The organism is Streptomyces sp. NPDC058864 (genome assembly GCF_042742985.1).
Lineage (GTDB): Bacteria > Actinomycetota > Actinomycetes > Streptomycetales > Streptomycetaceae > Actinacidiphila.
In genome coordinates this window covers 1-51408 of record NZ_JBHYMQ010000062.1, presented here as the reverse complement: position 1 = coordinate 51408, position 51408 = coordinate 1, and the positions used below count along the sequence as shown (strand labels likewise).

Genomic DNA, 51408 nt, shown 5'->3' with positions numbered 1-51408 from the left:
GTTCGCCACCGCGGACGGGCCGGCCGCATGCGCCACGGGTCCTGTGACGGGCCGCGCCTCAGCGCAGGCCGAAGGCCCGGATCACCGTCTGGTGCACCGAGTTCCCCGCCGAGTCCCTGGCGGTTGCCCTCAGCGAGACGAAGGACGCCTTGTTCGGGGCGTCCAGGCGGAACCGCCCGTCACTGCCGCAGGCGGACTTGTGCCAGGTCCGGCCGTCGTCGTACGACAACTCCAGACCGACCGCCCCGATCCTGCCGGCGAGGCCGGCGCCCGGCAGGTGGGCGGCGGTGACGGACAGGGTGTCGTGCCGCCCGGTGCGCCCCGCCGCGTCCGTGGCGATCCCGTAGTCGAGCTGCACCAGCGGCAGTACGGCGGTGGCGGCGTCGGTCGGCGCCGCCGAGACGAAGTCCCACTCGGTGCGCGTGCGCGAGGAGTACGGCGTGTAGGTCACGTCGCGCTCACCGGTGACGACCAGCTTGTAGGGCAGCCTGCGGGCGCTGGGCGCGTCGCCCTGGACGGTCGTGAAGTCCCCCTGGCCCAGCTGGTCGGTGCCCTGGTAGAGGGTCTGCTGCTGGGTGCCTGCCGGGTCCTGGTTCCACCCGACGTGGTCGCCGCTGCCCCAGGCCGGGATGTCGATGTAGAGGTGGTCTCCGTTGCGGGTGGGCGGAAGGTTGTTGAAGAAGGTGTCGTTCAGGAAGGGACGCTGGATCGGCTTGAACCACTCCTCGGACTGCCTGCTGCCGGCCCGGTAGGCGGTCCTGGCTCCCTCTTCGAAGCCCATGTACTGGACGTATGCCTGCTGGTGCCAGCTGACGCCGGTGGTGGACACCCAGTCGGTCCGCTTCCCGTTCGCGGGCTCGGGCATGAGGGGGCCGGAGGACCAGTCGACGCCGTCGAGCCACTCGAAGCGGAACTCACTGGCGGGCACGTCCCGCTTCGGGCTTGCGAAGTCGACGTCGATCCGGGCCAGGTTCTTGGTGCCGCCCTTGACGGTCATCTTCGAGGGGATCTCGTTGTGCCAGACGTGCGCGAGGTCGTACACGTACGGGCTCGCGGTCTCGGACTCGACGGTGATCCTGGCCGCGCCGTCCTCGGCCTGCCGGATCAGCCTCTCCCCCTCCTCGGTGCCGAGAAGACCGACGTCGAGCGGGATCGGACGCTCGCCCAGCGGCGCGTAGGAGCGCAGTGGGCGGCCGTAGCCGGTCTCCACGACCAGCATGAGCTTCGCGCCCGCGGCGATCGCGTTGGCCGCCTGGTCGAATTCGTTGACGCCGTCGTCGCTGTGACGGACCACCACGGCCTTGCCGCGCGCGTCGAGGTCGGCGAAGTCCGCGGTCGACCCCTGGCCGGCGAAGACCAGCGGCAGCTTGTAGGTGCCCGTGGCCAGCGGTGTGATGCCTTCCTGGCGCAGGATGCCGGTGAACTCGTTTGTGCGGGTGGAGACGGCCAGAGCCGGCTTCTCGCCGCGCCAACGGGCCATCAGCCGGAAGTCCCCGTGGGTGACCTTGTGGGTGGTGGGCTGCGCCCAGATGCTGTCGTAGTACACGCCGTCGGCGGCCAGGCCCGACCTGACGCCGTTCATGACGCGGTTGTAGCCCAGCTTCTGGAACGTCACGTCGCTGCGCTGCGGGGTGGTCATGTCGATGCGCTCGGCCTTGGTGGCGTCGAACGTGACCGTGGTGTCACGGTCCACCATGACGTCGGGGTCGCCGAGCAGGGCCAGGCCCCTGGAGTGGGGACCGCCGGCGCCCCGGACCTCCTGGAAGGAGAGCACCGAGTACACGTCGTCGGGCAGGAGGATCTCCCCGGTGCCGGAGGGGCCGACGCCGATCAGGAGGGGGTCCTTGTCGCCCGCCCTGAGCAACCAGACGTCGCCGAACGTGGGATTGCCCTCGGAGTCCTTGAACGTCAGCGTCAGCTTGTGCATTGTGGCGAAGCCGAGGGAGACGGCGGTGTGCGTCACGGCATTGCCCGCCGTGTCCGTCGCGAGCACCTGGCCCGAGTAGCGGTTTGCGGCAGTGCCCGCGGAGCCGTCGATCGCCACCGTGACCTTGGTGGTGCCGTGCGCGGGAACCACGACACTGGAGGCCGACAGACGGAACATACCCGCCGGCGCCCGCGGGGCGTCGACGGACAGGGTGAGCGCGACCGGCGCGTCGGTGATGTTGGTGTAGGTCACCGGGCGCTGAAGGGCGCCTTCGTCCTCGTCCTGGGCGGCGTAGGCGGTCGCCGAGGCGAAGACCCCGGCATGTGCCGCAGCGGCGACGTCCAGCCGGCCGCTGCCTGCCTCGAAGGCGTCGTAGGCCGGGGTCTGCCGGGAACTGCTGGCCAGCAGGTCCTTCAACTGCGCACCGGTGAGCTCCGGATGGGCCGCGGCGAGCAGGGCGGCGGCGCCCGCGACGTGCGGGGCGGCCATCGACGTGCCGCTCATCGACTGGTAGGAGCCCTGGTCGTTGCCGTCGAACTGGGAGTTGGCCGCCAGGATGTCGACTCCGGGGGCGGTGATCTCCGGCTTCAGTGCGCCGTCGATGCGGGGGCCCCGGCTGGAGAAGGAGGCCAGCGCGTCGGTGGAGTCGACCGCACCCACGGTCAGGGCTGATGCGGCCGTACCGGGTGTCGCGATACTGCCCGGAGCGCCCGCGTTGCCTGCGGCGACCACGAACAGCGCGCCGGTCTCGGCGCTCAGCCGGTCCACGGCCAGGCTCATCGGGTCGGTCCCGTCGGACACGCCGGCACCGAGGCTCATGTTGATGATCCTGGCGTGCTGGTCGACGGCCGCCCACTCCATGCCGGCCAGGGCGAAGGAGATCTGTCCCGCGCCGAATCTGTCCAGCACCTTGCCGATGCGCAGCCGGGCGCCCGGAGCGACGCCCTTCTCCTTGCCGCCGGAGGCCGCACCGGTGCCGGCGATGATCGACGCGACATGGGTGCCGTGTCCGGCACGGTCGTCGGTGTCCTCTTCCTCCGGCACGAAGCTCTGCCGGCTCACGATGCGGTCCGCCAGGTCCGGGTGGCCCGCGTCCACGCCGGAGTCGAGGACGGCGACGTCCACGCCCTGCCCGGTGTCACCGCCCTGCCAGACCTGCGGGGCGCCGATCTGCGCGGTGCTGTCGGCGAGATCGGCGTGGATGGGGCCGTCGAGCCAGATGTGCGCGATGCCGCCGCCGAAGGACGGCCGGGCGTTCCGCGCGCGGGCCCCGTCCTCCGCAGCCGCCCCGGCCACGGACTTCCAGAAGTCGTCCGCGCGGGAGCGGTCGGCGGTCAGGGCGGCGCCCTGGATGCTGTCGAGGTTCCGTACCCGCGTCGCGCCCTCGGGGACGGCGGAAGCGCGGCGCGCGGCACCGGGCTGCGTGTAGGAGACGATCAGCGGCAACCGGTCGCGGTGCGCGTCGTCGTACCCGTTCGCGATCAGGTCGGTGATGTTGAACAGCTGCCGGTCCAGCGTGCCCTGGGCCAGGAAGGGCAGCACGGACTCGGGGTAGACGTACAGGTCGTCGCCCGAGGTCAGGACGCGGGTCCGCGTGGGAAGTCCGTCGGCGCCGCGGACGCTGACGGTGCCCCCGGACCGCCCCACCCCGCCGCCCGCCTGGCTGGTCGTCACGACATCGCCGGTGATCAGCGTGACGGAGTGCTCCCCGGCGGGCACATGTGCCGCGGCGGAGGAGGACGGGGGAGCGGGAGCGTCGGAAGGGGCGGCCGCGCGAGCCGTGACGGGGCTCGTGAGCGCGAGGACGGAAGCGCCGGCGATGACCGGCACGCTCCAGCGTCGTCTGTGGTGTCTCTTCAAGGTGTCCCCGGATAGGGTCCGGGCAGAGGACGAATCACCCTCTGCCGTTCAAGGGCGGCAACCGCAGCGGGTTGGCACCACCTGGGCGGGGTGATCATATGCACGCATGAATTCGCTGTGAAGAGTGGCGCTTCCTCATTGTGAACAGTGTGGCAATGGTGCGATTTCTCCCCGCGGGCCGCCTGTGACGGAGGTCGGCGATCCCGCATCCGTCCGAACGGGACCGCGCCATGTGGCCTGCGGCCACAACGGGTTGGCCGCGGCGCTCGGTTGGACCCGACCGCCCGCGTCGGTCCGCATGCAGACGTTGTGCATTGCGTGACACTGTTGTGTGTGCAAGATCACCACCGGGACGGCGCGTCCCGGCGGCGCCGCTTCCAGCCGCCCGGGGGCTCATCTGCCGGCCCGGGCGGAGCCCTTGCCTACGGCCGGTTGGCTACGACACGGCGGCGGGGCACGAGCCGGCCGTCTGCGTCATCGTCCAGCCGTCCCCGAGGACGTGGACGGTGTCGTGCGGCGGGGAGCCCGGCGTGGCGTCGGGCTTGGCCCCGGCGCCGCCGACCGCCGCCGCGGAGTGCAGCGCGGCGAGCGAGGTGCTCACGCTGGACACCGTGCAGGCGAGTTGCAGCATGGCCGGGTGGCTGAGCTGAGTGAGGCCCTTGGGGAGCTGGATGTAGACGGTGCCGTCGGCGTCTTCCTTCACCTGCGGCCCGTTCTTCAGGAAGGGCAGCTCCGTGGTGACGGTCGCGCTCTCGTCGGCGGTCGGGCCCCCGAACAGCATGGTGACGGCGTCCCCGACGTTCCCGGGGTCGGCCGACTTGCGTGCGTAGGCCCTCAGCTTGCCGTCCTGCAGGAAGTAGAGGGAGACGAGGGTCGGCTTCGCGGTCCGCGGGGTGGGGGAGGACATGCCGCCCGCCGGTTCGCCCGCCTCGATCACGCCGGTCGGGGGGACCCCGCAGGCCGTGAGTGTGAGCGCGGCCGCGAGCCCCGTCGTGAGCGCCGCCAGGCGCGCCCGCTTCACGGGGCACCCGCGCCGTCGGTGTCGCCGGCCGGCGCGGAGTCGCGCCGCAGCGGGAGTTCGACGGTGAACGCGGCGCCGCCCCAGGGCAGGTTGGCAGCGCCGACCCGGCCACCGTGCAGGTGCACGTTCTCCGCCGTGATGGCCAGGCCCAGCCCGTTGCTCTCGCTCCTGGTGCGTGAACTGCTCGCCTTGTAGAAGCGTTCGAAGATGTGCGGCATGGCTTCCTCGGCGATCCCCGGTCCGTTGTCGGTCACCTCGATGACGGCCCACGCGACGTCCGCGGACTCCTCCCGCACACCCATGGTCAGCCGAACCGGCGGCTCCCCGTGCCGCAGTGCGTTGCCGACCAGGTTGGCGAGCACCACGTCGAGCCGGCGCGGATCCACCCGCGCCCGCAGCACGCCGGGCGGGGGCAGTTGGGTCTCCACCCGGTCCTGCCACCCCCGGGCGGCCAGGGTGTGCTGTGCGAAGTCGGCCAGATCGATCTCGTCCACGTTGAGTTCGGCCGCGCCCGCGTCGAAGCGGGAGATCTCCATCAGGTCGTTCACCAGCACGGCCAGCCGGCTGGTCCCTTCGCTGATGAGCCGCAGCGCCTCGCCGGTCTCCCGGTCCAGGCGCAGCGCGCTCTCGTCCAGCACGTCCGTGACCGCCGACATCGCCGCCAGCGGCGTCCGCAGCTCGTGGGAGACGTCCGCGACGAAGCGGCGCGCCTGGGCCTCCATGCGGCGCAACTCGGCGACCGACCGTTCCAGCGCTGCCGCCGTGTGGTTGAAGGACTGCGAGAGGTCGGCCAGTTCGTCGGATCCGTTGACGGCCAGCCGGACGTCGAGGTGTCCCTCGGCCATCCTGCGCGTCGCCCCGCGCAGGGCCCGTACGGGACGCAGCACGCCGCTCGCGGCCAGCAGCGCGAGGACGACGGCGAGGCCCAGCGCCACCAGGGTGGCGTGCTCGATGGCGCTGACCATCGCCTTGACGTAGGCCTGTTCGGTGTCCTGCGGCACGATCAGGTACATCACGAGCCCGGAGAGGCTGCGTTCCGTGCCCTCGCCGCCGTAGGTGACGGGCATGCCGACGACGAGCCAGGGGCGCCCGTTGTCGTCCACCCGCTGGAAGACCGCGGCGCGCTTGGTCGCCACGGACCGGCGCAGTTCCGGCGTGATCTTGTCGAAGTCGGGACTGGTCGTGTAGGCCCGGAGCTTGCCGTACGTGGCCAGTACCCGCCATCCCTGGGACTGGTTGGCGCGCTGCACGTGGTTCACCGCTCCGTCCAGGGCATCCTGGTCCAGCGGCAGGGACGTGTAGACGGCGAGGTCGTCGACGCTGGCCCGGAACTGCCGGATGACGGCGTCCTGGCTCTGCTGCAGCACCCCCGTGCGCGCCTCCCGGAAGGTGACGGCCCCGGTGCTCAGGGCGCCGGCCATGGTCACCAGGACGAAGGCCACGACGAGACGGGAGCGCAGTCCCCGCAGCGGGAGGGGGACCTTCGCCAGTGCCGCCCGGTGGAACCGCCGCCACCCGGTGGTTCGCCCGCCGAGTACGGTCCCGGCGGTCTCGGTGTTCGCCTGCTTCCGGACGGCCCTTCGCGCCCGTGCGGATCCCCGGCGGCTCACGCGGTACCGAAGCGGTAACCGAAGCCGCGCACGGTCTGGATGTAGCGGGGGGCGCCGCCGAGCTCACCGAGCTTGCCGCGCAGTCGCTTCACGCAGGCGTCCACGAGCCGTATGTCGCCGTAGTAGCTGTGCTCCCAGACCGCCTCGAGGAGCTGCTGGCGGCTGAAGACCTGCCCGGGCGAGGCCGACAGGGTCAGCAGCAGCCGGAGTTCGGAGGGGGCGAGCGCGACGTTCTCGCCGCGGTGCGTCACCACGAGCCCGGCGCGGTCGATGGCCAGTTCGCCGTGCGACTCCGCCCTGGGCCGGAGGGCGTCGGAGACCGACGCGTCCTGCCGGCGCAGCACGGCACGTATGCGTGCGTCGAGCACGCGGGCCTGCACCGGTTTGACCACGTAGTCGTCGGCCCCGGCCTCGAGCCCCACGACGACGTCGATGTCGTCGCCCTTGGCGGTGACCATGATGATCGGCACCTGGTCGCGGTCCCGGATGCGTCGGCAGACGTCGAGGCCGGACATCCCCGGCAGCATCAGGTCGAGCACGACGACGTCCGGATGGAAGGGGCGGAGCTGTTCCAGTCCCTCCTCACCCGTTCCGGCGGCGAAGACTTCGTGTCCCTGGTGCCGTAGCCCCAATTGGACGGCCTTACGGACATCTGGGTCGTCTTCGACAATCAGGACTCGTGGCACTTCGCCAGTGTAAGCAGATCGCGATCGGCGACCGCCCCGGGAAGGAGCCCTCGCGGGAGCTGTTACAGAAGGGTCATACCCGCGGTGCGAGGCGGCTTTCCGGCCGCCGGACGACGTCGCGGGAGTGCCCGTTACCGTTTCGTGATGCTTCGAGCTCATGGCCATCATCTCGAATGACCAGGTTGAGCTGCCATGGATTCATCCCACCGCGCCGGACGCCACCGCACCTCCGGTCGCAGACGCCGTCCGCGCCGCCGGGTCCGGGGCTACGTGGTCGCGACGCTGGTGGTCGCCGGACTGCTCGGCTCCGTCGCGTTCTTCCTGGACGACGGGCGCAGCGAGGCCTCGGGCGGTGCGCGGCACCCGAGGAGCGTGGTGCACGTCACCCCCTCGCACCCAGCCTCGCCCACGCCGACGCCCACTCCCACGCCGACGCCCTCCCCGACGCCGAAGCCGACTCGCACCAGGATCGACGTCCCCGCGACGGGCAGCGGAACGTTCGTCACCGCGCGGGCCGGCGGCGAGAAGGTCGGGCAGGGACCGCGGCCGCTGCGCTACGTGGTCAAGGTCGAGACCGGTCTCGACGTCTCACCGGCCCAGGCGGCCGACGAGATCGCGGACATACTCGCCGCCCCCCGCGGCTGGACCCGCAACCCGGCCTACGCGTTCCAGTTGGTGGGCGCGGGGCAGCCGCACGACCTCACGGTGAGCATCGCCACACCGGGGACGGCCGACGCCCTGTGCTGGACGGGCATCCACCAGGACACCCGGGGCGAGTACAACTGCGAGATCCCCGGCGGGGTCGTGGTGAACCTCAAGCGCTGGGCCGAGGGCTCGCCCACGTTCAACGGTCCGATCCACGACTACCGGGCGCTGATCATCAACCACGAGATGGGGCACTTCCTGCACTACACGCACACGACGTGCGCGGGCCCCGGCCGACTGGCTCCCGTGATGATGCAGCAGATCAAGGGCCTGCACGGATGCGTCGCCAACGCCTGGCCCTACGACAGGAACGGCAAGTTCGTCACAGGGCCGCACGTGCCGTAACCCGTAACCCGTGGGACGCCCGGTCGTGGTGGGGCGGCCGTGGTGTGCGGGGCTCGCTGATACACGGTTGATGCGCGGCCGAGCGGCAGCGGATGCCCGGCGGCAATCCGCCTCGCGCATCATGGAGAGCCCTGTACCTGCGTCCGATGGGACATGATGTCGCTTTCCGTGACAGAGGGGGCGACGGCCCCGGCGCCCGTGGCGGTCCTGCTCGTCGAGGACGACGAGGTGATCCGCCGATCGGTCGCCATGGCGCTGGAACGCTACGGCTACCTCGTCACCTCGGCCGCCGACGGCCTGACCGGACTGGAACTGTTCCGGGAGGCCCGTCACGACCTGCTCCTGCTGGACGTGATGCTGCCGGGTCTGGACGGCATAGGGCTGTGCCGCAGGGTCAGGGAGACCAGCACGGATCCCATCCTGATGATGTCCGCGCGCGGCGACGCCCTGGACGTGGTCTCCGGCCTGGAGGCTGGCGCCGACGACTACGTGGTCAAACCCGTGGACACCGCGGTGCTGGTGGCCCGGATCCGCTCCCTGCTGCGGCGGGCGACCTTCACCCCGGTCGCCGCCCCGCCTCCGTCCGGCGCGGGGGCCCGGCCCGAGGAGCCCGGGCGGCCGGAGCTGCCGGAGGACCCCGGACGCCTCGTCTTCGGTGACCTGACGATCGACACCGCGGGCCTCGAGGTGTCCCGGGCGGGCGCACCGGTCGCCCTCGCCCCCACCGAACTGCGGCTGCTCCTCGAGTTCGCCGCGAACCCCGGTGTCGTACTGGACCGGAACACCTTGCTGCGCAACGTGTGGGACTACGGCTGGGACGGCGACAGCCGCGTGGTGGACCTCTGCGTGCAGCGGCTGCGGAAGAAGATCGGATCCGAACGGATCGAGACCGTCCGCGGGTTCGGCTACAAGTTGCGGCGCTGAGGTGGACACCGTACGCGACCTGCTCAACTGGCGTTCGCTGCGCTGGAAGATCGTCCTGCTCGTCGCCGTGGCCTGCTGCGCGATCGCGCTGACCGTCGGGGTGCTGGTCCACCGCAGCACACTGGAACGGTCGATGAACGACGGCGGTGCGAAGGCCACGACGCAGCTGGACCAGGTCCTCGAGGACCACCGGCGCGAGGGCGTGCCGCCCGCCGGGCTGGAGACCTCGCCCGAGGCCATGCCCGGTGAACTGCTCGACCGGCTGCGGCACGGGCAGGGGCCCAGTACCGGGTACGCCACCTGGTACGAGGGCGACAGCCCCGGGGACCACCCGGAGATGTGGGCGGCCCGGACGACCCGGGACGGCCCGGTGGCGATCTCGATCGACATGACGTCGGACCTGCTCACGCGGCGTGCCCTGGACCGGCACATGTGGAAGTACTCCCTGGTCGCGCTGGGCGTCGTCGTACCGCTGACGGCGCTCGCTGCCGAACTGCCCCATCGCAGGCTGCGGCGCGTGGCGTGGACCGCCCGCCGCATCGCGGCCGGTGACCTGGCCGCGCGGACCGCCGACGGCCGCGCCGGCCGCGGGGGCGACGAGATCACCGAGATCTCCGCCACCGTGGACTCCATGGCCGACAGCCTGCTCGGGCGGCTGACGGCCGAACAGCGCTTCACCGCCGACGTCGCCCATGAACTGCGCACCCCGCTCATGGGGTTGGTCACCGCGAGCGGGCTGCTGCCCGAAGGGGAGGCCACCGACCTCGTCCGGGACCGGGTAGGGGTGCTGCGGGTCCTGGTGGAGGACCTGCTGGAGATCTCGCGGCTGGACGCGGGCGCCGAGCGGGCCGAACTCAGGCCGGTGCCGCTGGCCGAGGTGGTCGAGGAGTCGCTGGCCCGTACCGGACTGCCGACGCGGTTCACCACGGACGGCACCGGGTACGCCGGGACCGACCCGCGCCGGCTGGACCGGATCGTGGCCAACCTCGTCGTCAACGCCCACCGGCACGGCGGCGGGCGCGTCGAGGTCGCCGTGGCGGGCACCACCGTGACCGTGCGGGACCACGGTCCGGGCTTCCCGCGCGAGCTTCTCGCGGACGGCCCCCAGCGGTTCCGCACCGGGGCGTCGGAGCGGGGGCGGGGCCAAGGTCTCGGGCTGACCATCGCCGTCGGCCAGGCCCGGGTCATCGGCGCGTCCCTGTCCTTCGCCAACGCCCCCGACGGCGGTGCCGTCGCCACGCTCCGGCTGCCCGCGGCCGGCTGAGCCACCGCGGGGCCGGCGGGCGATGCCGGTGCGCGATGCCGGTGCGCGGCAGCGTTGATACACGACGGATGACCGGTCGAGCGGTGGCGGAGGCACGGTGACGGCCGGGCCGACACCGGCGCGCCCCACGGTGGGCGGTGTGCGTGAGAGCCACGCCGTGACCCCGTGGAGGTGCCCCGTCCATGCGTCCGATCCCCGAACCCCGAGACCGCGACACGGAGCGTTCGCAGCAGCCGGCGATCGCCGGACCGTGGAACCCGCCGAGCGGTACACGCCGCCCCCGGCGCGTGCCCGTGCCGGTCGCGGCCGGTGCGGCCGCCCTGCTCACCCTGATCGTCCTGGGCGCGCTGGTCGTCATCACGGGCCACGGCGGCGAGGGAGACGGTGCGTCCGGGAACGGCGGCCACCGCGCAGGACGATCGGAGCTCCGCCCCCCGGTGTCGCTGCCCTGGCCGCGGCAGGGGCAGGCCAGCGTGCTGGTCGAGGGGCTCGGTGACCGTGGTGACCTCGGGAACCGGGGCACGCAGAACCCGGTGCCGATCGCCAGCGTCACCAAGGTGATGACCGCGTACGTGATCCTGCGCGACCACCCGCTGCGCGTCGGGGCGTCGGGCCCCCGGATTTCCGTCGACCAGCAGGCTTCGGACGAGTCCGTGTCCGGCGTGGAGTCCAGCGTGCCACTGAGACTGGGACAGCGGCTGGGCGAACGGCGGCTGCTGGAACTGATGCTGATCCCCTCCGGCAACAACGTGGCACGGCTGCTGGCCCGTTGGGATGCGGGGACACAGGAGGCGTTCGTCGCCAAGATGAACCGGGCAGCCCACGGCCTCGGCATGGACCGGACCACCTACACCGGGGCCAGCGGCATCGAGCCCACGACCACCAGCACCTCCGGCGACCAGCTGAAGCTGGCCCGGGAAGTCATGCGCGACCCGGTGTTCAGGGCCGTCGTCGCCCAGCCCGGCACCACCGTGCCCGGTGTGCCCGGCACCGTCCACAACACCAACACCCTGCTCGGCACCTCCGGGGTGATCGGGCTCAAGACCGGCTCCAGCACCCCCGCGGGCGGCGCCTTGATGTGGGCGGCCAACGCACCCGACCGCCGCGGGCACGGCCATCTCGCGCTCGGCGTCGTCCTGCACCAGCGTCCCGGCACCAGCCCCCAGGAGGGCCTGACCGCCGTCCTGGGCGCCGGCCACACCCTGGTGGAGGGCGTACGACGGTGGGTGGCCGGCGCCGGAGCCACGTCGGCGGCCGGCGTGCCGTCCGGGGACCGGTGAGCCGGCCGTGACCACCCTCCTCCGCACCCCCGGCGCCCCGCCGGAACCCGACCGCGGACGACGGGCCGCCCGGTGCCCCGGCATGTGGCGGCGGGGACGCTTCCAGGCCGCCTTCGCGGCGGTGGCCGCACTCGTGATGCTCGGCCACGCCCACGTCCCCAACGCGGCCGGCCACCTCGGCAGCCTCGTCGAGACCTTCCTTCCCTGGACCGGCCTGGCCGTTCCGTTCCTGCTGCTGTGCGCGCTGCTGCGACGTTCGGCGACGGCCGCCGTCGCCGTGGTGCTGCCCACCCTCGTCTGGTGCTCGCTCTTCGGGGGCACGCTCACCGACAAGCGCGCGTCCGGCGGGAACTTCACCGTGGTGACGCACAACGCCAACGAGGAGAACCCGGACCCGGCGCACACGGCTCGTGCCCTGGCGGCCTCCGGCGCGGACCTGGTGGCCATCGAGGAACTGGGCGACAACGCACCGGCGTACGGCACCGCGCTGCGTGCCCGATACCCCTACCACTCGGTGCAGGGCACGGTCGGCCTGTGGAGCCGCTACCCGCTCTCCGGCGCCCGGACGGTCGACATCGCCCCCTGGCCGCGGGCCCTGCGCGCGACCGTCCGCACCCCCAAGGGGCCCGTCGCCGTCTACGTCGCCCACCTGCTGTCCGTCCGGTTCACACCGCTGTACGGCTTCGGCACGGGCGCGCGGGACAGCGCCGCGCGCGCCCTGGCCGCCGCATTGCGTGCCGAACCCCTGCCCCGCACCCTGCTCATGGGCGACTTCAACGGCACCACGGACGACCGGGCCCTGTCCGCGGTCACCTCCCAACTGCGTTCGGTCCAGGCCGAGTCCGGTGCCGGGTTCGGTCCGACCTGGCCGGCGTCCTTTCCCGTGGCCCGGATCGACCACATCCTGGTGCGCGGCATGGAACCGTGCTCGGCCTGGACCCTCCCGGCCACCGGCAGCGACCATTTGCCGGTCGCGGCATCCGTCCGTCTCTAGACGATCCAGGGCAGTCCGGATGACGCACCGCGCGAACGACCCCGCGCCGGGCGCTGCACGTACGGGTGGACCTGGCCGCCGGGACGGCGCGTGGTCGTCACCGGAGAGTGTGACGACCAGGGCGGCCAAGGCAGTGACACGGCGGACGGAGCGGCGACGTTTCAGCTCAAGGTCGACCGGAGCCCATGGCTGATCTAGCCGCTATCGGGGCTGGGGTGGCAGCGAGGGCAGGTCGTCACTTCGGGCATACGCAAGGCGATTTCGAGCTCGTGCCGGTTGATCCAGCCTCCGGCCGCGTCCGGGCAGTCACCGAGGTGGACCACGCCGCGAAGGGAACCGCCCCTGGGAACGTGCTGGAGGCGGTAGCCGGTGCCCCCTTCGGCAGAGGAGCTCGCCTCTCCGGCCGGCGCCGGTGGGGCTACCGCGGCAGACTCATCCATCGTCTCGCGGATCCTGGCATCGACAGCGTCGAGCTGCAGCTGCAGGTAGAGGCGGATCACCCGTAGCCGATTCAGATCCGGAGGCAGCTCGCCCACATGATCGACTGTACGGCGAGGCGGAGTGCCGGGCCAGCGCGTGATCCAGGCAACGCCTCCTGGGGCGGCGCCGCGTCGCCGGACATCAAGGGAGCCGTGCGGGCGATCAGAGTATCGCGAAGCACGTAGGTGCCGGTGAAGTGGCGCTCGTTGCCGCACGTGCACTCGTAAATACCGCGGACGGGGACTTTCTCACCCGGGTGACGCAGACGGTCGGTCTCGTCCATGAGGACCTCCTCGCCGATCGGGGTCCAGTGGGGAGGGGACCCCGATCCACAAGGGCGATCACCGCCGATGGCCGGCCGACCGGCCCCGGGAGCCACCGTACGAGCAGGAACGGGGTGCGGTGGCTCCGTACGGACGCCTTGCCTTGTCGGTGCCTGCGAAACGCCCGAGAACTGAATTGCTCAGTGCCGAACCGACTCGCTGGCCTGGATACGACAGTCCGCTCGTGTGCCGTGGCGCTGCGCACCTCAGGGCGGACTGCCCGTCCGCAGCCATGACCCTGCACGGCCAGGCGGGCGACAGCGGGAACAATCGCGAAGGGTGCGCTGGCGGTTGGATGGGGCACGCCGGGCAGGCAGGCCCAGGGCGTCTCAGGAGAGCCGCAAGCTGGGCGACGCGAACGCGCGAAGCACCCTCGCCCGTGCGGGCGCCGGAACCGGTGGGCGAGGATGCCCTCCCAGCGTGCGCCCCTGTCACCCCCTGGGCACCCTGGCGGTCCGGCGCGACCGGCCGAGCTGCACAGCTGGAGGAGGCTCATGCGTGCGGCCGCCCGGTTCCCGCAGGGGGCTCTCCCACGGAATCGTCGACACGGATCGGCGCAGGTGACGTCAGTCGGCCCCGCTCGACTCTCGGCGAAGCGGCAGGCGTACAGGCTCTCCGCGGGGGACGAGCAGCACGCAGAGGCTGCCGACGGTCGCAGACCACTGTTCGCCGCGCAGGACTGATGCGCGCCCCTCATCGAGCATCCGCGCCTGCATGATGCGGGCGCAGTGCTGGACCTCCTCGTACGCCGTGTCCGAGTCGAAGGCGCGACGCATACGGGTGATGGAGCTCTGCAGCAGCCTGGCGCCCTCCCGGACGTCCGGTGCGGTCGCCTTGGCCGAACCGATGGGGTCGACGCTCCACGAGATCCACACGAGCATTTTTCCACCGTCCTGCGTGTGCGCCGAAGGTTGCGAGTGCCGCGCTGACCGTTCGTGGCTGCACCATGGTCATCCACGCGCCCACGGCCGAACGGGCGGAGATCGAGGAGCGAGGTCAACGCCACACGGGGCTGCCGTCGAGGGAGGCAAGCATGTCGCGCGGGTCGCGGTGCACCGCGGCGGCACCCGCTTCTTCCAGTTCGGCACGGCCTATGCCACCGGACAGGAGTGCCACGCAGGGCACCCCCGCCTTCCCGGCGGCCCCGATGTCCCACACCGTGTCTCCCACGAACACGGCCCGGTCCGCAGGCACGCCCGCCCGTTCCAGGGCCTGCTCGACCAAGTCCGGCGCCGGTTTGCTCGCGGAGACGTCGTCCTTGCTGGTGGCGTCCGCGATGACGTCGTCGGCGTCGAGCGCGGCCCGCATCACGGCGAGCTCCTTGGCGTCGGCCGAGGTGGCCAGGACGACCCGGAAACCCCGTGCCGCCACTGCACGGAGCAGGTCCGCGGCGCCGTCAAGAGGAGCGAGCGCGGGCCCGTAGGCCCCGTACAGGGCCTTGTGGGCGTCGCTGATCATGTCGTCCTCGCCGTGGTCCCGCTCCTTGCCGAGCAGGCGCTCCAGAAGGTGGTCGGATCCCATGCCGATGCACCGGTGGATGTCCGCCATGGACACCGTGTGTCCGGCCTGCCGGAACGCCTCCCACCACGAGACTGCATGGAGGTAGTTGGTGTCGACGAGTGTGCCGTCCATGTCGAAGAGCGCCGCGCGCTCGAACCCGTCCGTCATGGTGGCCGCTCCTTCCGCTCGGCTACCGGAGTCGTCCACGCCAGGGCGGCTACCCGTCACCGCCGCGGATAGACGCATGCCGCCCGCGCCGCGGCCACCCGGTGCCCGACGCATGGGGAGCGAAGCCCTGGCAGGGGCCCCGTGAACCGGCCACGGAGGGAGACGACGATGACCGTGGGAGTGGAACCCGGACCTGCTGCGGCTTCGTGCGGCCATGGAGGCGGCCATCTAGACCGCGCTGCGCTGGGACACGGGCGGAGCAGCCGACGACAGAGTCGCGCTCGACGCGGAACTGGACGCGCTGCTGACCGGGACGCGTGGCGTGGCGTGACGGACGCTTGCCACTGCGTGAACAGATAGGGCATTGAACCCGTGCGGGGCCAGGTGTGCATGGGCTCCTCGACCGGACTTGGACGTCCGAGTCCGGGTAGGAGATATCTGAAATGTTCGAAATGAACGGAGATGGTCCGCATGTCTCGGACGCAACCCGGCATCGAGCAGCACCCCGATCTGCTTGAACTCCGCGCGGACTACGAGCGAGTGACCGCCACCAACCGAAGCCAGGCCGTGGAGGCCATGGGTCTGCTCACCGGCATCTACCTGGCCGCTTCACCGTGGATCGTGGGCTTCAACGCACTGTTCGGCTTCAACGCGCTGTCGACGATCGCCGTGAACAACCTCGTCGCCGGAATCGCGTACGCCCTGCTGATGGGAGGCGTGGGGCGCGGCTTCGAGCGGGCCCACTCCAGGGCGTGGGCGGCAGCGGTCATCGCCCTGTGGACGATCATTTCGCCATGGTGCATCACTGGCAACGTCAGCACCACACGCACCATCACGAACAACGTCATCGTCGGCGTGATCGGACTGATCCTGGCTCTCGCAGCAGCGTCGCTCCGTCCCGGCGGTTCCCTGCGCAAGCGTCAGGCTGCGTCGGGCCCGGTGGGAGGCGGCCTGCGCAGGAGGTAGGCGGCTGCCCCGGCGACCATCCGGGTCCGCAAGGCAATGCACGACAAGGAAACGACCGCGCTCATCGTGATCGACATGATCAACACGTATGAGCACGAAGACGCCGAGCTCCTGCTCCCGTCGGTGCGCGAGGTGCTCCCAGCTGTGCGGGGCCTCATCTCGCGCTCCCGTCGCGTCGGCGTGGACGTGATCTACGTCAACGACAACTTCGGTCGCTGGCGCTCCCACCACGACGAGATCCTCGACATGGCCCTCGCCGGGCCGCACGCCGACCTTGTCGAACCGGTCAAGCCCGATGCCGATTCACTGTTCGTCGTCAAGGCCCGGCATTCGATCTTCTTCCAGACCCCCCTGGAGTACCTGCTGGACCGGCAGAACATCGGCCATGTTGTGCTGTGCGGGCAGGTCACCGAGCAGTGCGTGCTGTACTCGGCACTCGACGCGCACATCCGTGACCTGCCGACGACCGTCGCGAGTGACGCTGTCGCGCACATCCACCGTGACCTGGCCGACGCGGCGCTGCGCATGATGGAGCGCAACATGGGGACGCACCTCTGCCGAGCGCGAGATGTGCGGCTGGGCGGTGAGGCCGGGAGGCCGATCCCGCGGCCGTGACCGGTTCGATGAGTCGATCCATCGCGGGACGTGCAAAATGCCGCGCGCGAGCCGAGGTTTGCGTCGGGCCAGGGCAGAACGAGGCCGGCGCGCCGCGGCGACCTCGAAGGGCTCCAAGTGGTCGCCGTTGACGCGCCGACCGGTGCGAGCCTATGCCCCGGCTCGCCATTCCAGGGTGCCCGAGTGCCGGTGGCGGCGCATCCGGGGCGGGCGCGTCGCCGGCCGGCTCATGTCAGGTCGTGGCCCTGTTCGCGCAGGCGACGACGACGGTCACCCTGTTGGGCCCCACTCCGGCGGGCACCGCGTTCACAGTCCAGCCGGTGGAGGGGTTCGCGTATGGGACGCTGGTCACGATCGTGGCCGCCTCGAGGTGGAACCCGCCACCGATGGCCAACTGCCCCGTGGGACAGGACAGCGTGTGGTCGGCGCCGTCCGCCTCGAACTCCATGACCAGGGTTCGGGCACCGGAGACGCCGCCCCCGGCACCCGGGACGCCGGGGTCGCCCTGGGGTCCGGAGGGCCCGGCCGGGCCGGGCGGACCAGCGGGACCGGCCGGTCCCTGCGGTCCTGGAATCCCGGGGATGCCCGGCCGGTTCATGCAGTAGTTCGGGAACGTCGGGTACGGGTAGCACGGGTGCACGGACCGCTGCTGGGTGCCGTCCGCCACGGTGCCGGTCGGCGCGGCGCCGCCATCCGCGGCCGCGGAGTACGCCGTTCCCGTCACGAAGCAGGACGCGAGCGCGGCGCTCGCGGCGACCGACCACACGCGGACGCGGCCGAAGCGTCGCTGTGCCGAAGACGTGGGCCTGGTTATCCGGTACAACACGTCACCTCCAGGTATGGGTTCTGTCGGGCGGCCTGTGCCGCCCTCCTCGCAGTACGCGTCGGAGACCGTCACGAAGGACGTCGAACCCACAGCAAGGATCACTTTGAGTATCTGTTTATGCACGTCGGGTAGCCGAAGGGGTGACGTCGGCCCTCGGCGTCGGCCGGCTGCTTCTTACGGCAGGGGCAGCCGTAGGGCGAGGAGGGCGATGTCGTCGACGTTGCCCGGGGGCATGCGGATGAGGAGCTGGTCGCAGAAGTCGTCCAGCGGCTCGTCGGCAAGCGCCAGGGCGTTGCGGCGGAGCCGGCCGAGGCCGGTGTCGAGGTCGACGCCCGGAAGTTCGATGAGTCCGTCGGTGTAGAGCAGGAGCGTGGAACCCGGCGGCAGGGGTGCGGTGGCGTCGGGCCGACGGTCGTGGGTGCCGAGACGGGCGCCCAGCAAGGGACCTCGCGCGTCGTCGAGGTACCGGCCGTGGCCGTCCGGGGTGAGCAGCAGCGGCGGGGGGTGTCCGGCGTTGGTCCAGCGCAGCGTCCAGGGGCCGTCGCGCGGACCCTCGACGCGGGCGAGGACGAGGGTGGCCATGGGGACGGTGGTGATCGCGGGCATGGCGTCGTCGAGGCGGTCGACGATGGCGCTGGGAGGTTCGGTGCGGTCCCAGGCCAGGGAGCGCAGTATTCCCCGGAGTTGCGCCATTCCCGCGGCGGCGGTCAGGTCGTGGCCGACGACGTCGCCGATGACCAGTGCGGTCACGCCGTCCCGTAGCTGGAACGCGTCGTACCAGTCGCCGCCCACCTGGGACGCCGCGGGTGCGGGCTGGTAGCGGGCGGCCATGACCAGGCGTCCGGGCTGGGGCAGGGGTGCGAGCAGGTTGCGCTGCATGGCTTCGGCGACGTCCCGCTGACGTCCGAAGCGCCGGGTGTTGTCCAGGACCTGGCCGACCCGCCGGCCGATGTCCACGACGATCTGAAGGTCGTCGTTGCCGAAGGGGACGGCGGGGTCGGTGCGCACCAGGGTCAGCGCCCCGGTGGAGTGCCTTCCCGAACCCAAGGGCACGGTGAGCGCCGATGCCGCACCCACCGACTGCAGGAAGCCGTCGTGCAGGGCTGCCAGCGGTGAGTCCGGCCGTGCCGCCGTACCGGCTCGCTCGTGCAGGACGGGCACGGCCCCGCGCACGGCCTGGACCAGCGGGGAGCGGGACTCGGCCGCGGAGGGAAGGCGGGCGCGCCAGCCCTCCTGCCCATGGTCCCGGCCGTCGGGGCCGGTGACCGCGACCCGGTGCGTCTCGTCCTCACCGACGAGAAGGTCGACCGCCACCCAGTCGGCGAGGCCGGGGACCAGCAGGCGTCCGAGGCGGGCGAGCGCCTCGTCCGTTTCGAGCGTCTGGCTGAGCACCGCGGTGATCTGTGCGACCAGCGTCAGACGCCCCGTCAGGTCCTCCAGCGCGTGCATCTGCTCGGCGCGTTCGCTGCGGTCGTCGGAGAGGCCGGTGAACAGAATCGCGGTGCCCTTGAACGAGGTGCCCTCCGTCACCGGTGCCGCCGACCAGGACACCTCGACGAGCTTGCCGTCACCGCACAGATATCTGTCGCTGTCCGCGCGACCCGCACTCTTGAGGATCAGGGCTTCGAGCAATCCGCACCGAGGCCCCGTGTGTTCGCGATCCGCGTGCCGGTGCACGAGGTCGTGGAAGCCCTCGCCGACCATCGCGTCAGCGGCGCGGCCCAGCAGCCGTTCGGCGGCCGGGTTGACCGCGATGACGCGCCCGGACGGGTCGACCACGACCAGCGAAGCCCCCAGACTGTCGACGACCTGCCGCCAGAAACCCGGCTGGGACGCCCACTGCAGACCCTCGTCGGCACCGTCCGCCACCGCGCCCTCCATGATCGCCCCTCTTCGCCGCACGGCATCGGCCCGGCCCGGGGACACCCGCGGACGACGACCGCCCCTCCATGCTCTCGTCTGTTCGAACCCGACCGCGGCCGACACGACGAGGGGCCGGGGGACGATGCCGTGGCGGAGGAGCTCGGCGCCGGCGAGGGTGCCGCGATGGACACCTCCGGACCCGCCCGTGCGACCCGAGCCGGAGTCGGCGGGTACCGCGGGCCGTGACGGTCACCGTCGCCGGGTGGTCAGTCCCACGAAGGCCCCGAAGGCGGTGCTCGGGTCCCGGGCCGCGGCGCGCCCGTCCCCGGCTGCCAGGGAACACCCGTCCTGGTACCGGCAGGACCAGGCATGACGCCCGACCCGGCGACCGCCCGTGGCTACGCTCCGGGGAATGACCACGCGATCCCAGGAGACGATCAGCCCACTGCCGCCGGCACTGCGCCTGGAACGCGGCTCCGTGCACGACGAGGCGTGCCCGAGCTTCCAGGGCGCGGTCGAACTGGTCGGCCGCCGCTGGACGGGGGCGATCCTGTCCGCGGCGTCCCAGGGGGCGCGCCGCTTCGGCGAGTACCGCGCCGTCATCGCCGGCATCTCCGACCGGCTGCTCGCCCAGCGCCTGAAGGAGCTCGAGACCGAGGGCCTGATCGAGCGCTCCGTCATCCCGAGCACCCCCGTGCAGGTCCGCTACGCGCTCGCCCCCGACGGCCAGGCGCTCATCGCCGCCCTGCAGCCGCTGGCGCAGTGGAGCGTGCGGCGGCTGCGCCGTACTGAATAGACATCGCCCTGGATGGGTGTATATCTGCTCGAATGGGTAATAAAGACGCAAAATCTCCGGAGGTAGTACAGAGGAGTGCACAATGATCCGAGGAGCCGAGGGAACCTCCTACCCCACTTCCCCCACTCCCCCCACTCCCCGCGCGAACGTCGACCTGGCCCGCGAATGCGGTGCGTGCTACGGCTGGGGCACCGTCGTCACCGACCAGGGCCGACACGAACTCTGTTCCGACTGCCAGGACGGCCGGTTCGACGCCCCGCAACGCGTCAGGGCCGTACGCCTGCGCCCCGGCTCCCGCTACGTCTCGCCCCGCTGAACCCGTTCGCCTGCCGCGCTCACCACGCCTCCGGCCCGCCCCCGCGCCACTCCACCTGCGCGGGGTCGGTGAGGCTCACCGTGCCGGCGTCGTACCCGGCCAGCCACAGGAACCGCAGCAGGTCCGTCAGACAGTACGCGGTGCCGAAGTAGTCCCCCCGGATCACGACCCTTCGTCCGTCGACCGGAGGTTCCACGATCACGGGCGGCCCCTCGGTGCGCATGCTCCCAGCCTGCCCAGTCACCGGCGGGGACGCACCGCGGACGGGCCCGGTGCGTTTCAGCGCGCCTGCCCGAGGGTGGCGACGTCGATGACGAAGCGGTAGCGCACGTCGCCGCGGTCCAGGCGGTCGAGGGCGGTGTTGACCTGGTCCGCGGGTACGGTCTCGATGTCCGCGGCGATGCCGTGGCGGGCGCAGAACTCCAGCATCTCCTGGGTCTCGCGGATGCCGCCGTTCTTCGTCGAGGTGATGATCCGGCGCGGGTCGCCGAGCAGGGTGCTCTGGAAGGTGGCGGCCTCGAAGGTGACGCCCGCGTTGACCAGCACACCGTCGAGCCGCAGGAGGCCGAGGTACGCGTTGGTGTCGATGCTGCCCGACACGGTGTTGACGATCAGGTCGAAGCCCTGCCCGAGGTCCCGGAACCAGGAACCGTCCTCGGTGGACACGTAGGCGGCGGCACCGAAGCGCAGGCCGTCCTCGCGCTTGGACAGGCTCCGGCCGAGGACGGTGACCTCGGCGCCCATCGCGTGCGCGATCTTCACGCCGATGTGACCGAGCCCGCCCATGCCGACGACGGCGACCTTCCTTCCCGGCCCCGCGCCCCAGCGGCGCAGGGGCGCGTACATCGTCACCCCGGCGCAGAGCAGCGGGGCGGCGACGTCCAGGCCGAGGCTGTCGGGGATGCGGAGGACGTAGTTCTCGTCCACGACGATCCGGCGGCTGTAGCCGCCGAAGGTGGGCCGCTTGTCGTGGTCGAGCGCGCCGTAGGTGAGGACCTCGCCCTTCAGGCAGTGCTGCTCCTGGCCGGCGAGGCAGTTCTCGCACTCGCGGCAGGAGTCGACGTAGCAGCCGACGCCCACCCGGTCACCGACCGCGTGGCGGGTGACGCCCGGGCCGGCCGCGACGACCCTCCCGGTGATCTCGTGGCCCGGGACCATGGGGAAGAGGCCCTCCATCCAGTGGTTGCGGAGGAGGGCGATGTCGGTGTGGCAGATGCCGGTGTAGGCGATGTCGATGACGACGTCGTGGGGGCCCGGCTCACGGCGCTCGACGGTCGTGAGCTCCAGCGGCGCGTCGGGGCCTGCGGCGGCGAGGGCGGCGACGGCGAAAGGCATGTGTGTCTCCTGACGGGGAGGGGCCGGACGGGGAGGACTTCCCCCTTCGACTGCACCAGGTGCGGGGCCGTGCGCGAAGGGGGAGCGTGACCGTGCCGAGGGTGCTACTCGCAGAGCCACCTTCGGAGCCCCACGGGCGTGGGGCTCGGCTATACCTGGGGTATGGACGCTGAGCGGGCCCTGCGGGACTTCCTTGTCTCCCGGCGGGCGGCGATCGACCCCGGGCGCACGGGACTGCCCGTCGGCCACGGCAGCCGCCGGGTACCGGGACTCAGGCGGGAGGAGGTCGCGGCGCTCGCCGGCGTGAGCGTGGCCTACTACACGAAGCTGGAGCAGGGGCGGATCGGCCGGATCTCCGAGGAGGTCCTCGGCGCGGTGGAGAGGGCGCTCCAGCTCGACCAGCTGGAGTGCGCGCACTTCCGGACCCTGGTACGGAACGCGGGAAGCCGGCCCACCCCCTCGGCGCCGCCCCCCGTCAAGGCCAGGCCGGGCGTCGTCGCCATGGTGCACGCCCTCGACCTGCCCGCCATGGTCCACGGGCCCCGCCTGGAGGTGCTGGCGGTCAACCACACCGCCAAGCTGCTCGTCGACGACTTCGACGCCATGCCGGTCAAGGAGCGCAACCTCGCCCGCTGGACGTTCCTCAATCCCCGGGCCAGGACGGTCTACCCCGAGTGGAAGAAGATCGCGCCCCAGGTCGCGGCGGCGCTGCGGCAGGTCGCCGCGGACCGGGCGGCGGACCCCGTACTGGAGCAGCTCGTGGGGGAGATCGCGGTGGCCTCGCCGGACTTCGCGCGGTACTGGGCGGAGTACCGGCTCTACGAGCACTCCTACGGCGTGAAGCGCTTCTTCAACGAGACGGTGGGCGAGATGACCCTGCACTACGAGACGATGGCGCTGCCCGGCGGCAAGGGCCAGAGCGTCATCGTCTTCAGGGCGGACCGCGGCTCCCCGTCGGAGGAGAGGCTGCGCATCCTGGCCAGCTGGAACGCGCCCACCGCCGAGGAAGGCGCCGAGCGCATCCGGCCGTAGACGGGCGCGCGGCCGCGCGCCCGCGCGCCCGCACCGATGGATCGGGCGCGTCGTGTGGGGTCGGTGGGCACGGCGCATACTGGAGAGATCAAGGCCGCCTCCTGACCGCCGCCGGGCCGCGGCCTTCGCGATCTTCGCAGTGCCGGAGGTGGGCATGCTCAACACCCCGTTGTGCGAACTGCTCGGCATCGAGGCGCCGGTGATCTGCGCCCCGTTCGGTCCCTGGGACGAGGTGGCCCTGGCGGCCGCCGTCTGCGAGGCCGGGGGACTCGGCAGCGTGGGCACCGCCGCCCGGACCGTCCCCGAACTCCGGCAGCAGTGGTCGAGGCTGCGCGAACTCACCGACCGCCCCTTCGCCGTCAACCACACGACACGGCCGTTCGACGAGGACGCCTTCCAGGCCACGCTCGACGCGCGCCCCGCCGCCGTGTCGTTCCATCTCGCCGTACCGGTCGACCTGATCGCCCGGGCCCACGACGCGGGCATCACCTGGATCCAGCAGGTGACCGACGCCCGCCAGGCGGGCCAGGCCCTCGACGCGGGAGCCGACGTGATCGTCGCGCAGGGCGGCGAAGCCGGCGGACACGGCGGCGACGTGAGCACGATGGTCCTGGTGCCGCAGGTCGTCGACATGGCCGGCGACACCCCGGTCGTCGCCGCGGGCGGCATCGCCGACGGGCGCGGCGTCGCGGCGGCCTTCGCCCTGGGCGCCCAGGGCGTGTCGATGGGCACGCGGTTCCTCGCGTCCACCGAGATGAACGTCTCCGACGACTGGAAGCAACGGATCGTCGGCGCGGACGCGGTGGACGCCGTCAAGGCGCTCAACAGCGACCGCGTCCTGCCGCCCTACTCAAGGCCCGGCGGTTTCGGCGTCCCGCGCGCCCTGCGTACGGAATTCGTGGACACCCTCCGTGACCACCCCGAACGCGTCGACCCCGAGGAGGCCGTACCACGCCTGCTGGCGGCGATCCGCCGCGGACGCGGGGACGAGTACCTGCCGTTCACGGGCCAGTCGGCGGGGCTCGTCCACGACATCCGCCCTGCCGGTGACATCCTGCGCGGGATCCTGCGGCAGGCGGAAGCCGTCCTCACCGCGCTGACCGGCGGAAAGCCCGTGCCACGCCGGTAGGTTGGGCGCATGACGAGCCACACGCATCCCCAACTCTCCGGGCTGGGGCGCAATCCTGCGGCTCCCGACGACGTCCTGGTGCGCCTGGCCGTACATCTGCACGGCCGGCACGGGATGCATGTGCGTCGCGGGCGGCTGCCGGACGCCGTGGCGGAGGCGTTGCTGACGCACGGCGGCAGGGACAGCGCGGTGCTGCTGCACGGGGACCGGATCTCGCCGGGGATGCGCCGCCGGATCGCGCGGCATCCCGAACCGGCGATCCGCGACGCGCACGCCGACTTCGTCCGCGCCCTGGTGGATCGCGAGGTGACGCTCGGTACCGGCAGCCTCGAGGAGGCCTACGGTGAGCCCTGGACGGCACTCGTCGCGGCGCCGGACCCCAAGGTGCGTGCCGCGGTCGCGCGAACCTGGTGGGAGCGTCCCCTGGCGGTGCAGGTGACGCTGCTCGCCGACCCGGATCCACGGGTCCGCGCGGCCGCCACGCTGCACGAGAAGCCGGGCGTCCCACCGGAGTGGTGGGACCGATGCCTTGCCGACCCCGCCACGCGCGCCAATGTGGCGCGCTTCGTCCCGCTCGCATGGGAGCAGTTCGCGCAGCTGATGGGTGCCGAGGACGAGGACGTCCGGCAGGCCGTGGCCGGGAACCCGCATCTGACCTCCGATATGGTGGCCCGGCTCCTGGACGCCGAGGACCCGATCGTCCGGTTCGTCGCCGCCCAGAGCCGTCATGTGGACGCCGAGACGAGGGACAGGGTGTACGCCCTCGTCGAAGCGGAGAGCGAGGGCGGCAGCAGCGAGGCGGCTCTGGCGCTCAACTGGCCCGTCGGGACACCGGGCTGGCTGCGCGACGTTCCCCTCGAGGAACGACTGAGATACCTGGACTGCCGGCACACGGCGTTCCGATGGGTACTGGCCACCTGCCGCGACCTGCCCGAGGACGCGTGGCGGCGGCTCGACGCCGACCCGGAGCTCAAGGTCCGCCGCGCCGCCGCCCACCGGCCCGACGCACCCCCGGAGGTCCTGGAACGGCTGGTGCGTGCTCACGGGGACCACGGACGGCCGCCGCTCGTCGAGCACCCCAACTTCCCCCGCCACCTGCTGCGTACCTTCGCCGACGAACCGAATCCGCACGTGCGCCGCGTCGCCCTGCGGGATGCCGGACTCCCGGTGCCTGTTTTGGAGCGGCTTGCCGCCGCCGAGGAGTCCTTCCTCCGTCGCGGGGTCGCGCGACATCCGGCCGTCACGGAACCGATGCTGGAACGGCTGCTCTCCGACCCGGCCCCCGAAGTCGCCGACGAGGCCGCCGCCAACCCCGCCCTGCGGTCCGACCGGATGCGCCGCATCCTCGCCGACGCCGGCCTGTGACCCCGGGCGGCCGGCGCCCAGGCCCTCCCGCACCGCCGGGTGCCGTACGAACCGCTCCGGCGTCGCGCCGCGCCGGTGCCACACTGGAGCCATGGCCCCCGACGCACAGCTCAACGAGTTGGGTGAGTTCCTCAAGGCACGCCGGGCCGGGCTCAGCCCCCGGACGGTGGGCCTGCCCGACGGTGCGGGGAACCGTCGGGTGAGCGGGCTGCGCAGGGAAGAGGTCGCCCGGCTGGCGGCGATCTCCACCGACTACTACACGCGCCTGGAACAGGGCCGGATGCCGGCCTCCGCCCCCGTTCTGGAGGCCCTCTCCCGGGCCCTCCAGCTCGACGACGACCAGCGTGACTACCTCTTCGGCCTCGCCGGCAAGGAGACCGCTCGCCCCCGGCGCCGGACCCGCCAGAAGGTCCAGCCGCAACTGCGGCGGCTCCTGGACGACCTCACGGCCACCCCGGCCATGGTGCTCGGGAGGCGCATGGACGTCATCGCCTGGAACGCGCTCGCGGCGGCGCTCATCACCGACTTCGGGAAGATCCCGGAGAAGCACCGGAACTATCCCCGGATCCTGTTCACGGACCCCGCCATGCGGACGCTGTACACCGGCTGGAGGACCATCGCCCGCTCCTGCGTGGCCCAGTTGCGCATGGAGGCGTCCCGGTATCCGAACGACCCCCGGCTGATCGCGCTCCTCGGCGAACTGTCCGCGCGGGACCGGGACTTCCGCAGGTGGTGGGACGCCCACGACGTGGCCGCGCTCACGGTCGGGACCAAGGTGCTCGACCACCCGGTGGCGGGCGAGCTGTCCCTGGACTGGGACACGCTGACCGCCACCACCGACCCCGACCAGAAGCTCGTGATCTGGACCGCCGAAGTCGGCTCGCCCACCCACGACAGGCTGCGCATCCTCGCCTCCTGGGCCGCGGACCGGTCGCTCTCCGCGACGCCCGCGGACTGAACGGCCGCCTCAGGGCCGCTGGAGCAGTTCCCGCCGGGCGGCACGCGCCATCCACCCCTGGGCGCGGTCGAAGGCCCAGCCGCGTTCACCGACGAGCGTGATCCAGGCGTGCGGACCGAGGTGGAACCACAGCAGGTCGACGGCCTCGGCGCGGCTCACGTCCGCACGGAGCGCGTCGAGCGCGGCCAGGCGGTCCGCGACCCGGGTGAGGGCCTGGACGTAGTCGTCCGCGCCCTTGTCCAGCACCGCTTTGACGGCCGGTTCCCCCGGGGGATCGCGGTAGAAGAGCCCGTACACCAGCTCCCAGTGGCGTTCGTGCGCGAGCCGGGTGCCCTCGGCGGTCAGCTCGATCACGGCGCGCGGGTCGTCGCTGGCGGCGACGGCGGCGAGCGAGTCGGCGATGGCGGGATCCGTGAGGGCCGGCTCCAGCAGGGCGGTGAGGATCTTCGGCTTGTTCCCGACGCTGCTGTACACCGTCGGCACGGCGACCTTCCCGGCCTCCGCGATCTCCCCGATGGTCACCCCGGCGTACCCCCGCGCCAGGAAGAGCGCCTGCGCGCCGCCCAGGATCGCTTCGCGCGTGGCGGCTGCCGAATGGGCGCGGAGGGGGGAGTGGTACTTCCGGTTCGTCACCGACGCAGCATACCTCTCCACCGTAAGTGATTATATTGACAATAATTCCCTCTAATGAATATGTTACGCTACATGAACCACTCCACTCAAGAGCCCATGTCCGTCGTCGAGACCCGGCTCGCCCACGAGGTCCACCGCGTGGCCACCGCGCTCCTGGCGGAGGCGGCCCTCCGCCCGACCGCGCCCCTGAGCACGCTGGCCCAGCTGCGCGACTTCCTCGTGGTGAACCTCCGCCACCACCACGAGACCGAGGACGAGGAGCTGTGGCCGCGGATCGTCGCGACGGCACCGGCCGCCGCGGACGCGCTCAAGGAGCTCAGCGCGGAACACGAGCAGCTGGACGAGGCCCTCGGCCGGCTCGCTGCCGTCGCGCTGGGCGACGGCGGTGACGGAACCCGGGCCGAGCTCCACGAGGCGGCCGTCGCCGTACGCGACACCGTGCACGGCCACCTGACCCACGAGGAGCCCGTCCTCTTCCCCGCCCTGCGCGAGCACGTCACCCCCGAGTACTGGGCGGACTTCTCCCAGCGGGTGATCGCCACCACGCCGCCCGTGGCCGGTCACCTCATGATCGGCTTCCTCGACGAGGTGGGCACCCCCGAGGAGGTCGCGCTCATGCTCGCGGCCCTGCCGGAGCCCGTGCTCCCGCTCCTGCCCGCCATGCGCTCGCAGGCCGCCGACGACCTCCGCGCCCTGCGCGGCACCGAGGGCTGACCCCACGGCGCGGCCCCGCTCCGAGGGCGGATTCGGCAAGCCGGAGCGGGGCCGCACTTCCAGAGTGCGCCCGAGGCGCGCCCGGCACACGCCGGGGCCCGGGCGCGTGCGGTGTGGCAAGAGGCGATAGACGAAGGTATGGGTGCCGCCCCCCGCCGCGACTTTCGTCATCCGCGGAACGCAGACTTTCTGCCGAAGTCTGCCGCCCGGCCCGCGCCATAGCTTCGGGGACATGAACCGAACCCCGCGTACGGAAACCGTTCCCCTCACCCGGAACCCCGCCCGGCTCCTCGCCGGCCTCGTCGGCGTCGCGCTCCTCCTGCTGGGCGGTGTGCCGCTCACCGAGCGCCTCCTCGCCAACCTGACGGTGTGGAGCGCGGGCCTGACCGTCTCCGGACTGCCCCACCTGATCCTCCTCGTCGCGGGCGCCGGGCTGCTCGCCCTTTTCTGGCGCCTCCATCACCGCGCGGCTGTGGCCGCCCAGGACCGCTGAACGACGGACACGCACAGGAAGATCACACGGGCCATCACGTCATGACCGATTCCCCCAACGTCCCCGCCGTCGAGACCGCCGGACTGGGCAGGCGCTACCGCCGCGGCTGGGCGCTGCGCGACACCTCCTTCCGCCTGCCCGCCGGCCGCGTCTGCGCGCTCGTCGGCCCCAACGGCGCGGGCAAGACCACCCTGCTGTCCCTGGCGGCCGACCTGATCACGCCGACCACCGGCACGATCACGCTGTCCGGGCACCTCCCCGGCAGCGTCGAAGCCCGGCAGAACACTGCGTTCCTCAGCCAGCAGAAGGCCCTCTACCCGCGGTTCCGCGTCAGCGAGATCCTGCGCATGGGCCAGGAGCTCAACCCCACCTGGCACCAGGAGACCGCCGAGTCCGTCATCGACGCCGGCGAGGTCCCCGTGAACGCCCGGGTCGGCACCCTCTCCGGCGGGCAGGCCACCCGCGTCGCCTTCGCCCTCGCCCTGGGCAAGCGGCCCCGGCTCATGCTCCTGGACGAGCCGATGGCCGACCTCGACCCCCTGGTGCGCCATCAGATGACCGACATCCTCCGGGCCGAGGCCCGGCGGCACGGCTCGACCGTCGTGATGTCCTCGCACCTGGTCTCCGAGCTGGAGAACGCCTGCGACTACCTCGTGCTCGTCAACAACGGCACCGTCCGCCTGGCCGGCGAGGTGGACCTCCTCCTCGCCGGGCACCGGCAGCTCACCGCGCGGAACCTGGAGGAACTGGACCCGGACGGCCACCAGGTCATCGCGACCTCCGGCGCCGACGGCGCCCACAGCTCGCTCGTCCGGACCACCCACACGTCCCCGGCCGACGCCGGCCACCGCACCCCCACCCTGGAGGAACTGGTCCTGGGCTACCTCCGGGCACCCGACGCACCCGCACTGCTCACCCCGAGCGCGCAGGTCACCGACGGCATCGAGGTGGCCGCATGAGCACCGCAACCCCCCGCACGCCCACCGCCGTTCGCCGAGGGCCGCGACTGCGCGGACTGACCTGGCTGATCTGGCGGCAGAACCGCACCGCCTTCTGGATCGGACTGGCGGTCGCGGCGGCCGTCGCCGGCTACGCCCTCGTCCAGCACCAGCACATAGCTGCCACCGTCACCGCGCAACACCTCGAGGCGTGCCAGGGCCACGAGTTGTCCCAGCAGTGCCTGAGCCGTCTCAACACGTTCGGGAAGCAGTACCAGTTCCCGATGCGGCGGCCGCTCCAGGCGATGCTGCTGCTCCCGTTCCTCTTCGGCATCTTCCTCGGCGGCCCGCAGTTCGCGCAGGAGCTGGAATCGGGGACGTACCGCACGGTCGCCGGCCAGTCGGTGACCCGCATGCGCTGGTTCGCGGCGAAACTGGGAGTGCCGCTCGCCATGACGGTCGCCGTCAGCGGCGTCATCGCCGCCGCGATGACCTGGTGGTGGCACCCGGTCGCCCAGGTGATGGGACCGATGTTCCCGTGGCACCGGTGGTACCCGTTCTACGGGGTGGGGCCCGTTGTCGTCGGCCTGAGCGTCCTGTTCTACCTGCTGGGGACGACCCTGGGCCTCGTCCTGCGCCGTACCGTCCTGGCGATGGGTGCCACCCTCGCCGTCGGCGCCGGGCTGTTCGCCCTCATCGAAGCGGTCAGGCCGCGGCTGTGGCCCATCAGCACGGCGAACGCGCAGCACTCGGCGGAACCGCCGGCCCCCCTTGACGCCTGGCAACTGGCCGACGGCCCGCTGTCCAAGGAGGGGCACCGCGTGTCCGAGGCCTGGGACTGCTACGCCGCCGGGGACATCAAGCAGTGCCTCGCCTCCCGAGGCAACACCGGCCGCTGGGCGGAGTACCACCCCGCCTCGGACCTCTGGCCGCTGCAGTGGACGACGACGGGCCTGTGCCTGGCGATGGGTGCCGCGCTCGTCGCGCTGTCCCTGTGGTGGACCCGCCGCAACCCGGCCTGATCACCGCGGTCGGAGCCCGTCCGCTCCGCGGGCCCGCGCGCTCAAAGGGGGACCGGCGCTCCCTGGATCGGTGATGCCTTCATCGGCGCGGCGCCCCGGCCGAACCTGGTGGTGAGCGGTTCGGGGCCCGACCGGGCCCCGGCCGCGGACCGAGGAATCAGGAGAGCTGGACATGAGCGTGAACACGATCGCGGTGATCACCGGCGGCAACCGGGGGCTGGGCCGGGCCACCGCCCTCGCGCTGGGCGCCGCGGGGACGGACGTCGTCCTCACGTACCGGAGCAACGAGAAGGAGGCCGCGGAGGTCGTCGACGAGCTGACCGCGATGGGGCGCAAGGCGGCCGCGCTGCAGCTCGACACCACCGTGTTCGAGGACCTTCCCGCGTTCGCGCGGACGCTGGCCGGCACCCTGCGCGCCACGTGGGGGCGCGAGACGTTCGACTTCCTGGTCAACAACGCGGGCGCGTCGGCGTTCTCCCCGCTGGGCGCCACCGAGGTGGACGCCTTCGACCTGATGGTCGACGTGCACTTCAAGGGCGTGTTCTTCCTGACCCAGGAGCTGCTGCCGCTGCTCGCGGACGGCGGCCGGATCGTCAACACCTCGACCGGGCTGACCCGCTTCGTGGGTGAGGGCTGGTCGGTGTACGCGGCGGTCAAGTCGGCCGTCGAGACCTACACGCGCTACCTGGCCAAGGAGCTGGGCCCGCGGCGCATCAGCGTCAACGCGGTCGCGCCGGGTCCCGTGGCGACCGACTTCGCCGGCGGGGCGATCCGGGACGACGAGGCACTGCGCACGGTGATGGCCTCCCGGGCGGCGCTCGGCCGCGTGGCGGAGCCGGAGGACATCGGGCCGGTGGTGGCCGCGCTGCTGGCACCGGGCACCGGCTGGATCACCGGCCAGCGCGTCGAGGCCTCCGGCGGGACGCTGCTCTAGCCCGTCCGGGCCCCGGACCCCCGGTCCCGGTCTCCGGCCTCCGGCGCCGGAGGCCGGGACCCGCCGCCCGCCTGCGGCCGGGCGTACCCTTCGGACCCAGCGGCCGGGCACCCCGGCCGCGGCAGCCGCGACGAGGAAACACCCCGACATGGACCGAGCACAACTGGCGGACTTCCTGCACACCCGGCGGGAGGCGCTCCAGCCGGAGGACGTGGGCCTGCCGCGCGGCCCGCGCCGGCGCACCCGCGGACTGCGCAGGGAGGAGGCCGCCGCGCTGTGCGGCATGTCCACCGACTACTACGCCCGGCTGGAGCAGCGGCGCGGCCCGCAGCCGTCCGAGCCGATGCTCGCGGCCATCGCCAGGGGGTTGCGGCTGTCCCTGGACGAACGTGACCACCTGTTCCGGCTCGCCGGGCACAACACGCCCAGCCGGGCGCTGCGCGCCGACCACATCAGCCCGGGCATGCTGCGCATCCTGGACCGGCTCGCGGACACCCCGGCCCAGGTGATCACCGCGCTGGGGGAGACCCTGCTGCAGACGCGGCTGTCCGTCGCCCTGATCGGGGACGAGACACGCTTCACCGGACCGGCCCGCAGCTTCGTCTACCGCTGGTTCACCGACCCCGCCGCCAGGCACGCCTACCACGAGGACGACCGCCCCGGGCTGGGCCGGCGGTTCGTCGCCGACCTGCGCGCGGTCTACTCCAAACTCGGCGCGGACTCGCGGGCCGGCGCCCTCGTCGAGGCCCTGCGCACGCACAGCCCGGAGTTCCGCGAGCTGTGGCAGGCACACGAGATCGGGGTGCGGTGCGGCGAGGTCAAGCGGATCGTCCACCCGGAGCTGGGGCTGCTCGAACTGCAGTGCCAGGTGCTGTACGACGCCGACCAGGCCCAGTCCCTGCTCGTCTACACCGCCACCCCGGGCTCGGAGAGCCACGAGAAGCTGCAGCTCCTCCCCGTCGTCGGCGACCGCCCGCCCGGGATCTGAGCCCCGGCGGGCCGGACTCCGGGTTCACTGGTCGCCGTGCCCGTGACGTCCCCGGCCGGGCAGCATCTCCTGCACTTTCGCCTTGAAGCCCTGCCGGACCATCGCGCCCCGGTCGGAGTCGCCCTTGAGGACGGAGGCGGCCGCGGCCTCGATCTGGTCGAGCGTGGCGTGCGGCGGGATCGGCGGGACGGCCGGGTCGGTGCGGAAGTCCAGGACGAAGGGCCGGTCGGCGGCGAGCGCGCGCTTCCAGGAGTCCTCGACCTCATCGGGCTTCTCCACGCGCAGGCCGTCGAGGCCGATGGAGCGGGCGAAGTCCGCGTAGGGGACGTCCGGCAGGGCCTGCGAGGGCAGGAACTGCGGGGCGCCGGACATAGCGCGCATCTCCCACGTCACCTGGTTGAGGTCGCCGTTGTTGAGGACGGCGACGACCAGCCGCGGATCGGACCAGTCCCGGAAGTACTTGGCGGCGGTGATGAGTTCGGCCATCCCGTTCATCTGCATCGCGCCGTCACCGACGAGGGCGATGGCCGGCCGGTCCGGGTGGGCGAACTTCGCGCCGATCAGGTACGGCACACCGGGGCCCATGGTGGCGAGCGTGCCGGACAGGGAACCACGCATGCCGCCACGCATCCGCAGATGCCGGGCGTACCAGTTGGCCGCGGAACCGGAGTCGGCGGACAGGATGACGTCCTCGGGCAGCAGGGCGTCCAGGGTGTGCACCACGAACTCCGGGTTGATCGGGTCGGCTGCGACGCCGGCGCGGCGTTCCATGACCTCCCACCAGCGGGCCGTGTCCTTCTCGATCTTCTTGCGCCAGCTGCCGTGCTCCTTCCGTTCCAGCCGCGGCAGCAGCCGTGTCAGGGTCGACCTGGCGTCGCCGACCAGGTTCACCTCGAACGGGTAGCGCAGGCCGACCATGAAGGGGTCGATGTCGATCTGGACGGCGCGGGCCTTGCCGAACTCCGGCAGGAACTGGGTGTAAGGAAAGCTGGAGCCGATGACCAGCAGGGTGTCGCAGCCCTGCATCAGCTCGTAGCTGGGCCGGGTGCCCAGCAGGCCGATCGCCCCGGTGACGTACGGCAGTTCGTCGGAGAGCGCGTCCTTGCCGAGCAGCGCCTTCGCCACACCGGCGCCGAGTGTGTCGGCCAGTTGCTCCACTTCCGGCCGGGCACCGCGCGCCCCTTGGCCGATGAGGACCGCCACCTTCTCGCCTGCATTGAGCACCTCGGCCGCCCTGTCCAGGGAGGCGTCGTCGGGGACGGGCGCGTAGGAGGGCATGCCCAGGCTGGACGGCACCATCTTGAACGCGTGCTCCGGCGGGGAGTAGTCGAGTTCCTGGACGTCGGCAGGGATGATCACCGCCGTGACGGTGCGCCTCGCGGCTGCCACCCGCACGGCCCGGTCGATGACGTTGGGCAGCTGTTCGGGGACGGTCACCATCTCGACGTACTCCGAGGCGACGTCCTTGAACAGGCTCAGAAGATCCACTTCCTGCTGGTAGGAGCCGCCCATGGCGCTCCGGTTGGTCTGCCCGACGATCGCCACCACCGGTACGTGGTCGAGCTTCGCGTCGTACAGGCCGTTGAGCAGGTGGATGGCGCCGGGGCCCGAGGTGGCCGCGCAGACGCCGACCCTGCCGGAGAACTTGGCGTAGCCCACCGCCTCGAAGGCGGCCATCTCCTCGTGCCGGGCCTGCACGAACCGCGGCTGGTCGTCAGCCCGCCCCCAGGCGGCGAGCAGTCCGTTGATGCCGTCACCCGGATAGGCGAAGACATGGTCGACGTCCCATTCCCGCAGTCGCTGCAGAACGTAGTCGGAGACCTTGATGGACACGGGGGACCCACCTTCCTGGTTCGGCTTCAACGTTGTCGGTGGCGCAGTACGACGGCGGTCACGAGTGCGGCGGCGGAGGCGAGACCGCCTGCCGCAGACAGCAGTGCGCCGTACCGAAGCGGGGCGTCCGGGCGCTCCGCGAGCCGCTCCGGCCGGCCGCCGGGCACCGGTCCGTCCAGGTCGAAAGCCAGGGCTTCCGCCAGATGGCCGTCACGCCGGTTCGACCCGTCGGTGGCGTACGCGCCCCGGCTGCCCGCGTCGAGGCGCACCTCACCGTCGACCCGGTCGCGCGGCGCGTGCTCCAGGCCGGTCAGATCCAGTTCCGCATGGCCAGGCCCGGTCGCACGGGCCTCGGTGATGTCTGCGTCGATGTCTGCGTCGCGAGCCATGTGCGTCGTCCGCTCTCTGCTCGTCGGTCCACCGCCTCGCCGCCCCACTCACGCGTGCCCGGCCCGTCCGATCTCTAACACCCCGACGGCAGGGATCGGCGGGACCACCAGGTCGGCTTGCGGTTCACGCGCCGCCCCACGGGTACCCGATGGTCCTGCCGTGAAAGACGACCGCGAGGAAGTGATCGATCATGCGGGCCACCGTGTGGCACGGCAAGCACGACGTACGGGTCGACACCGTGCCCGACCCCCGGATCGAGGAGCCGACCGATGCGCTGGTGCGCATCACCTCTACCGGCCTGTGCGGCTCTGACCTGCACCTTTACGAGGTCCTCGCTCCGTTCATGACGCCCGGCGACATCCTCGGGCACGAACCCATGGGCATCGTCGAGGAAACCGGCTCGGAGGTGGACAACCTCGCGCCCGGGGACCGGGTCGTGGTGCCGTTCCAGATCGCCTGCGGCACCTGCTACATGTGCCGCGAAGGGCTGCCGACGCAGTGCGAGACGACCCAGGTCACCGAGTACGGCAGCGGGGCGGAGCTCTTCGGCTACACCAAGCTCTACGGGAGCGTCCCCGGCGCGCAGGCCGAGTACCTGCGTGTTCCGCAGGCCCAGTTCGGGCCGATCAAGGTGCCGGACGGGCCGCCCGACGACCGGTTCGTCTACCTCTCGGACGTCCTGCCCACCGCCTGGCAGGCGGTGAAGTACGCCGACGTTCCCAAGGAGGGCAGCGTGGCCGTGCTGGGCCTGGGGCCGATCGGCGACATGTGCTGCCGGGTCGCCCGCCGCTTGGGCGCGGGCAAGGTCATCGGCATCGACCACGTACCGGACCGGCTGACCCGGGCGCGCCACGACGGGGCCCAGGTCTTCAGCCTCGATGAGTACGCGCACCAGGACGACCTCGTGAAAGCCGTCCAGGACGCCACCGACGGCCGAGGCCCGGACGCCGTCATCGACGCCGTGGGGACCGAGGCGCACGGCAGCACCCTGGGTAAACTCGTCCAGCAGTCTGCCGGCCTGCTCCCGCGGGCATGGGCGGCCAAGCTCATGCAGACCGCCGGGGTCGACCGCCTCGGGGCCCTGCACCTGGCCATCGAGCTGGTCCGGCGCGGCGGCACGATCTCGGTCACCGGCGTCTACGGCGGCATGACCGACCCACTGCCGATGCTCACGATGTTCGACAAGCAGATCCAGCTGCGCATGGGCCAGGCCAACGTCCGCAGCTGGACCGACGAGATCCTCCCGCTGCTGACCGACGAGGACCCCCTGGGCGTCGACAGCTTCGCCACGCACCACGTACCGCTGGAGCAGGCTCCGCAGGCCTACGACATGTTCCAGAAGAAGGCCGACGGCGCGATCAAGGTGCTCATGGTCCCGTGACGCCCGGCGATCACCCAGGCGGCGCGTCGAGCGGTGTGGCCGCCAGGGCTCGGGCCACGCCGTGGAGGTTGGCCGCCATGGCGCGACCCGTCTTGTGGGACCAGTCGTGGCCACGCTCGTCGTTGAGGTAGTCGGGGCCGGCCCCCGGGCCGAGGTGCCAGTACGTCCAGGCCTGGCCCGGGATGGTGTACCCCAGGTCGGCCAACGCCCCCGAGATCTCGCTGATGACGTGGTGTGCGCCGTCCTCGTTGCCCGTCACCACCACCCCGGCCACCCGGTTGTAAACGACCGGGCGGCCACTGCCGTCCGTCTCGGACATCAGGGCGTCCATACGCTCCAGCACGCGCTGGGCGACCGACGACGGCCTGCCCAGCCACGTGGGGGAGGCAAGGATGAGGATCTCCGACGACAGCAGCTTCTCGTGGATTGCTGGCCATGCGTCTCCCTCGCCCTCGTCGCTGGTCACGCCCGGCTTGATGTCCAGGTCGACGGCGCGGACGCAGTCGATGTCCACGCCGTAGGCGGCGAGCTGGTCCGCCACGACTTTGGCCAGGGCATAGGTGTTGGACGGCTGAGGCGACCGTTTAAGAGTGCAGTTGATCACGAGGGCTTTCATGGCCTTTACCTACCTCCACCGGCACAACGGATCCCGTTGAAGCGCCGGACTCACTCTCCCGGTCAGTGCCTGCCGTAACGGGTCGCCCCCGGCGTCGCGCCATACGTCCGCCACGGCAGTGAACATGTGATCCTCCAAGGGTCTGTACGTGCGATGCCGACGCTTCTGCTTCCCGCGGCCGCCCGGTGGAAACGGTGGCGCGACGAAGCGCCAGTGGGCCGGGAAGGGCGCGGACCCTCGCGGGTACACGGACGAAACCGACCATCGAACGACGGGAGGACGACATGCCTGCTGACGGCGCCAGCCGCCGTAGGGGCCGTGACGAGACCCGGGAGGAGCGCGCCGACCGGCAGTGGACAGAACTCCTCCAGGAGGTGCGCGTCGCCCAGACGGGCGTGCAGATCCTCTTCGGTTTCCTGCTGACGGTGGTCTTCACGCCGCGGTACCCGCAACTGGGCCAGACAGACAAGATCATCTACATCCTCACGGTCGTACTGGGCGCGTCAGCCACCGGGGCTTTGGTGGGACCGGTTTCCTTCCACCGGATCGTCGCGGGACGCCGCATCAAACCGGAGACGGTCCGCTGGGCCGCGCGCCTCACCTTCGCCGGGCTCGTCCTGCTGCTAGCCACCATGACGTCCGCGCTGCTGCTGGTGCTCCGTGTGGCCACCCATGACTCCCACGTGGTGTACCTGGTGGCAGTGGTCCTCGCCTGGTGCCTGCTGTGCTGGTTCGTGCTGCCCCTGTGGGCTCGGTACCGCTTCACCGAGGACTGATGGGCTCCGGCCGCGTCACCTGGATGTCCCATCAAGGCGGCTGTCCCGGTGCCGATATCGCGGGAGTGCGCTGAGGACCTTCGTGAGCAGGTAGCCCGTCTCCCGCGACCGCGGGACGTGTCGCCCGTGGAAGCGGTGCGGCCCGTCCCGGAATCGCCGGACGAGTGCGGCCTGGACGGGGACGATGTGCTGTCCCTCGTCGTCCGGGAACTGTGCGCCCGCGGGCTGCTCGCACTGAATCCCGCGAGCACGGGAACGGTGGCCGACGATCGCGCCTGAGGCCTGTTCGGGGTGGAGGGCGAGGAGGTATCCGGCAGGCGTCCTCGGCCAACGCGACCGGCGCCTGCTGCAGATGAGGTTCGTACAGGAAATGACGGGGGCGCAGCCGCTCGAGGAGGCCGACGGGTAGGGCGGTCGCCGTTCCCCGGCTAAGCCTTGCGGGCCGCGGAAGCAGGGGTGCGCCGGCGGTGACTGGTGTCGCACCACGGGTACTTCCGGCTGCGACGGCAGGCGCACAGCGCCACGACGAAACGGTCCGAGCGCACCACGCGGCCGTCGTCCAGCACGACCTCGACGGGGCCCTCGATGAGGATCGGACCGTCCCGGGTGAGCGTCACACGCGTCGGCGACGGTTCATCGTTGACGTTCGGCACGGATCACCACCAGCTCTTCCTTCTCCTCGCCCGGAGCGATCAGCCCCCGCGCCTCCAGCCATGCCGACCGGTCGCGCAGCACCGGCCCGAACGGGATGTACCGCCGTTCGGTGACCGCCGCCCGCAGTCCGGCACGGCGCAACCGGCCCAGGGTGCGCTCCGCCCCGCACAGTCCCGAGTGCACGAGCAACAGGACGCCCCCCGGGGTGAGCAGGGGCGGAGCGTCGCAGCAGATCCGGTCCAGCAGCGCACGGCCGTCGCATCCCGCGTCCCAGGCCAGGTCGCGGCCCCAGGTGGGAAGGCGGGTCTCCGGCGACGGCACGTACGGCGGGTTGGCCATGATCAGGTCGAAGCGGTGATCCGTCACGGGTGCGGTCAGGTCGCCGCGCAGCACCCTGACACGCAGCCGGTTGAGACGGGCGTTGAGCCACGTCGTGAGCACTGCGCTGACGGAGGCGTCGACCGCTGTCACCTGTGCGGCGCCGCACTCGGCAGCCGTCAGCGCCAGGGTGCCGGTGCCCGTCCCCAGGTCGAGGACGTCGGTGTCGGCCGTGAGGGGCTCACGCTTCAGCGCGTCTTCCAGCAGAAGCGTGTCGTCCTGGGGGTGGTAGACCCCCGGTGGGCACAAAAGCCACATGGTCCGCGAATACCCCATTCTTCGTGTACTAACGTGGACCATCCGATTTGGCCGGGGGTCGAGCAGGATCGCTCATGGCGCCATGATCCCGATCCGTGTCGATGAGACCCTTCCGGAGCCGGCGCCCTTCCACCACGCCGTACAGGCGCGAAGGCCCGACGACGGAACGCGGTGCGAAACCTGGACGCTGCGCGATGTCCTCAGCGACCGAACGAGCAACGACGAGGAACCGGCCCGAGTGCTCCGGGCGTTCCACACCGAACTCCGGTGGAGGCCGGGAGCTTCGCGCACGAGGCCCCGCACCGGCGTACGTCCGGTCCCGAGGTGTGGTCGGCTTCCTGAGTCGCTGCGAACGGCTGGCCGACGTCGCCCCGGCGGCCGCCCGGCCTGTCGCCGGACGCGGAGGTGATGGTGGACCCGGGACGGCGGGAACGCATGCGCGACGACGTGATCCAGCACCGCTGGCGCCCCGCACCGGTGTCGACGGGATGGCCGCGCGGGCGCTCGGCGGGCCGTGGATGACCGGGCACAGCGTGGTCTCCGTCGGTCGGCCGCTGCCGGCCCGGGGCCGCGACGTCCTGGACGTCGGACCCGACGGACGGTTCGAGGCCCGGTACGCGCGCCGGGTACCGACGACGTCGGGGTGAGCGCCCACGCCGACGGCTTGGCATCCGGCTAGCCGCGCCCGAGGGGCCCGGCCGTGAACGAGAGCGACGCGTCCGTGCGCGTCCTGCTGCGTGCAAGACCCCGCCGGGCGTGACCCGGACCCGCATGCCCGCCGCATGCGATCCTGGTGCCTGGGTAGTCCAAGAGACCGAGTTCGCACCCGAGGACAGGGGAGCATGGACGCTGCCGCACCGGACACCGGATCGCCCTTCCTGAACGGGGTCCGGGCACTGCCCCGCGCCGTGCCCGTCGGCCTGCTGGAAGGCGTGAGGGCGCCTGCCTACGTGGTGGACGGCGAGGGGGCGATCATCGCGGCCAATGACGCCACGATGAGGCTCCTCCGGCGGTCCGCCGCCGATCTGCTCGGCCAGGACGCGCACGACCTGCTGCACCGCGACAGCCACGGCCGCCCCATGCCCCGGTCCCGCTGCGAGATGCGCGACGCACTCCTCGCCGAGCGCACCGGGCACAGCGACCTGGGGTGGTTCGCCCGCGGGGACGGCACCCTGCTCGGGCTCTCCTGGTTCCTGACCCCCTACACCCTCGGCCCTAGAAGGGCCGGCGCCCTGGTCATGCTCTACCAGCGGCACGAGGCCCCGGAGCACCGGGAGGAGGGGGCGGAGGACCCCAGCGCCCTGACGGAGCTCGACCGCCTCGCCCTGCTCGCGGAGACCACCACCCAGCTCACTTCGACCCTGGACGTGGGCGAGGCCTTGCACCGCCTGGCGGCCCTCACAGTCCCGCTACTTGCCGACTGGGCCATCGTCGACCTGCTCACGGAGAACGACGAGGTGCGGCGTGCCCTGGTGGTGCAGGACGCGGACGGCGTCCTCATAGAGCGAGCCGACCTGCAGGGGCCGATGCCGCCGCTGCCGCAGGAGTCACCGCTGCCGCTCTCGCGGGCCCTGCGCGGCGCTGCCTCCACCATCGCCACACCGTCGACGTACCACGGTCCGCCGGACTCGGGCATCGCCGTGGAGCAGCACCGGCTCTTCGACGAGACGGGCATGCACTCAGCGGCCATCGCCCCGATCCGCGGTCTGCGAGACGTGCTGGGAGCGCTCACGCTGGGGCGTGCCACGCGCCCGGACGCCTTCACCGCACGAGACCTGCCGCTGCTCGAGGACCTGACCCGCCGCGCGGGGCTCGCGCTCGACAACGCCCGCCTCTACCAGCGGCAGCGCAAGGTCTCCGAGACGATGCAGCGCCACCTGCTCCCGCAGATGCCCACGATCCCCGGACTGCAGATGACGGCCCGGTACGTGGCCGCTCCGCAGGCCTCACAGGTCGGCGGCGACTGGTACGACGCCTTCCCGCTCATGGACGGTGCCACCGCACTCGCCATAGGCGACGTCGTGGGGCACGACCTCGACGCCGCCGGCGGCATGGCCCAGGTCCGCAACATGCTGCGCGCCTTCGCGTGGTCGCACCCCGAGTCGCCCAGCGACGTCGTCACCCAGCTCGACCAGGCCGTCATGCACATCGCCGAGGTGCCGATGGCCACCGTGCTGCTGGCGCGGCTCACCTGCGGGGACGACGGCCTGTGGCGGCTGCGGTGGACCAACGCGGGTCATCCGCCACCGCTGCTGGTGGACCACGACGGGCGGACCCGTTTCCTGTCCGACGGCCACGGCATCCTGCTCGGCACCGGCACCACCAGGCCGCGCGAGGACGCCGTCGTCACCCTGCCTCCGCGGTCCACGCTCGTGCTCTACACCGACGGACTGGTCGAATCGACCCGTCACTCCATCGACGAGGGCCTGGACCGGCTCCGCAAACACGCCGCCTCCCTCGCCCGGCGCCCCCTCGACCCGTTCAGCGACGCGCTGCTGGACCGGGCCCGGCCCACGGACAACGACGACGACGTCGCCTTCCTCGCCCTGCGCACGCCCGACCCCGCCCTCTGACGCCGCCGGGCGATCCCTCCCCGCGCACGCCCGCGTGAGTTTCCCGGCGGTCCGGGGAAGGAGCGCAGAGGGGGGCGAGGGAGGCCATCGTGTCGTATGACCAGCTCGGACTCGACGACATCCTCGCGGCGGCGGAGGCGGCCGCGCCGGTGCAGTCCCTGGACGTCGTGGCGCGCAACCTCAGGGAGCGGTTCGGGGCCGGATCGGTGTCGTTCCTGCTCCCCGACGTCATCGGCCAGAAGATGGTGCGGGTCAGCGAGGACGTCGCGTCCCGGCAGGGCGGCAGCGCGGAGCAGATCCCCCTGCACGGCAGCATCTACTACGACGTCCTGCGCAGCCAGCAGGTGATGCGGGCACCCGCCGACGGGGCGGGGCAGCGGGTGGTCGCGCCCGTCACCAACCGGGGCGACACCATCGGCGTGCTGGAGCTGACCCTGCCCGACGGCACCGACGAGGTGCTGGCCCAGGTCGGCGAGGCCGCGCACGCGCTGGCCTACATCGTCGTCACCGACCGCCGGTTCACCGACCTCTACCACTGGGGCAAACGCACGACACCGCTCACCCTGGCCGCCGAGATCCAGCGCGGGCTGCTGCCGTCGGCCGCCTCCTGCGAGGCGAACGAGTTCACCCTCGCCGCTGCACTGGTACCCGCGGACTCCGTCGGCGGCGACACCTACGACTACACCCTCGACTACGACACCCTGCACCTGTCCATCACCGACGCCATGGGCCACGACGTGCAGGCCGCCCTGCTGGCCACCGTTCTGGTGAACGCCTCGCGCCGTGCCCGGCGCGCCGGGCACGACCTCGCGGAACAGGCCCTCGAAATGCACACGGCGCTCCGGGAGCACGGCAGCCACGGCCACGCCACCGGGCAACTCCTGCGCCTCGCGGCGGACGGGACCGGCTGCCGGCTGGTCAACGCCGGACACCCCTGGCCACTGCGTCTGCGCGACGGCACCGTGGAGGAACTCGGACTTCGGGTCAACCTCCCCTTCGGCGTCCCCTCCGCGCCGCCATTCCGCGTCCAGGACGTCGATCTGCGACCCGGTGACCGGCTGGTGCTGTACACCGACGGCATGCAGGAGCGCGAGGCCCACAGCGTGGACCTGCCCGCGCTGCTCCGCGCCTCCGCAGCCGAGCACCCCCGCGAAGTGGTCCAGGTGATGACCTCCGCCGTGTCCGTGGCCTGCCACGGACACCTGCAGGACGACGCCACGGTCCTGTGCCTGGACTGGCGCGCCTGAGCGGGCACGCGCACACCGCCGGGTGCCGGGTTTGTCCCGGAGCATGCAGGAAAGCCGCACCACATGAGGCTTATGAGCAGGCATACGCACGAGAAGCAAGGCTCCCCCAACGGTCCCGTCCCCGCCGCGATGGACACCCTGGAAGGGCAGGAGTGGCTCGACGGGGTCGCCGCCGGTGTCCGCAAGGTCGTCCGTGCCGTGCCGCTGGGCAGGGGGCGTGACGCGCTGCGCGGCCTGTGGCTCGGCCACCCCGTGCACCCGGTGCTCGTGCAGGTGCCGATCGGCGCCTGGACCTGTGCCGGGATACTCGACCTGCTGCCCGGTGAGAGCCGCGCCGCCCGCCGTCTGGTGGCGGTCGGTCTGGTCTCCGCCGGGCCCGCCGCCCTCGCCGGATGGGTGGACTGGGCGGAGCAGCGCCCCCGTCAGGCCCGCGTCGGCCTGGTCCACGCGACCGCGAACCTCGCCGCCGTCACCGCCTACGCGGCCTCCCTCGTGTACCGCTTCAAGGGCCGCCCCCTCCTCGGCCGGGCCCTCGGTTTCGGCGGCATGACCCTCGCCACGGTCGGCGGTGTGCTCGGCGGCCACCTCGCCTACCGGCAGGGCGCCGGCGTGAACCACGCGGAGGCGGTGTCCGTGCTGGTGGAGCCGGGCTGGCACCGCATCGGGGTGCCGCAGGACTTCCCGGTCGGCGAACCGGTCCGGCGCATGGCCGGCGAGGCCACGGTGGTCGTGGTCCGGGCGGACGACGGGCGGTTCCATGCGTTGGCCGGCCGCTGCAACCACATGGACGGCCCGCTGTACGAGGGCAAGGTCATCGAGGGCTGCCTCGAGTGTCCCTGGCACGGCAGCCAGTTCCGCCTCTCGGACGGCGCCAACGTCCAGGGGCCGGCGACCGCGCCGCAACCCCGCTTCGACTGCCGGATATCCCCCGACGGGCAGGTCGAGGTCCGGCTTGCCCAAGCGTGAGGGACAAGGAGGAACGCCATGAGTCAGGAAGCCCTCGGGATCTACATGAACGACCATCTGGCGGGCTCGACCACCGGCCAGTTGCTGTCCCGCCACCTCGCCGACCACCACGGCTCCTCGCCCCACGGCGACGAACTGCGACGCGTGGCCGACGAGATCGCGGAGGACCGGCAGGCCCTCCTCGACCTGATGGCCGCACTCGACGTCCCCGCGCGGCGCCACAAGGTGTACGCGGGGTGGCTCGCCGAGAAGGTACGGCTGCTGAAGCTCAACGGACGGGTCACCCGCCGCTCCGGCCTGAGCACGGTCATCGAACTCGAGGCGCTGCGCCTGGGCATCGAGGGGAAGAGCCTGCTGTGGCAGTCGCTCCTGTCGCTCACCCCGGAGAAGGACCTCGACGAGGACCGGCTCCACACCCTCCTGGACCGCGCGCGGGAGCAGATCGACACCGTCGAGACCGTACGCCGTGACGCCGTCGGCGCGGGCCTGGGCTGACCGGGTCGAGGACATCGGGGTGGAACCCGTGATGATCCGTCGTTACGGGGTAGCCGTTCTCCAGGGACGAGATGAGCAAATGGGGTGAAAGGAATGCCCGCTGGGTCGAGCCGCAAGCGTGAGCGGCAGTACGAGCACATCAAGGAGAGCGCGCAGGACCGGGGCGAGAGCGAGAAGCGGGCCAAGGAGATCGCCGCCCGCACGGTCAACAAGGAACGCGCCCGTGCGGGCGAGTCGAAGACCGCCAGCCGCAGTTCCATCGAGGACATGTCCTCGGGCAGGCGCGGCGGACAGCGCTCCGGCAAGGGCTCACAGGGCCCCACCTACGACCAGCTCTACGCCGAGGCCAAGCGCCGCAACGTCGACGGCCGCTCCCACATGAACAAGGCCGAACTCCAACGCGCCCTCGGCGGCGGCTGAACGTACGCGGACCGACCAGTGGAGGGCATCATGCTCATCCTCGGCATCATCCTTCTGATCATCGGCTTCCTCGCCGGGCTCTCGATCCTGTGGACCATCGGGATCATCCTCGTCGTCATCGGCCTCGTGCTGTGGGTGCTGGGCGCCGTGGGGCACGGGATCGGCGGACGCCGGCACTACTGGTAGGCGCCCGGCATGGCGGAATACGACGCCTCGCCCTACGTCCCCGAGGACGCGGACCTGGCGGCACTGAGCGCCGCTGCCGCCGACTGCAAGGGGTGCCCGCTGTACGCGGACGCCACCCGCACCGTCTTCGGTCGAGGAGAGCCGTCCGCGACCGTCGTCCTGGTGGGGGAGCAGCCGGGGGACCAGGAGGACCGGCAGGGCCGCCCCTTCGTCGGCCCGGCCGGAAAGGTCCTGCACAAGGCGATGGCGGAGGCCGGGATCGATCCCGCCGACGCGTACGTCACCAACGCCGTGAAGCACTTCAAGTTCACCGTCCCCGACGGCGGCAAGCGGCGGATCCACAAGCAGCCCACGCTCCGCGAGGTCGCCGCCTGCAAACCCTGGCTGGACGCCGAGCTGGAACGGGTCGCCCCGCGGATCGTCGTCGCGCTCGGCGCGACCGCGGCCAAGGCCCTGATGGGGCCCGAGTTCCGGGTCACCAGGCAGCGAGGCAGGCTCCTCACGCCGAGCGTGCCCCTCGCCGGCGCCCGCGTCCTCGCCACCGTCCACCCCTCCGCAGTGCTGCGCGCGGGCGAGAACCGCGAGGAGATGTACGCCGGGCTGGTCGCGGACCTGCGAGTGGTCGCCGGCGCACTCGGCTGACCAGGGCGCGGGCACCCGGACGGCCGGGCTCCGTTTCCCGGCAGGGCAGGCGGGAAGTCACACAGCAGATGCACTGACCGCGTTCCAGGGAGGTGCGCCATGAGTACGCCGCACGCGGGCAACCGTTCGGCCCCTTACAGCGGCACGGAACACAAGGTGCCGCCCACCGAGACGCCCCCGGGGGAGAGCAGCACCACCGAAGGGATCTCCCTCCCCGAGCGGCCGGAACTCCACAACGCGTGGGGCTTCGCACCGCTGGTGCTCATCCTCGGTGTCGTCGCGATCTTCGTCGCCGGGGTGATCGCCATGATCGTCGCGCTGTCCTCGTAACCGACTTCAGGGGGGTGCTGCCAGGCCGGGAAGGGTGCAGGAGCAAGCAGCAGCCCGAGGGCCACGGACCCTCCTGATCGAGCCCGAGCGCCCGACCGGACCACGGACGAGGAGCCCGAGGCCACGTCGGCGGAGAGCCTGATCCGCGGGGCACCCCTGACACCGTCACCACCGGCGGTCCGCCCGCAGGGGCCGCCTACGACGCCGCGGCGGCGGAGGTGACTCCGCGACGAAGGAGAAGAAGCATGATGCGCAACGAGAAACCCGAGGAGGCGCGACGTACGCCGCCGCCCCCGAAGGACCAGCGGGATCTGCGGCGGGCACGCGGACGCGATCCTGACGCCGCGGAACGAGGGCGCCCCGGGCGCCCCGAGAACGACGTCCCCGACGCGTCGCGTGACGTACCGCCGCAGGAACCGCCCGATTGACAACGGACGGCCGCGAGTCGGCGGCCCGAAGGACCTGGTGTCCCATGTGGTGAGGGCCGATCAGGCCGGATTCGACTTGTCCTCCAGGGTCCGGACGACGAGGTTGCGCTCCTGGGAGGCGTGACTCGTTACGGCAGTGATCAGCCCACTCGGCGCCCGACCACTCCAATCGGCACGCTGTGGGTAGCGCCCCGATCGCCGATCGTAACCGCCGTGGTGCAACAGCCCGGGCCCCTGCTGGACGCGCTCCAAGCGACCGGCGGGCACGCCCCTGAGGTCCGGGTACATGACCCGGCGGTCGCCCACCAGAGCCGGCCGGGGCGTGTGGCATCAGTCGAACATGGTGTGAAATGATCTTCACTTATGGCTCGTGGAGATCTGACGGACGAGCAGTGGGCGCTGCTGGAGCCCCTGTTGCCCGTGCGCAAGAAGGTCGGCCGGCCGGCGACGTGGACCCGGCGACAGTTGATCGACGGCATTCGGTTCCGGGTCCGCACCGGAGTGCCTTGGCGGGACGTGCCCGAGCGGTACGGGCCGTGGGGCCGGGTGTACGACCTCTTCCGCCGCTGGCAGAGGGACGGCACCTGGCAGCGGGTCGTCACCCAGCTTCAGGTCCGTGTGAAGGCGGACGATCTGATCACCTGGGATCCAGGCGTCGGCTCCGGCGTCAGCCGTGCCCACCGGCATGCAGCGGGAGTGCGGAGAAGGGCGAACTTCGCGAGGAACCGACTGGCGGTGTCATCGCCGGCCCGGACTGCAGCGGCCGGGCCGGGTCGTCCGGGTGCTCCGATTCCAGTCTGGCCGCCGGTGCGGGAGGTGCCGTGCCGAGGGGACGAGATGCGGCTGTGACCAGCACATCTGGTACGCGCCTTTGTGCCCGCATGAGCCCGCATGTCCCGGTGCGGACGGGGAAGGCGCTGGGGCGAGGCTGCGTACCACCAGGCCCGGTCTCGTGTGTCCAAGACCAGGGGTCAAGGCCCGAGTAGCAACCCCTCATGACGACGCGCAAGATTGTTTTATGCCGGTTCTGACAGCCGCGTGCGCCATGATCATGACTCTTGTCGGTGGATTCGTCGCACAGCGGGTCGGTGACCGCCGTCATCTGGTGCTCGGTCTGGCCGCCGGTCTCATGCTCGGCGTCATCGGCTTCGACCTGCTTCCCGATGCGCTGACGGCTCAGCCACGGCACGTTTTCGGGGTTCCCGCAGCATTGCTGATGTTCGTTGCGGGATTCCTTGCTCTGCACGTCGTGGAGCGGGGTGTCGCCATCCATCGCGCCCACGAGAGCGAGTACGCCCCGCACTCCCACACTTTCGGGCATGCGCAGGAATCGGCGGAGGGAATCGGTCTGGCCGCCGCCTCGGCACTTGTGGGACACAGCGTGATCGACGGGTTCGCCATCGGCGCCGCTTATCAGGCCGGCAATACGCTGGGCATCGTGGTTGCCATCGCGGTGATCTCCCATGACTTCGCCGACGGCTTCAACACCTATACGATCACCAGGTTGTACGGGAATGCCCGCCGCCGGGCTCAACTGCTGCTCTTGGCCGACGCAGTCGCCCCGGTGGTCGGTGCAGCGATCACTTTGGGGTTCACGATACCGACCGGGTTGCTGGGTCTGTATCTCGGATTCTTCGCCGGCTTCTTGTTCTACCTTGCCACCTCGGACATATTGCCGGAGGCTCACAGTCCGCACCCCTCCAAGGCCACTCTTCTGTTCACGGTGACCGGGGCCCTGCTGATGTGGCTGGTGATCGGGCTTGCGAGCTGACCGCGAGTGGGCCGTTGGTGGTGCTCTCCACCGTCCCCCGCTCGGGCCGTCTGCTCGGCGGTCGGCCGAGGTCTCTGTCCTGCGGACGGGGACGGGGGTAAGCCGTGCCGGGACGCCGCGCGCAGGCCCTAAGCCGGCGGTACCGTAAGTACGGTGGCTCTGTGGTTCGGGCTGGTCCGGAGCAACGGCCTTCGGTTGTCCGGCCGGACGGCAGGGCAAGGAGTCCGGAGCCGGCCCTCTGACCCGCTCACCACGGTGGCCCCGGCAACCCTGGAGGGGATCACATGAGCTCCGACAACCAGGTACTGATCGTAGGAGCAGGCCCATCGGGGCTCTTGCTGGCGGGCGACCTGGCGGAGGCCGGTGTCAGCTGTACCGTCGTCGAGCGCCGCGTGCAGGAATCGCAGCTCACCCGGGCGTTTGCGGTCCACGCCCGTACGATGGAACAACTGGACGCCCGTGGTGTCGCCGACCAGCTGCTTGCGACCGGTGTCCGTAACCCGGTTCTCCAGTTCTTGCAGGTCGATCTGTCGCGGCTGCCAACCCGGTACCCGCATGTACTGGTGACGCCGCAGTACCACACCGAGCAAGTGCTCCGGGCGCGGGCCCTTTCCCGAGGTGCCGACATTCGGGAAGGCTGGGAAGCTGTCGGGCTTGCCCAGGATGCGACCGGCGTTGACGTTCGGGTCCGGGCGGCGGATGGCTCCCCCCAGACCCTGCGCGCGGCTTACGTCGTGGGCGCCGATGGAAGAAGCAGCTTGGTACGCCGCTCGCTCGGCCTGCCGTTCCCGGGCCGCTCCGCGGTGCGGTCGATGATGCTCGCCGATGTCCGGTTGGCCGACCCCCCGAAAAAGCCCCCGACCGTAGGGGCGGTGGGCGACGCCTTCGCGATACTCGTACCGTTCGGCGATGGGTGGTTCCGCATCATGGCGTGGAATCGCCACCATGAGATGCCGGACAGCGCACCGGTCGATCTGGAGGAGATCCGGGCCGTCGCCCGCCGGGCGCTCGGCGGTGACTTCGGCATGCACGACCCGCGCTGGATATCACGCTTCCACAGCGATGAGCGGCAGGCGCCGCGCTACCGCGTAGGCAGGGTCTTCCTCGTCGGTGACGCGGCGCACGTGCACTCCCCCGCCGGGGGCATGGGCATGAACACCAGCATTCAGGATTCTGCGAACTTGGGCTGGAAACTGGCTGCCGTACTGCACGGCCACGCCCGCGAAGCCCTGCTCGATACCTACGAGGCCGAAAGGCATCCGGTCGGGCGCAGAGTGCTGCGTATGAGCGGGGCGCTGCTGCGTGGTGTCCTGACCACTCCCAGGGCGCTTCGTGGCGTCCGGGACATCACCGCCCGGACCGTACTGCGTCTCCCGCCGGTGGCGTTGCGGCTGGGGCGGGCGATGTCCGGGATCGACATCGCCTACGGCGCTCCGGCCGGCGCGCACCCGCTCACGGGGAAACGGGCACCGGATGTCCTCCTCAGCGACGGACGACGCCTGTACGAGGCGCTGCGCGGCCGCCGGTTCGTACTGGTCACACCGGCAGACACAGCGCTCCCTTCTTCGGTGACCGAAGGCTGGGCCGACGCGGTGGAGTGCGTCACCCCAGCCGGCCTGACCAGCAAGTCCGTGCTGGTCAGACCGGACGCCTACATTGCGTGGGCCTCGTCCGAGCAGTCCGCGCACCGCCGAGCGGATCAGATCAGGCAGGCACTGGCCACCCACTGCGGTGAGGGCGTGGGCGCTGCTTAGGCCTGGTTCTGGACGGTGGATTGCGGTTGCCGCCCCAGACCGGAACTCCGGACGAGGGCGATCAGACCTGGTTGAGACCGCCGTCGACGAAGAGCTCGGTTCCGGTGATGAAGCTGCTCTGATCGCCGGCGAGGAAGAGCGCCGCCGCGGCGGCCTCCTCCGGCCGGCCCATCCGGCCGAGCGGCACCTGGCTGGCGAAGAAGTCCCAGAGCTTGGCGGCCTCAGCCGCATCAGGAGCCAGTCCGGAGTTGCCGGGCGTCTCGATCGGACCCGGGACGAGGGTGTTCACCCGGATTTTCCGGCTCTTGAGCTCGTTGGCCCACGTGCGGGAGAAGCTACGGATGGCGGCCTTGGAGGCGGCGTAGACGCCGAAGGCCTCGCCGCCCGAGGTGGCGGCGGTGGATCCCGTGAGGATGACCGAAGCGGCCTCGTTCAGCAGAGGAAGCGCCTTCTGGACCGTGAAGAGCGTGCCCCTCACGTTGATACCGAAGGTCGAGTCGAAGTGCTTCTCCGTGACGTCTTCCAGGGTGGAGAATTCGCCGCCGCCGGCGTTTGCGAACAGCACGTCGATGCGACGGCCCTGCTCGGCGACAGCGGTGTAGAGGCGGTCGATGTCATCGAGATCTGAGACGTCGCCCCGAACGGCAGTGGCGTTCGGACCGATCTCAGCCAGCGCGGCGTCGAGCGCTTCCTGGCGTCGACCCGTGATGAGCACATGCGCGCCCTCGGCGGCGAACCGCTTGGCGGTGGCCAGCCCGATCCCGCTGTTGCCCCCAGTGACGATTGCTGTCTTGCCGTCGAGCTGTCCCATGGTCATGGCTCCTGTTCGGCGGAGGTCTGCACTCCGCGGCCGTTGCTCTGCGTCGGACCCGCGCCTGGTGCGACGGGCTCGTTATGGACGATACGGTAAAAAACCGAGTACTGGACGGTCGGGTCAAAAACTATGACCCACCCCACTCCTCCGGCGAGGCTCGGACGCATCTCCCGCGCCGCCGTCGACCCCGGTGGCGACCGCCGCCTCGCCTGTGAGTACTTCCGTCACGGCATCCTCACTCCCGGTTCTCGGCCCCGTCCGCAAAGCCGACCGTTATGGACGATAGAGTCAAGAAAGGTGTAGGCTGCTCGTCATGGCGCGACCTCGGAAGTTCGACGAGCAGCAGGTACTGGTCATCGCCCGTGATCTGTTCTGGTCCGGTGGGTTCGCCGCCACGCGCATGGAAGACGTCGCCGCGGCGACGGGCCTTGGCAAGGGCAGCCTGTACGGCGCGTTCGGCGGAAAGCAGGAGCTGTTCCGTCGGGTGTTCGACGATTACTGCGCCTCCGTGGTCGATGCCACGGGCCGGCAGTTGCGCGGCGACGACAAGGACGCGTACGCGCGGCTGTCCGCCCACGTCCACTTGGTGGCGGCGGCCACCGCCGCGGACACCGTGCACCGCGGATGCCTGCTGGCCAAGGGTGCCGCCGAGCTGGCCGAGCACGACGAGACTGTGGCCAAGCGGGCACACGCGACCATCGAGGCACTGCACACGCTGCTCGAGGACGACATCGCCGCCTGCCAGCGCAACGGCGATATCGCCGCGAACGTGGACCCCGGGAAGCTGGCTGCGCTGATGCTCGCGGTACTGCGTGGCATAGAAGCACTGGGCAAGGCCGGGGCGAACACGGAGACGCTGACGGACATTGCCCAGACTGCCCTCGCCGTACTGCCTCGCTCCGTGAACTGACGGGCCCACCGCGCCACGCGTCATCCTGTCCGGATGCCTGGCGACCGACCCCCGCCGGTGATTCGGCGCTGACCGCCCGCGCCCAAAGGACCGCCTCGTCGGGGGCGCGGGCGAGAGCCGGCAAGGCCGGCGCCTCACGGTCCGGACGGGTCACCGTCTGCCTCGTCGCGTCGGCCGGAGTGACCGCCGCCGTGGTCCTCGCGGCCCTCGCACCCCGGCCGACTTCCGGCGGCTGAAAGCGCGTCACGCCGCCTGCCGCCGCCGTCGCATGCGCTTCCCACCCGCCACCGGGCACGTGGCGACAAGCAGGGTGACGACCCATGAGGCCGCACCCACCCACACCGGCGGCGACTTGGTCGGCGTTGCCGACAGCAGCAGGGCCAGGGTGGCACCCGCAATGAAGGTCACCAGCAGGGCGCGCGGCCACCGTGCGAAGCGCGCCGCGGCCTCCCGCACGGGGGTACGGAAGCGCGTCGTGCGCAGTCGGTACCCCGTCGAGCGGCAAAGACCGGTGCCGCACGAGGATCGATCTCATGACGCCCAAGACGCGCGGGGTGCCGGCCGCGATACGCGGCC

53 protein-coding genes are annotated in these 51408 nt (G+C 71.6%); 34 read left to right on the top strand and 19 right to left on the bottom strand.

Annotated features, from left to right (window positions below):
* Window positions 1-58: 58 nt before the first annotated feature.
* The 4 genes from ACFW3D_RS32890 to ACFW3D_RS32875 form a co-directional block, all read right to left on the bottom strand.
* Window positions 59-3787 (bottom strand): S8 family serine peptidase, encoded by a 3729-nt coding sequence (locus ACFW3D_RS32890; RefSeq protein WP_500510518.1) that lies wholly within the window; start codon window positions 3785-3787, stop codon window positions 59-61.
* A gap of 436 nt (window positions 3788-4223) precedes the next feature.
* Entirely contained in the window at window positions 4224-4808 is a 585-nt protein-coding gene (locus ACFW3D_RS32885) for a hypothetical protein (protein ID WP_500510516.1), read from the bottom strand.
* On the bottom strand, window positions 4805-6418 hold the full coding sequence (locus tag ACFW3D_RS32880) for a sensor histidine kinase (protein WP_500510514.1): 1614 nt from the start codon (window positions 6416-6418) through the stop codon (window positions 4805-4807). Before ACFW3D_RS32880 ends, ACFW3D_RS32885 begins: the two co-directional genes overlap by 4 nt.
* Window positions 6415-7104 (bottom strand): response regulator, encoded by a 690-nt coding sequence (locus ACFW3D_RS32875; protein ID WP_500510511.1) that lies wholly within the window; start codon window positions 7102-7104, stop codon window positions 6415-6417. Before ACFW3D_RS32875 ends, ACFW3D_RS32880 begins: the two co-directional genes overlap by 4 nt.
* A 192-nt stretch (window positions 7105-7296) precedes the next feature.
* On the opposite strand from ACFW3D_RS32875, the gene ACFW3D_RS32870 reads away from it, so the two are divergent.
* From ACFW3D_RS32870 to ACFW3D_RS32850, 5 genes are all read left to right on the top strand, one after another.
* On the top strand, window positions 7297-8154 hold the full coding sequence (locus tag ACFW3D_RS32870; RefSeq protein WP_500510508.1) for a DUF3152 domain-containing protein: 858 nt from the start codon (window positions 7297-7299) through the stop codon (window positions 8152-8154).
* A 156-nt stretch (window positions 8155-8310) separates the two neighbouring features.
* Window positions 8311-9078: a two-component system response regulator CseB gene (cseB, locus tag ACFW3D_RS32865; protein WP_500510526.1), complete on the top strand. Its 768-nt coding sequence runs from the start codon at window positions 8311-8313 to the stop codon at window positions 9076-9078.
* 1 nt (window position 9079) lies between these two features.
* Window positions 9080-10342, top strand: coding sequence for an ATP-binding protein (locus ACFW3D_RS32860; RefSeq protein WP_500510506.1), 1263 nt, complete (start codon window positions 9080-9082; stop codon window positions 10340-10342).
* A 182-nt stretch (window positions 10343-10524) separates the two neighbouring features.
* Window positions 10525-11622 (top strand): D-alanyl-D-alanine carboxypeptidase family protein, encoded by a 1098-nt coding sequence (locus ACFW3D_RS32855; RefSeq protein WP_500510505.1) that lies wholly within the window; start codon window positions 10525-10527, stop codon window positions 11620-11622.
* Between the two features lie 82 nt (window positions 11623-11704).
* The gene (locus ACFW3D_RS32850) at window positions 11705-12616 is read left to right on the top strand and encodes an endonuclease/exonuclease/phosphatase family protein (RefSeq protein ID WP_500510523.1); all 912 of its coding nucleotides are present in this window, start codon (window positions 11705-11707) and stop codon (window positions 12614-12616) included.
* 194 nt (window positions 12617-12810) lie between these two features.
* On the opposite strand, the gene ACFW3D_RS32845 is transcribed toward ACFW3D_RS32850, so the two are convergent.
* From ACFW3D_RS32845 to ACFW3D_RS32830, 4 genes are all read right to left on the bottom strand, one after another.
* Window positions 12811-13152 carry a hypothetical protein gene (locus tag ACFW3D_RS32845; protein ID WP_500510502.1) on the bottom strand — a complete coding sequence of 114 codons (342 nt, stop codon included), beginning with the start codon at window positions 13150-13152 and terminating at the stop codon, window positions 12811-12813.
* Window positions 13128-13379, bottom strand: coding sequence for a hypothetical protein (locus ACFW3D_RS32840; RefSeq protein WP_500510500.1), 252 nt, complete (start codon window positions 13377-13379; stop codon window positions 13128-13130). The genes ACFW3D_RS32845 and ACFW3D_RS32840 overlap by 25 nt, the downstream gene beginning before the upstream one ends.
* A gap of 606 nt (window positions 13380-13985) precedes the next feature.
* Window positions 13986-14300, bottom strand: a complete 315-nt coding sequence (locus ACFW3D_RS32835) for a hypothetical protein (protein ID WP_500510497.1) — start codon at window positions 14298-14300, stop codon at window positions 13986-13988.
* 115 nt (window positions 14301-14415) lie between these two features.
* Window positions 14416-15087, bottom strand: a complete 672-nt coding sequence (locus ACFW3D_RS32830) for an HAD family hydrolase (protein ID WP_500510494.1) — start codon at window positions 15085-15087, stop codon at window positions 14416-14418.
* Between the two features lie 471 nt (window positions 15088-15558).
* Between ACFW3D_RS32830 and ACFW3D_RS32825 the strand changes: the two genes are divergently transcribed.
* Both ACFW3D_RS32825 and ACFW3D_RS32820 read left to right on the top strand, forming a co-directional pair.
* Window positions 15559-16053 carry an SPW repeat protein gene (locus ACFW3D_RS32825; protein WP_500510492.1) on the top strand — a complete coding sequence of 165 codons (495 nt, stop codon included), beginning with the start codon at window positions 15559-15561 and terminating at the stop codon, window positions 16051-16053.
* 36 nt (window positions 16054-16089) lie between these two features.
* A complete protein-coding gene (locus tag ACFW3D_RS32820; RefSeq protein ID WP_500510489.1) occupies window positions 16090-16668 on the top strand; it encodes a cysteine hydrolase family protein in 579 nt (192 codons plus the stop codon).
* A 232-nt stretch (window positions 16669-16900) separates the two neighbouring features.
* On the opposite strand, the gene ACFW3D_RS32815 is transcribed toward ACFW3D_RS32820, so the two are convergent.
* Together ACFW3D_RS32815 and ACFW3D_RS32810 are read right to left on the bottom strand one after the other, a co-directional pair.
* Entirely contained in the window at window positions 16901-17494 is a 594-nt protein-coding gene (locus ACFW3D_RS32815; RefSeq protein WP_500510486.1) for a hypothetical protein, read from the bottom strand.
* Between the two features lie 174 nt (window positions 17495-17668).
* Window positions 17669-19375: a SpoIIE family protein phosphatase gene (locus ACFW3D_RS32810; protein ID WP_500510484.1), complete on the bottom strand. Its 1707-nt coding sequence runs from the start codon at window positions 19373-19375 to the stop codon at window positions 17669-17671.
* Between the two features lie 394 nt (window positions 19376-19769).
* Here ACFW3D_RS32810 and ACFW3D_RS32805 point away from each other — a divergent pair, with 394 nt between their 5' ends.
* Entirely contained in the window at window positions 19770-20153 is a 384-nt protein-coding gene (locus tag ACFW3D_RS32805) for a winged helix-turn-helix transcriptional regulator (RefSeq protein ID WP_500510481.1), read from the top strand.
* Between the two features lie 82 nt (window positions 20154-20235).
* Entirely contained in the window at window positions 20236-20469 is a 234-nt protein-coding gene (locus ACFW3D_RS32800; protein WP_500510478.1) for a hypothetical protein, read from the top strand.
* 19 nt (window positions 20470-20488) lie between these two features.
* Here the strand turns inward: ACFW3D_RS32800 and ACFW3D_RS32795 are convergent, their stop codons facing one another.
* Both ACFW3D_RS32795 and ACFW3D_RS32790 read right to left on the bottom strand, forming a co-directional pair.
* Window positions 20489-20692, bottom strand: coding sequence for a hypothetical protein (locus ACFW3D_RS32795; protein ID WP_500510476.1), 204 nt, complete (start codon window positions 20690-20692; stop codon window positions 20489-20491).
* Window positions 20693-20748: 56 nt separating this feature from the next.
* Complete coding sequence (locus tag ACFW3D_RS32790; RefSeq protein ID WP_500510473.1) at window positions 20749-21804, bottom strand: NAD(P)-dependent alcohol dehydrogenase; 1056 nt, start codon at window positions 21802-21804, stop codon at window positions 20749-20751.
* Between the two features lie 162 nt (window positions 21805-21966).
* On the opposite strand from ACFW3D_RS32790, the gene ACFW3D_RS32785 reads away from it, so the two are divergent.
* The 4 genes from ACFW3D_RS32785 to ACFW3D_RS32770 all read left to right on the top strand — a co-directional run bounded on the left by ACFW3D_RS32785 (window position 21967) and on the right by ACFW3D_RS32770 (window position 26288).
* Window positions 21967-22836 (top strand): helix-turn-helix transcriptional regulator, encoded by an 870-nt coding sequence (locus ACFW3D_RS32785; protein WP_500510470.1) that lies wholly within the window; start codon window positions 21967-21969, stop codon window positions 22834-22836.
* 154 nt (window positions 22837-22990) lie between these two features.
* Complete coding sequence (locus ACFW3D_RS32780; protein WP_500510468.1) at window positions 22991-23965, top strand: NAD(P)H-dependent flavin oxidoreductase; 975 nt, start codon at window positions 22991-22993, stop codon at window positions 23963-23965.
* Between the two features lie 9 nt (window positions 23966-23974).
* Window positions 23975-25330, top strand: coding sequence for a hypothetical protein (locus ACFW3D_RS32775; RefSeq protein ID WP_500510466.1), 1356 nt, complete (start codon window positions 23975-23977; stop codon window positions 25328-25330).
* Window positions 25331-25421: 91 nt separating this feature from the next.
* Window positions 25422-26288: a helix-turn-helix domain-containing protein gene (locus ACFW3D_RS32770; protein WP_500510464.1), complete on the top strand. Its 867-nt coding sequence runs from the start codon at window positions 25422-25424 to the stop codon at window positions 26286-26288.
* Between the two features lie 9 nt (window positions 26289-26297).
* Here ACFW3D_RS32770 and ACFW3D_RS32765 read toward each other — a convergent pair whose 3' ends face one another.
* Window positions 26298-26921, bottom strand: coding sequence for a TetR/AcrR family transcriptional regulator (locus ACFW3D_RS32765; protein ID WP_500510462.1), 624 nt, complete (start codon window positions 26919-26921; stop codon window positions 26298-26300).
* Between the two features lie 72 nt (window positions 26922-26993).
* Here ACFW3D_RS32765 and ACFW3D_RS32760 point away from each other — a divergent pair, with 72 nt between their 5' ends.
* From ACFW3D_RS32760 to ACFW3D_RS32735, 6 genes are all read left to right on the top strand, one after another.
* The gene (locus ACFW3D_RS32760; RefSeq protein WP_500510461.1) at window positions 26994-27635 is read left to right on the top strand and encodes a hemerythrin domain-containing protein; all 642 of its coding nucleotides are present in this window, start codon (window positions 26994-26996) and stop codon (window positions 27633-27635) included.
* A 232-nt stretch (window positions 27636-27867) separates the two neighbouring features.
* The gene (locus ACFW3D_RS32755; RefSeq protein WP_500510459.1) at window positions 27868-28128 is read left to right on the top strand and encodes a hypothetical protein; all 261 of its coding nucleotides are present in this window, start codon (window positions 27868-27870) and stop codon (window positions 28126-28128) included.
* Between the two features lie 41 nt (window positions 28129-28169).
* Window positions 28170-29087 (top strand): ABC transporter ATP-binding protein, encoded by a 918-nt coding sequence (locus ACFW3D_RS32750; RefSeq protein ID WP_500510458.1) that lies wholly within the window; start codon window positions 28170-28172, stop codon window positions 29085-29087.
* On the top strand, window positions 29084-30088 hold the full coding sequence (locus ACFW3D_RS32745) for an ABC-2 membrane transporter-related protein (protein WP_500510455.1): 1005 nt from the start codon (window positions 29084-29086) through the stop codon (window positions 30086-30088). The genes ACFW3D_RS32750 and ACFW3D_RS32745 overlap by 4 nt, the downstream gene beginning before the upstream one ends.
* A 178-nt stretch (window positions 30089-30266) precedes the next feature.
* Window positions 30267-31022: an SDR family NAD(P)-dependent oxidoreductase gene (locus tag ACFW3D_RS32740; RefSeq protein WP_500510520.1), complete on the top strand. Its 756-nt coding sequence runs from the start codon at window positions 30267-30269 to the stop codon at window positions 31020-31022.
* Window positions 31023-31170: 148 nt separating this feature from the next.
* Window positions 31171-32010: a helix-turn-helix transcriptional regulator gene (locus ACFW3D_RS32735; protein ID WP_500510453.1), complete on the top strand. Its 840-nt coding sequence runs from the start codon at window positions 31171-31173 to the stop codon at window positions 32008-32010.
* 24 nt (window positions 32011-32034) lie between these two features.
* Here the strand turns inward: ACFW3D_RS32735 and ACFW3D_RS32730 are convergent, their stop codons facing one another.
* Both ACFW3D_RS32730 and ACFW3D_RS32725 read right to left on the bottom strand, forming a co-directional pair.
* The gene (locus ACFW3D_RS32730; RefSeq protein ID WP_500510451.1) at window positions 32035-33843 is read right to left on the bottom strand and encodes a thiamine pyrophosphate-requiring protein; all 1809 of its coding nucleotides are present in this window, start codon (window positions 33841-33843) and stop codon (window positions 32035-32037) included.
* A gap of 26 nt (window positions 33844-33869) precedes the next feature.
* Window positions 33870-34232, bottom strand: a complete 363-nt coding sequence (locus tag ACFW3D_RS32725) for a hypothetical protein (protein WP_500510449.1) — start codon at window positions 34230-34232, stop codon at window positions 33870-33872.
* Window positions 34233-34423: 191 nt separating this feature from the next.
* Between ACFW3D_RS32725 and ACFW3D_RS32720 the strand changes: the two genes are divergently transcribed.
* Window positions 34424-35614, top strand: coding sequence for a zinc-dependent alcohol dehydrogenase (locus tag ACFW3D_RS32720; RefSeq protein ID WP_500510447.1), 1191 nt, complete (start codon window positions 34424-34426; stop codon window positions 35612-35614).
* A 10-nt stretch (window positions 35615-35624) separates the two neighbouring features.
* Here ACFW3D_RS32720 and ACFW3D_RS32715 read toward each other — a convergent pair whose 3' ends face one another.
* Window positions 35625-36230 (bottom strand): flavodoxin family protein, encoded by a 606-nt coding sequence (locus ACFW3D_RS32715; protein WP_500510445.1) that lies wholly within the window; start codon window positions 36228-36230, stop codon window positions 35625-35627.
* Window positions 36231-36514: 284 nt separating this feature from the next.
* Here ACFW3D_RS32715 and ACFW3D_RS32710 point away from each other — a divergent pair, with 284 nt between their 5' ends.
* Both ACFW3D_RS32710 and ACFW3D_RS32705 read left to right on the top strand, forming a co-directional pair.
* A complete protein-coding gene (locus ACFW3D_RS32710) occupies window positions 36515-37006 on the top strand; it encodes a DUF6328 family protein (protein WP_500510443.1) in 492 nt (163 codons plus the stop codon).
* A gap of 126 nt (window positions 37007-37132) precedes the next feature.
* Window positions 37133-37285 (top strand): hypothetical protein, encoded by a 153-nt coding sequence (locus ACFW3D_RS32705; RefSeq protein WP_500510441.1) that lies wholly within the window; start codon window positions 37133-37135, stop codon window positions 37283-37285.
* 149 nt (window positions 37286-37434) lie between these two features.
* Here ACFW3D_RS32705 and ACFW3D_RS32700 read toward each other — a convergent pair whose 3' ends face one another.
* The gene (locus tag ACFW3D_RS32700) at window positions 37435-37623 is read right to left on the bottom strand and encodes a CDGSH iron-sulfur domain-containing protein (RefSeq protein WP_500510439.1); all 189 of its coding nucleotides are present in this window, start codon (window positions 37621-37623) and stop codon (window positions 37435-37437) included.
* Between the two features lie 16 nt (window positions 37624-37639).
* Window positions 37640-38296, bottom strand: coding sequence for a HemK2/MTQ2 family protein methyltransferase (locus ACFW3D_RS32695; protein WP_500510437.1), 657 nt, complete (start codon window positions 38294-38296; stop codon window positions 37640-37642).
* A gap of 842 nt (window positions 38297-39138) precedes the next feature.
* On the opposite strand from ACFW3D_RS32695, the gene ACFW3D_RS32690 reads away from it, so the two are divergent.
* The 11 genes from ACFW3D_RS32690 (at window position 39139) to ACFW3D_RS32640 (ending at window position 49108) form a co-directional block, all read left to right on the top strand.
* Window positions 39139-40869 (top strand): PP2C family protein-serine/threonine phosphatase, encoded by a 1731-nt coding sequence (locus ACFW3D_RS32690; protein ID WP_500510435.1) that lies wholly within the window; start codon window positions 39139-39141, stop codon window positions 40867-40869.
* 89 nt (window positions 40870-40958) lie between these two features.
* Complete coding sequence (locus ACFW3D_RS32685; protein ID WP_500510432.1) at window positions 40959-42116, top strand: PP2C family protein-serine/threonine phosphatase; 1158 nt, start codon at window positions 40959-40961, stop codon at window positions 42114-42116.
* A 72-nt stretch (window positions 42117-42188) separates the two neighbouring features.
* Window positions 42189-43082, top strand: a complete 894-nt coding sequence (locus tag ACFW3D_RS32680) for a Rieske (2Fe-2S) protein (RefSeq protein WP_500510429.1) — start codon at window positions 42189-42191, stop codon at window positions 43080-43082.
* A gap of 18 nt (window positions 43083-43100) precedes the next feature.
* Complete coding sequence (locus tag ACFW3D_RS32675) at window positions 43101-43577, top strand: hypothetical protein (protein WP_500510427.1); 477 nt, start codon at window positions 43101-43103, stop codon at window positions 43575-43577.
* Window positions 43578-43670: 93 nt separating this feature from the next.
* Window positions 43671-43997: a plasmid stabilization protein gene (locus ACFW3D_RS32670; RefSeq protein ID WP_500510424.1), complete on the top strand. Its 327-nt coding sequence runs from the start codon at window positions 43671-43673 to the stop codon at window positions 43995-43997.
* Window positions 43998-44027: 30 nt separating this feature from the next.
* Complete coding sequence (locus ACFW3D_RS32665) at window positions 44028-44183, top strand: DUF6131 family protein (RefSeq protein WP_500510421.1); 156 nt, start codon at window positions 44028-44030, stop codon at window positions 44181-44183.
* 9 nt (window positions 44184-44192) lie between these two features.
* Window positions 44193-44825 (top strand): UdgX family uracil-DNA binding protein, encoded by a 633-nt coding sequence (locus tag ACFW3D_RS32660; RefSeq protein WP_500510419.1) that lies wholly within the window; start codon window positions 44193-44195, stop codon window positions 44823-44825.
* A 99-nt stretch (window positions 44826-44924) separates the two neighbouring features.
* The gene (locus ACFW3D_RS32655; protein ID WP_500510416.1) at window positions 44925-45155 is read left to right on the top strand and encodes a DUF6480 family protein; all 231 of its coding nucleotides are present in this window, start codon (window positions 44925-44927) and stop codon (window positions 45153-45155) included.
* A 791-nt stretch (window positions 45156-45946) separates the two neighbouring features.
* Complete coding sequence (locus tag ACFW3D_RS32650) at window positions 45947-46432, top strand: transposase (protein ID WP_500510415.1); 486 nt, start codon at window positions 45947-45949, stop codon at window positions 46430-46432.
* Between the two features lie 169 nt (window positions 46433-46601).
* On the top strand, window positions 46602-47354 hold the full coding sequence (locus ACFW3D_RS32645) for a ZIP family metal transporter (protein WP_500510412.1): 753 nt from the start codon (window positions 46602-46604) through the stop codon (window positions 47352-47354).
* Window positions 47355-47638: 284 nt separating this feature from the next.
* The gene (locus tag ACFW3D_RS32640; protein WP_500510410.1) at window positions 47639-49108 is read left to right on the top strand and encodes an FAD-dependent monooxygenase; all 1470 of its coding nucleotides are present in this window, start codon (window positions 47639-47641) and stop codon (window positions 49106-49108) included.
* Between the two features lie 61 nt (window positions 49109-49169).
* Here ACFW3D_RS32640 and ACFW3D_RS32635 read toward each other — a convergent pair whose 3' ends face one another.
* A complete protein-coding gene (locus ACFW3D_RS32635; protein WP_500510407.1) occupies window positions 49170-49919 on the bottom strand; it encodes a glucose 1-dehydrogenase in 750 nt (249 codons plus the stop codon).
* A gap of 316 nt (window positions 49920-50235) precedes the next feature.
* Here ACFW3D_RS32635 and ACFW3D_RS32630 point away from each other — a divergent pair, with 316 nt between their 5' ends.
* Entirely contained in the window at window positions 50236-50832 is a 597-nt protein-coding gene (locus ACFW3D_RS32630; protein ID WP_500510404.1) for a TetR/AcrR family transcriptional regulator, read from the top strand.
* Window positions 50833-51408 lie beyond the last annotated feature (576 nt).

Excerpts from the sequence above, each read along its gene's own strand:
- ACFW3D_RS32825 (WP_500510492.1), top strand. The coding sequence starts at position 15,559 with ATGTCTCGGACGCAACCCGGCATCGAGCAGCACCCCGATCTGCTTGAA.
- ACFW3D_RS32670 (WP_500510424.1), top strand. The coding sequence starts at position 43,671 with ATGCCCGCTGGGTCGAGCCGCAAGCGTGAGCGGCAGTACGAGCACATC.
- ACFW3D_RS32800 (WP_500510478.1), top strand. The coding sequence starts at position 20,236 with ATGATCCGAGGAGCCGAGGGAACCTCCTACCCCACTTCCCCCACTCCC.
- ACFW3D_RS32780 (WP_500510468.1), top strand. The coding sequence starts at position 22,991 with ATGCTCAACACCCCGTTGTGCGAACTGCTCGGCATCGAGGCGCCGGTG.
- ACFW3D_RS32795 (WP_500510476.1), bottom strand. The coding sequence starts at position 20,692 with ATGCGCACCGAGGGGCCGCCCGTGATCGTGGAACCTCCGGTCGACGGA.
- ACFW3D_RS32790 (WP_500510473.1), bottom strand. The coding sequence starts at position 21,804 with ATGCCTTTCGCCGTCGCCGCCCTCGCCGCCGCAGGCCCCGACGCGCCG.
- ACFW3D_RS32665 (WP_500510421.1), top strand. The coding sequence starts at position 44,028 with ATGCTCATCCTCGGCATCATCCTTCTGATCATCGGCTTCCTCGCCGGG.
- ACFW3D_RS32680 (WP_500510429.1), top strand. The coding sequence starts at position 42,189 with ATGAGCAGGCATACGCACGAGAAGCAAGGCTCCCCCAACGGTCCCGTC.
- ACFW3D_RS32650 (WP_500510415.1), top strand. The coding sequence starts at position 45,947 with ATGGCTCGTGGAGATCTGACGGACGAGCAGTGGGCGCTGCTGGAGCCC.
- ACFW3D_RS32640 (WP_500510410.1), top strand. The coding sequence starts at position 47,639 with ATGAGCTCCGACAACCAGGTACTGATCGTAGGAGCAGGCCCATCGGGG.
- ACFW3D_RS32645 (WP_500510412.1), top strand. The coding sequence starts at position 46,602 with ATGCCGGTTCTGACAGCCGCGTGCGCCATGATCATGACTCTTGTCGGT.
- ACFW3D_RS32755 (WP_500510459.1), top strand. The coding sequence starts at position 27,868 with ATGAACCGAACCCCGCGTACGGAAACCGTTCCCCTCACCCGGAACCCC.
- ACFW3D_RS32840 (WP_500510500.1), bottom strand. The coding sequence starts at position 13,379 with ATGGACGAGACCGACCGTCTGCGTCACCCGGGTGAGAAAGTCCCCGTC.
- ACFW3D_RS32735 (WP_500510453.1), top strand. The coding sequence starts at position 31,171 with ATGGACCGAGCACAACTGGCGGACTTCCTGCACACCCGGCGGGAGGCG.
- ACFW3D_RS32820 (WP_500510489.1), top strand. The coding sequence starts at position 16,090 with ATGCACGACAAGGAAACGACCGCGCTCATCGTGATCGACATGATCAAC.
- ACFW3D_RS32760 (WP_500510461.1), top strand. The coding sequence starts at position 26,994 with ATGAACCACTCCACTCAAGAGCCCATGTCCGTCGTCGAGACCCGGCTC.
- ACFW3D_RS32655 (WP_500510416.1), top strand. The coding sequence starts at position 44,925 with ATGAGTACGCCGCACGCGGGCAACCGTTCGGCCCCTTACAGCGGCACG.
- ACFW3D_RS32870 (WP_500510508.1), top strand. The coding sequence starts at position 7,297 with ATGGATTCATCCCACCGCGCCGGACGCCACCGCACCTCCGGTCGCAGA.
- ACFW3D_RS32775 (WP_500510466.1), top strand. The coding sequence starts at position 23,975 with ATGACGAGCCACACGCATCCCCAACTCTCCGGGCTGGGGCGCAATCCT.
- ACFW3D_RS32785 (WP_500510470.1), top strand. The coding sequence starts at position 21,967 with ATGGACGCTGAGCGGGCCCTGCGGGACTTCCTTGTCTCCCGGCGGGCG.
- ACFW3D_RS32635 (WP_500510407.1), bottom strand. The coding sequence starts at position 49,919 with ATGGGACAGCTCGACGGCAAGACAGCAATCGTCACTGGGGGCAACAGC.
- ACFW3D_RS32835 (WP_500510497.1), bottom strand. The coding sequence starts at position 14,300 with ATGCTCGTGTGGATCTCGTGGAGCGTCGACCCCATCGGTTCGGCCAAG.
- ACFW3D_RS32690 (WP_500510435.1), top strand. The coding sequence starts at position 39,139 with ATGGACGCTGCCGCACCGGACACCGGATCGCCCTTCCTGAACGGGGTC.
- ACFW3D_RS32715 (WP_500510445.1), bottom strand. The coding sequence starts at position 36,230 with ATGAAAGCCCTCGTGATCAACTGCACTCTTAAACGGTCGCCTCAGCCG.
- cseB (WP_500510526.1), top strand. The coding sequence starts at position 8,311 with ATGTCGCTTTCCGTGACAGAGGGGGCGACGGCCCCGGCGCCCGTGGCG.
- ACFW3D_RS32770 (WP_500510464.1), top strand. The coding sequence starts at position 25,422 with ATGGCCCCCGACGCACAGCTCAACGAGTTGGGTGAGTTCCTCAAGGCA.
- ACFW3D_RS32850 (WP_500510523.1), top strand. The coding sequence starts at position 11,705 with ATGTGGCGGCGGGGACGCTTCCAGGCCGCCTTCGCGGCGGTGGCCGCA.
- ACFW3D_RS32675 (WP_500510427.1), top strand. The coding sequence starts at position 43,101 with ATGAGTCAGGAAGCCCTCGGGATCTACATGAACGACCATCTGGCGGGC.
- ACFW3D_RS32810 (WP_500510484.1), bottom strand. The coding sequence starts at position 19,375 with ATGGAGGGCGCGGTGGCGGACGGTGCCGACGAGGGTCTGCAGTGGGCG.
- ACFW3D_RS32745 (WP_500510455.1), top strand. The coding sequence starts at position 29,084 with ATGAGCACCGCAACCCCCCGCACGCCCACCGCCGTTCGCCGAGGGCCG.
- ACFW3D_RS32725 (WP_500510449.1), bottom strand. The coding sequence starts at position 34,232 with ATGGCTCGCGACGCAGACATCGACGCAGACATCACCGAGGCCCGTGCG.
- ACFW3D_RS32750 (WP_500510458.1), top strand. The coding sequence starts at position 28,170 with ATGACCGATTCCCCCAACGTCCCCGCCGTCGAGACCGCCGGACTGGGC.
- ACFW3D_RS32805 (WP_500510481.1), top strand. The coding sequence starts at position 19,770 with ATGACCACGCGATCCCAGGAGACGATCAGCCCACTGCCGCCGGCACTG.
- ACFW3D_RS32710 (WP_500510443.1), top strand. The coding sequence starts at position 36,515 with ATGCCTGCTGACGGCGCCAGCCGCCGTAGGGGCCGTGACGAGACCCGG.
- ACFW3D_RS32660 (WP_500510419.1), top strand. The coding sequence starts at position 44,193 with ATGGCGGAATACGACGCCTCGCCCTACGTCCCCGAGGACGCGGACCTG.
- ACFW3D_RS32720 (WP_500510447.1), top strand. The coding sequence starts at position 34,424 with ATGCGGGCCACCGTGTGGCACGGCAAGCACGACGTACGGGTCGACACC.
- ACFW3D_RS32630 (WP_500510404.1), top strand. The coding sequence starts at position 50,236 with ATGGCGCGACCTCGGAAGTTCGACGAGCAGCAGGTACTGGTCATCGCC.
- ACFW3D_RS32855 (WP_500510505.1), top strand. The coding sequence starts at position 10,525 with ATGCGTCCGATCCCCGAACCCCGAGACCGCGACACGGAGCGTTCGCAG.
- ACFW3D_RS32695 (WP_500510437.1), bottom strand. The coding sequence starts at position 38,296 with ATGTGGCTTTTGTGCCCACCGGGGGTCTACCACCCCCAGGACGACACG.
- ACFW3D_RS32830 (WP_500510494.1), bottom strand. The coding sequence starts at position 15,087 with ATGACGGACGGGTTCGAGCGCGCGGCGCTCTTCGACATGGACGGCACA.